We start from the raw sequence: 57671 nt of genomic DNA, 5'->3' as shown, positions 1-57671 counted from the left end.
ATCTTGACCCGATTGCTTGGGGTACCGCCCGACCCGCTAGAATACCCGCGTGCAAAACCACCTGAATCACCGGAATATCCGCTAGCGGAACTGCGCGGATCGCTGGTGGGATAACCGCCTACGGGAACGGGCTGGTCGATGGGAGCCCCACCTGCTGCAGCCGGTTGCACGTCGATATACTTATCCTTGCTGAGATACTTCTCATTTTTGAGATACTTGTCGCGCTTCTGCTTGTTGGTATAGATGCTGGCTATGACGATCGCAGTCACGAGCGCTGGGATGTCCATGAAGGGATAGAGTGCACCAGCCCATGCCTCATATTCGATGCCTTGCCCTTCCAGTAACGTTATACCAGCGACCATGGTAGAACCACTCACAGCACCGAACAAGCCCCCGGTCGCAAGAGCATCCACGACTTTGATGCCCGGTAACTTGGCCAATGTGTAGCGCGTGATGAGCACGATCACTATCCCCGTTAGCACGGCGAACAGCGCGGGCAGCAGCATCTCCGTCAGGTTGGCATTGCGAATTGCCATGCCGCCGGTCAGGCCGACTTTGATCAGCAGCATGAAAACGATGAACTTATAAATCGCATCTGGAATGGCCAATTCGCTACCGAGAGCGGCAATGACGATACCGCCAATCAGAAAGCCAAGCGTCGGGGACTGCAACTGAGCCCCAAATTTCGTTAAGAACTCGGACAAGAAATCCATTAAAACCTCCTTCCGCCTCCTCATAATGAGGAGTAATTATTTGGGATAAGTGAGCCTTGAAAAGTTGAAGAAAGTCGGGATGAAGCGCTTCACCTCTACAGCACAGGTGATAAGAAAGAACCCGTTGACAGGGTGTTCAGAGATGGACACCCTCGCAGAGAGCCTATGAAAGGTAATAGCTGTCTCGCTTTCCCATTCATAGACTCAAACCTATCGAGGCATTGATCTCCATGTATTCAAGTCTATCTTGAGGCAAGTAGTTATTTGTGCCTTACAGCATGAATTTGCAATGCAATCTCAAATCCGTGTCATAAGTTTTTCTTTTTTCTAATTCTCTCTGCAATATTTTTGGCTAATGTAAATCGTGATTGCGGAGTTTTCTCAATGCGACCTGTCATTGGCCATAACCGCATTCGCAACCTGTTGCCCCTGGGCGATCTGAGGCAGATCCAGGGACTATCTGTATTTGCCAATGGGTTTATCGATATCGCCCCGCTGGAAAATTTGACGGGGCTGCAATCACTCTCGTTAGACAATCTATTGGAAACAGAAGTGGTGTGGTGCCCACGCCACTAACCATGGCTGAGCTAATCAATCCACATCTCCGGGGGAATTGTTACCGGTGTATCCGGAGGCATTGTTACCGGCATATCCGGCTTAGAGGGGCTGTAACTGGCGAGGTTAAACCACCCCACCGCCAGTAGGAGACCGAACCCACAGCCCAACAAAAAAGTCCAGGCGTGAGGCGACTCGAGTACGCAGAGCAGGCGGCGATCGCCGCTATACACCTGAACTAGCCAGCCTTCGCTGGTGTTGTCAAATCTGGTCTGCAATTTAGTTAAGTCAAACTTGTTCATAGTGTTCGCTCCATGCTGATCGAATGTGTGTGACGGTGGCGTGCCCGTGCCCGCCGCTATAAAAACACCTGTCAGAAATTCACCTGTGAATGGAGAGTGTCTCAAGGACAGAGACTGGGCATCTCAAACCTGACATAGATATCGAGCAGAAGATAGAAATCTATGCTTTAGCTTTGAACGATATCCTTAAGTCTATAGCTAGAGTTATATGTTGGATGGTGTTTATAGCGCCAAAAGGATAAGTGTTTTTTATGAAATGCTTCCGCTAATCTGAAGCAATCTTGCTCGCCAAAGGGCACTGGATTCGCTGATCTTTGGTACAAACTGAAGAATATGGTTAAAGGTAAAACCATAGATTTTTATCTTTAATTACTGGGACGAAACGCGCTAAGAGGTAACCCACACGACTTGGAAGGTTATGTCTTGAAACAAGCTGAAAAGCTTGCTACGTCGTTGTCTCCATACACACATCCAGTTCCCTGTTCGCGTTAGCGGCTCCCCTAGGGAGCAACGGAGTCGTTGGCTTTGCCGCCCCAGAGGGGCTAGGGAACGGCCAGAACCCGGTGGTGTGGCTGACTTTCTCCCTTCGGGAGACGCTAAAGCGTTGGCAAAGCCTGTCTGAAAGACTTACGACTCCGCTTAGCCAGCGGTCAACGGGCTCGATTCTCCGTAACCTTCCAAGTCGTGTGACTGACAAAAGTTGCCCCTCAAATTAGGGTGATACATCGCTGGGTAAGGCACCTAGGCTACTACTCCGGGTCAATCCCCAACTCCCGCAGGCGGGCGGCTAGAGCCTCAGCCCGTTTCTGGGCGGCATCGCGCTCCTGTTGAATCAATCCATTCTCCTCCTGGAGCGCTTCGCGCAACTGCTCCAGCTCATCTCGGCTCAGGAGCTTAATCCCCGTTTGAGGATCGTAGAACCGCAGCGCTTGAGCCGCAGGGGCCAGCCCCAGTTTTGGATAGGGGGGATGCAGTTGCAAATCTAGCCCCAGCACCGCGCTATGGATGTAGGGCAGGCCAGCGGCGGTTGAGGACAGAGGCAAGGGCTGGTAAGTGCCATCCACCAGTTGCGCCCCCCGCAGTTGGGGGTTGAGATAATCAGCGGTGGGATCATACTGAAAATATTCTTGCACCCCCAGACTGGCGTAGAGGCGAGGTTTTTCCACTTCGTCTTGCCGTTTCGTACTGCGGGAGGTGATTTCTAGGACGAAGTTGGGCAACTTGCCGCCTTCCTGCCAGGTTTTATAGCTGCGGCGCTTGCGGTTGCTGACCCCAAAAATGACGAATACGTCTGGAGACATTGCAGCCTTAGGATTACCTTCTTCGTAATAGATGAACAAGTTGCCCGAAACGTAAACATGGGAGCGACCCTTGAAATAAAGCCGCAGCACCTCAACGCAGTACAGCAAATAATCACGGGTGGCATCGCTTTCGGTCATCGGTTGCCCATCGGAGTCGGGGTAGAGGATGGGATCGGGGATTAGTCCGGTGGTCTCAGCCATGGGACAACACCTTGCGGGTCAGCGTGGACTCTAGCGTGGATTCTATTATGTCACTAACCCCCAATCTGAGTTCAACCCCACGCCATGGCAACACTCACCCACTGACTGACTGACTGACGAGAGATCGCGATCGCGCCACCCTCCAGCAAATGGCCCAAACCGCCCTCACCCTGTACTACGATCGCATCACCCCCTAGCCATCATCCCCCATGCTGCCTCCCCATCAGCCAGCCATCCTTGTTGCTGAAGAACAGGCCCCCAGCCGCCAAATTTCATCCACGGTGGATGCGGCCTTGGCAGACTGGCTAGAACCTGCGATCGCACGCCTGCGTCAACATCTCGATCCTGATCGCATTCTTCTCTTCGGTTCCTGGGCCAGGAGCAGCGCCACCCGTCGGTCTGATATCGATTTGTTTGTGGTATGGGATTGCGACCTTCCCCCCCTAGATCGCATCGGTCGCGTGCTGACAGTGCTATTCGATGCCCCCTACCCAGTAGACGCGATCGTCTACACCCCAAACGAACTGACCCGTTGTCAGGATCGCCCCTTTATTCGTCAGCTTTTGGCCGAGGGCATCGTCCTTTACCAGCGGAGCCAGCCATGAGCCGCGAAAAGCTTCAACAGGAAGCCGATCGCTGGTATCGCCAAAGCATCGATGATCTAGATGCAGCCCAGGCTCTGATCGCGGCCCATAAGTTTGCCCAAGCCTGCTTCTATGCTCAGCAAGCCACCGAAAAAGGGCTCAAGGCAGTCTGGATTAGCCTAGATAGCGATCCCTGGGGGCATTTCTATACCCGATTGATTCGCGACCTCCCCCAGCCCGCCCAGTCCCACTTTCAGTCCTTGATTAACCTAGCTCTGGCCCTGGATAAACTGTACATTCCCACCCGTTATCCCAATGCCCTAGTCGAACTCACCCCCGCCGAAGCCTTTACCCAGGGGGAAGCCCAGACAGCCCTCGCAGCCGCCCAACGCCTCCTCCACCAAGTAGAACAGTGGCTCAGAGCATGATCTATCTCGACTACCACGCCACTACCCCTAGCGATCGCCGGGTGGCCGACAAAGTGCTGTGGGCCATGACCGACGGCTTTGGCAACGCCAGCAGCATTGACCATGGCATCGGCGATGCCGCTGAAGCCGCCGTCAAAATCGCCAAGCAGCAAGTAGCAGATCTAATCGGAGCCTTACCCCGAGACATCCTCTTCACCTCCGGGGCCACCGAAAGTATCAACCTCGCTATTCAAGGCACCATCCAGCATTTAGAAAACAAAGGCATCTTTCCCCACATCGCCCTCACCGCTGTCGAGCACAAAGCCGTCCTTGACACCTGCCTTGCCCTACAAGAGCGGGGCCGCGTCCGGCTTTCCCTCCTGCCCGTGGATGCCCAGGCCCGCATCGACTTGGCCCAGGTCGAACAAGCCTGTGCCAGCAGCCTTGATCTCCTCTGTGTCATGGCCGCCAACAACGAGGTGGGAACGATTTACCCGATTGAGAAAATCGCTGCGATCGCCCAAACCCACAGTGTTCCTTTCCTCTGCGATGCCACCCAAGCCGTAGGCAAACTTCCCCTTCACTTCAGCGACTGGGGCATCACCATGCTGGCCCTCTCTGCCCATAAGTTCTACGGCCCCCAGGGGATTGGGGCTCTCGTCGTCAAGCGGGGACACCCCCTCGAACCCTTGGGCTTTGGCGGTGGTCAGCAAAAGGGGTTGCGCCCCGGCACCCTCAACCTCCCCGGCATTGTCGGTCTAGGGGCAGCCTGCCACCTGCGATCCCTAGAGATGGCGGTGGACGAGGTCGAGATTGGGCAAAAGCGCGATCGCCTGCAAGCTCTTCTGCTAAAAACAATTCCCAATCTCATCATTAATGGGGATCAGAAGCACCGCCTCGCCGGAAACCTGCATATCTCCATCCCAGGGATTCCCAACAGTGCCATCATCGCTAGAGTCCGCCATCAGCTTGCGATCGCAACGGGCTCTGCATGTTCATCAGGTGTTGAAGCCCCATCCCATGTCCTCAGTGCTATGAACCTAGAAAAATCCTCCATGGAAGGCTCACTTCGCTTGGGTTTAGGCAAATTCACCACGCTGCAAGATATTCAGGAAGCTGCTGCACTTTTACAGCAAGTGGTTAGCAATATTCGAGAATTAATGACTTGATTAAATCCTTCTCAATGATTTTGGCAAGGGAATGCTCTATGGGATCACGCCAGCTTGCTTGACCAAGGAGAACCTACGCCGCCCAGCCCCAGCGCCTCACTATAAGCTGAGAGTACAGTAAGATCATTAACATAACTTCACTTCTAGCAGGGATAGATTAGGTGGTCCTACATAAACCTCAGTTGCCGCGCCATGACACGCCTAAAAGGGGGCATCACTGTAGGAGGGTACAACACTACGTAGCCCGACCCTGGCAAGACCTTGGCGGGGGGCTAACGCCCCACTCACTCCTAGATATATAGGAGATCTCTAGGAATTCAAGAGGACTTTAGGCCGATCACTTCTTGGCCCGCACCCCCAAGCCCGATCGGGCAGGCTAAGCCGTTCTTGAATGCCCTTAGGCTATACAGTCCCCCTATGCCCTACAGGCAGGCAAAGCCAACGACAAGCTCAGGAACCTGGGAGAGTAGGAGGCCAAACAAGACTGTCTGCCCCCCTGCTCCCGTTGGCTGAGCAGAGTCGAAGCCGGGAGCAGGGGGATAGCCTGACAGCATTCCAGAAAGGGGGATGTAGAGCTACTCTGCGAGAAGCCGCTTCGCGTCTAGTACTCTTCCCGTTCCCAAAGCGCTCCCCAGGAAAGGGTGGGGCCAAGATGTGCCACGACAAAACGGTTAGAGTATTTACGCCGCCCAACTGGCTGCCGTAGGCTGGGTCAAACGAAGTGCGACCCAGCACCAGTAAAGAATTGCTGGGTCACGCTGGCGCTAACCCAGCCGACAAATTCAACTTGACGTGGAAAAGTCAGCTTTTTTCCTGGTTCCCCGGCTCTGCCTGGGAATCTTCACCGAGGCTCTGCCTCGTCGTTCGGAAACGGCAAGGATACTTCCACCAGCCAGTACTAGAGACTCAAGTTGGAACTGAAGGGAGTCTTATCCTAGAACCGTTCAAAGACCCGTCTCATTTTTGCGGAATTCATATCCTACGGGGATAGATTCTGCTGAATCGTGTTATTGCCCCAAAACATAAGAACCATGATCAAAAAGTCGGATTTCGTTTTAGCGCCCTACATGAAGAGCAACAACCTCCGGGCGACCTATCAAATCCTCAACACCGTTGTTCCCTACATCCTGCTATGGTTCTTGGCCGTTAAAGCCGCCTCAATTTCCCTATGGCTGCTACCACCCATTCTGGTTTTAATGGTGCTATTTCTGCTGCGCTGCTTCTCTCTGATGCACGATTGCGGCCACTATGCTCTCTTTAGCTCTCGGCAGGTAAACCGGCTCATGGGATTTATGTTGGGGGTTATTAACGCCATCCCTCAATATGCCTGGTCTAGGGACCATGCCTACCACCATAAAACCAATGGCAATTGGGAATTATATCGGGGGGTGGCAACGTTTCTGTCCACCGAAGAGTTTGCCCAACTCAATGATTTTGATCAAAAGCTCTATGGCATACTGCGGCAACCCATCATGACGTTGCCGGGGGGCTTTTTCTATCTAACAATTCAGCCTCGCCTGGTTCTACTCCTCGGCAGTTATGACTTCATGATGCATGTCTTTACCTGTTTAAGACAAAATCCAGGTATGGGCTTTGCCGCCATCATCTCTTCCCATAAATCCAAGCATTGGCCAACAGCAGGAGAATTTTGGGATGTGCTCCTGAACAATATCTGTGTTGTCGGTGGCTGGATTGTCATGAGCAACCTGATTGGAGCGGGGCTGTTTTTCAGCATATATTCCATTGTTTTGACCTTTGCCGGGGCAATTTTCATCTCCGTCTTCTTTGTGCAGCACAATTTTGAAGGATCCTACGCCCACAAAACCCAGGGCTGGGATTACCTCAAGGGGGCGATTGAGGGCAGTAGCTATCTAGACCTGCCTGCAATTCTCCGGTGGTTCACCGCAGATATCAGCTATCACAGTATTCATCACCTTTCAGAAAGAATTCCCAATTACAATCTGGAAGCCTGTCACTACCGCAACATTCACCTCCTCTCCCAGGTGAAAACCATCCGAATTAGCGATATGCTCCACTGCTCCAGATTTATTCTGTGGGATGCTGACTCCAATAGTCTGGCGTCGATTCCTGAGCAACGCTTTGCGAATTCTTCTATTCGTTAAATTTTCCGCTCTATACCAAGTCCAGCTCGAAATCTGGAGTTTCCCCACCGCGAGAACTCCACTTCTGGACTTAGGCAAGGTTTAGAATGCGGGGGAGCGGCGGTTAGAAACCGCCGCTCCTCCACCTGATATCACAGAATTTCCACGGTGCCCTGGGTGCCGTCGAGGCGGACCCGTTGTCCATCCTGAAAATAGTGGGTGGCCTCTGCCACATTCATCACTGCGGGGATGCCATATTCTCTTGCCACGATCGCGCCGTGGGAGAGTTGCCCTCCCACTTCGGCAATAATGCCGCCAGCGCGGGCCAGTAGCGGAGCCCAGCCGGCATCGGTGTAGGGCACGACTAGAATCGTGCCCGCGTCTAGGATGGCAACGGATTGCAGGTTACGAAACACCTTCACTAGCCCCTCGACTTGGCCAGGGCTGGCGGGGATTCCTTGTAGGGTTTTCACACTGGGCTGGGGGGAAACCACATAGCGAGCTAGGTTGGGGGGCTCGTTGCCATAGACCAGGTAGGGGACGGGATCAAGGGCGTGATCTTGGTCGTAGCGATCGCGGCGGGCGGCTAGGGTAATGCCCAAATTCCCTGGCAGCAAATTGCCTAGATGGGGCAGGGGATTACCGGAAACCCAGTGGTGCACCTCGTCATAGGTCAAAAAGAAAATGTCTCCTGGTTGTTGCAGCCAGCCCACCTCAAGGGCGCGCTGTTCTAGGGCGACAAAACTCCATCGCAATTCTGCCAGTAGCCGACTGTAGATGGCGGTTACCTGTCCCTTGAGATCGAGGCGCTTTTGGACGCCGGGATAGGAGGGTTGAGGTTCTCCATCGGGAGCGACGGCGGGGGGCGGCGAGAGCACAAACTGGGCCAACAGTTCCCGCACGGGATGGGGGTTTTCTCGCCAGGTGGGGACGGCAATGTCGGTGCCGACTTCGCTCAGGTAGCCGTACTCGTCTAGAAAGCGATTGAACTGGGCTAGGACTGAGGCTCCATCCTCCAACTCTGCTAGGACGGCAAAGAGGGAAGCGGCATCGGTAATGCGATCTAAGGTGGTTTGGGGCAAGAGATACCGGGTGGTCTGGGCTAGGTCTTGCAGGGCTTTGAGGGAGGCTACTTCGGGGTTTTTCCCTCCATCTAGGGCGGTTTGGGGAGCCTTGGTGATGCCCTGGCGCAGGGCGAGACTGAGGGGGGCGAGGATGCTGTAGTAGGTGGCTTGCTTGAGGGCTTGGAGAATTTGCTCGATGCGGCTGAGGAGAACATCGGGGGCTAACCCCGATGCTGGGGTGGACTGGAGTTGGGTGAGGAGAGGGTCGAAAAGCTGGGTGCGATCGCGCTCAAAATCCCCCGGCAATTGCCATTCTCGTCGGGCCAGCCGTAGCAATCCCGGCAGATTGCGGATCGTCGTACTTAGGGGAGGTTTGGTGAATTTAGCGCCCCGCGTTAGGAACTCCAGACTCTCGGGAGGTAGCCCCATGCGCAGAAAAATATCCCCCAGCAGCGACGCATTGAAGTAGGCGCGGGAATGGTGCAGGGTGGCGGTTTTTTCAAAATCTAGCCCCCGCGATCGCGACCCCAACACCAGGGTAAAGATCTCTCCCCACACCCCACAGGTGAGGGGCCGATTGATGGACCAAGTCAGGGGCCGAATCAGACCGGGAATCACCTCGGCAGCAATTTTGCGGGTCCAGAGGGGGTAAAGGGTGGTGATGGAACGGCTCTGCAACAGCCAAAGTTGCTCGCCGTCAAAGCTCCATTCCACATCCTGGGGCAGACCACCGTAGCGTTGCTCTAGGTGGCGAGCCAGAAAGGCCACCTGTTGCAGTAACTCCGAGGGCACCGTGCCCTGCCCCTCCACCGTCAGGGTCAGCGCCTCAGGTAAGCGCCAACTGTCGGCCTCGGTGACATCCTCCGGCAGATCATCGGCCTGGACCCAGACCCGATAGCTTTCTGGGGTCTGCTGCCCCGATACCACCGCCGCCGCCCCACCGGGCAGCGCCTCAATCACCACCGCGTCTCCGGCGCGGGTGATGGGGTCGCGGCTAAAGGCTACGCCGGAATATACCCCCGTCACCTGTTGCTGCACGATCACCGCCATGGCTGCTTCAGCCAAACCGCGATCGCGGCGATACTCCACCGCCGAGGGATGGTTGTAGGAACTAAAGCAGCGGGTAATCGCCACCGCCAGATCCTCACGATTCGTAATATTCAATACCGAGGTGTACTGTCCCGCCGCCGAAGCCTCCAGACTGTCTTCCCCCACAGCGGAGGACCGCACCACCAGGGGTTGCTGGGAGGAAGGTTGGGCAATGGCGATCAGGGCCGCCGGGTCATCCCCCGCTGGCAGCACATAGCCCCGAGGCACCGGATAGCCCCAAGCTTTGAGTTGGGCTAGGGTGGCTCCCTTCCCTCCCGCTTTTGCCACCGACAGCGGCGACTCTAGGGACAGCAAAGCGCGATCGCCCTGAAAAAACTGAAACATGCGTTGTGATTCCACCCGAGCTTCTGACGTTGGCATATCTAGATCATCGGGCAGTTGCTCATAAATCCAAGCGATTAGCCCTGCCAAACAGGCCACCGCCACCACCCGTACCCCATCTTGGTGGCGCAGGGCCGTTAACAGCGGCATTAATCCCAAGGCTAACAGCCGCCCCTGGTGCTTTTCACGCACCACGGTAAAGGCCAGAAAGCTCATGAGCAAAGTAAGCCCAGCGGTAATAGGATCGTGGACGCCGAACCCCCAGACCACATTGGTTGTCCCCGCCCCCTTGGCCCCCCAGTAGCGCCCCATGACCAGGCCAATCAAGGCCACGATCTCCCATACAGGGTCGCTGGGAAAATAATGGCGGGCTAAAAGCACCGCCCCGATGCCCTTGCCCGCCTCCGCAAGTACTGAGGGGACGCCCGCCACTGGCCCCCCATGGTAAAACGCCGCCGATATCCCCACATTGCCGGTACCCAGATCCGTCAGTCGCTTACCCGTCAGTATCTGGGTAATCCAGCCGGTCAGCGGCAGGGCTCCCAGCAGGGGACAAAGGGTAAATAGGAGCAACGCGCCCCAAACTTGGGTCAGGGTAAGCATGGGGGGATAGGGAAAGGACACAAGCCGATCCTATCCAGACAGCGGCCAACTTACCAGATGGTCATAACCAAATGGTCCCAGGACGGGAATCTCTGGCGGGTGGATCACGGTACGGGGTATCACGGTACGGGGTCACGGTAGAAAGAACTCACCGATTTGATGGCGCAGGAGCCCTAGTACCGCAGGGCGTAAATCAGTCCACTATTGTCGCGTCAGCCCAACATTTTCCGGTCCCCTCTCCCCTTGGGAGAGGGCTAGGGTGAGGGGCCGAGTGCGCCACGATAGAACGGCCAGGGTATTTCCGCCGCAGAGTACTAGTGGGACCAGGAATTCCTGGTCATCCTTCTGCCTACTTATAGCGGTTCTCACTCGGGTTAAGTACAGACAAGGGGCTTAAGCCCCTTGTTCCCTGAATTGCCATCAAGTTGAGCTGTACCTCATCCATTAGGGAACCGCTATACGCAGGGGCAAAGCCCTACTTCCGTCTGCCGTTCCGTATTAGTCTCTCCCCCCTGGCCCAACCGAAGCATCCCTTAAATCAGGTCAACCATTCTTGAATCAGGCCAAAGGCGAGGGCGGCGCTGCCCAGGGGCACCGTCAGATTATCAATGCCCAACTTGGAAAAGGCTTCTAGCCCCGTCGCCGCGATCGCAACTATTGCAGCAATGCCCAAGGTAATGCTCCCCAGCCCATAGACCCCGCAGAGAATGGTGCTACAAACTCCAAAGGTAGCCAAGCCCATGGTGAGGGAGCCCTCCCAGCTCTTGGTGCTGCCCCAGAGACGATAGGGGTGACGGCCATAGGCTTGTCCCACCAACGCCGCCAACCCATCCCCCCAGGTCATCGTCAACACCCCCAACACCGCAAACTCTGGTTGCTGGAGGGGCCAAAAGACCGCCGTCAACACCCCCACGCTGACGGCGTAGAAAAAGGTCCCCAGACTCGGACGCCCCACACTATTGATTCCCGGCAGGATCGGCAGGCGATAGGACAGTAGGGCCACGACGCTAAACACCACCGAGGCGGCTAACCCCATCCAGGTGGGGGTTTCGAGCCACCAGGCCAGAAGAATGACATGGCCCGCGCCAATGTGGACAATCTTGCGGGGAATCTCTGAGACGGTCGGGGTATGTCGGTATACCCCCGCTGCCACCGCCCCCACCAGTCCCAGCCAAATGACAATGACCATGCCCTGAAGTAGGTAGGGGGGTAGGTTTCCATCGGTCAGTAGACTTTGCATTGCGCCTACGCCTCTGCGGGTTGTCCGAGGGCGGTGATATATAGAGCTGCTTCGTCAGCGGGGATGCCCAAGACCTCGTTGACCTGATCGTCAAAAAAGCCGCCAATGCCACTGACCCCGAGCCCGAGACGAATGGCGGCTAGGTTCAGACGCTGCCCCAGGTGGCCCGCATCGAGATGCAGATAGCGATAAACGCGATCGCCGTAGGTTGCCACCGCCTGCTTCAGGTCCGCCGTGTGGAAAATTACCGCTGCCGCGTCTCGCCCTAAGTCTTGCCCCAGACAGAGGTAGTGCAATTCTCGGCGAAAGTTTTTGAAGCGGATCTGGCGGAGTTCCTGACTGTGGGGAGCGTAGTAATAGCAGCCTGCATCCAGACCCTCCACACCTGACACAGCCACAAAGGTTTGAATCAGTCCTAAATCGAAATAGTCGGGATCGCTATCACAGCCCTGATCCACGTAATGCTGGGGTTGATAGGTAAAGTCCAGCACTGTACTGAGTTCATCCAGGGTCAAAGTGCCACCGCTAAACTCTCGGGTCGATCGCCGCCCCAAAAGGGTGGTTTCTAACCCCCGGAGCTGGTCATCCCACAGAATCGGATCGGTGACGGTGCTGACCTTAAGGCAAAAGGGAAAGTTGTACTTATCGGTGTGAGGGGAGGTCTCAAGCCTGGGACCAACGGGAGATCGCGTAGTCCACCGCAGATCGGCGCTAGCCTCTAGGCAGGTCGATTGATGCAGGTAGGCGAGCAATTCTCCATCCACCATGGCGGGGAAATCGGTTTGGGTGGGGGCGGGCTGGGCCGTGGTGACGGGGGATAGGTTTTGCTCGACTTGCAGCAGGTCGGCAAGAGCTGCGATCGCAATTGTCCCCTCCTCCGCCTCATTCAGGTAGAGCAATTGGTTCACCGCCCCATCCGCAAAGCCACCGATGAGATGGGGGCGGTAGTCACTCAAGTTACCCGCCAGTTCTAGATTTCCCAGCAGATGCCCCGTGTCCAGGCAAATGCGGCGATAGGCCCGGTCTTGGTAGCGCCAAGCCGAGCGGTAAAACACCGCCGTCACCACCACCGCAAGTTGGGTATGCTCCAGAGCCGGATGCCAAAAACAAGCCGTTTGCAACTCCTGCCACACATGGTCTTCCCAATAGCGCCAGAGGCTATGGGTGCGAGCCTGGTAGTTGTACAGGCCCGCTGGCAGCAGCGTCGTCCCCCGAGAAATCACATAGATCTCCGCCGGGTAGAGCCCCCCCGCCGAAGGGGCTGCCCGCAGATAGAAGGGCTCCCCAGTCATTGTCATCACCCGTGCCGTCAGACCATAGGTGTTGATCAACAGGTGAGACAGACGAATCCAGCCCCGCTGATCCTCCTGGGCCACCGTTAGCGACAGATCTAGATAGGGCTTGAGATCGTAGCCCGTGCCCAGCTTATAGGTTTTGAAGGGCTCCGGCTGGGCTCCCTGCATAGCCCCCTGGCTGCGAGATAGGGTCTCTGGGGCGTACTTGGTGCGATCGTGGAAATGCTGGGCAAAGGAGAGCACCGAATGGGCCATAGCAATGGGGAAGGCAGAACCTACGCAAAAACCTTGGTGTCATCCTAACTTTTTGCGCCCAACCTACCCTAGCCCCCAGCAAACTCGGGAGCCGACGATGGAGCAGAGAGGTGTCTGTAAGTAGGTGGGCACCTTATCGCGCCCTTTTGTGGCCCCACCCTGGGGGAAACCTGTAAAGATTTCATGTAGGAACTCGTTCTAAGATGCGACTAGACCCAGATGACCTGACCTATGGATTAAGGTGGTAGCAGAATTTCCCCATGCTGTCGCGCTACGCCTTTCCATGCCGAAAACCAAGAAGAAGCAAAAGGCTCAGAAAACCGCAGCGGAGGCTCCCCCACTCAGTCTGAAGGAAAAACTGGCGCAAAAGCGCAAGGTTGCCAAAGGCCGTCAAGCCTTTATCCAGTACACCGGGGCCGTGGTAGCCGGGGCAGCTTTTCTGGGATTACTCCTGAGCGTCTTGGCAGAACCCAAGCTTGGCGTCGTAGCGGCAGGGGGCATCATCTGTCTCGCTCTCTGTTTTAGGTATCCGCGTCAAGCCATTTACGCCTTTATTATTTACGTTCCCTTCAGTGGCACCGTCACCTATGCCCTAGGGGGAAGCGCCCTTCTGCAATTGGCAAAGGATGCCTTTTTCTTCCCCGCCGCCACGGGAGTTTTCCTGTTTTGCACCCGGTACAAACAGAATTTACTGATTCCCCAGGCTATCAAGCTGCCGCTGATGATTGTCTTGACCCTGATGACGGCAACCATGCTGTTCGTCAATTTGCCCCAACACTTTGCTGCTGGAGGTAGTGAACAGCCTATTCTCTTGGGAATCTTGGGCATAAAAGCGGTTTTGGGATATTTACTCCTCATCACCTGTGTTTATTACCTGATTCGCACAAAAGAAGACCTGTATGCTTTACTGCGCCTCCAAGTAGTGCTGATTTTAATCTGCTGCGGCCTAGGATTTATGCAGTACATGATGCTCAAAACGGGGCGTTGTGAGGGCACAGTAGGTACCGGCGACGAGTTGTTCCGAGCCTCCCTAGAGGCCCGCTGCTTAGTGGGAGGATCGCTGCTGTATTCGCCAGAACAGAACCAAATCCGGCTACCAGGTACTTTTGTGGCCCCTTGGCAGTGGGGTTGGTTTTTGATTTCCAGTGCCTTTTTTACCTTTGGGACAGCCTTTAGCGATCGCAACTTTATCTGGCGCATTATCGGGCTAGCTGCCATGGCCGCAGTTGCCGTCATGTCTCTATTATCGGGACAGCGAATTGCCCTAGCTCTCGTGCCCGTAGTGGTGGGTCTACTCCTCGTTCTCACGGGCCAGATTGCTAACCTGAAGCGGTTCCTACCCATCGGTATTGGGCTGGTCCTAATCCTGATGTTTGCTATGGCCCGTGATCCGGAGGTAGTGAGTGAGCGCCTAGATAGCTTTATCAGTCGTTGGGAAGCCTCACCCCCTCAAGCCTTTATCATGCAGCAATTAAATTGGGCCTATAAGCAGCAGCAAGGCATTTTTGGCCGAGGGGCGGGGCGAGCAACCAATGCAGCTCGGACATTTGGAAAGACAAAACTTGTAGAGACCTACCACTCCAAGCTGCTATATGAGTTTGGCATTATTGGTCTAGTTGGTATCTTAGCTTTATACACGGTATTAACCATTGTCACCTTCAAAGCCTATCGAGCCGTCAAGGAACCAAACTTGAGGGGCTATGGGGCTTCTATGTGGGTGTTTGTCCTGTTTATCAGCTACTTTCCCTATTACTATCCTCTAGATGTTGACCCCGTCAATGTCTACTATTGGTTGGCGGCGGGAATTGTGCTCAAGCTGCCAGATATTGATCGCCAAGAAAGATTGGAAAAAAGTATGGAGGGAGATACCACGAAAAAACTCAGCAAGAAGGAGTTAAGGCAAATTCAAAAAGCCAAGGAAGCAGCCCAGTTCAACTAGTCCCTCTGGGCTGAAATAGGTGTGCTATTCTTCCGCACCAGCCCAACCTTTTTCGGTCCCCTTTCCTCCTGGGAGAGAGGGCTAGGGCTTCGGTGTGAGACTCCGGCGTGAGCTCAGCCGAACCCTCAGCCGAACGGTGAGGGGTTGAGGTGTACCACGATAGAACAGTTAGAGTATTTACGCCGCAGGTTACCCTTGGCCACAAGGATCGCTCGGGACGGCCCCAGATTGGGAACAATGTACGGGTTACGGCGGGGGCGAAGGTGTTGGGGAATATTCATATTGGCGATAATGTCACCATTGGCGCGAACGCCGTGGTGGTCAAGGATGTGCCCGAGAACTGTGTGGTGGTGGGGATTCCTGCTCGCATCATCAAGCGAGATGGGGTCAGGGTGGATGATGGGTTGTAGTGTCCTGAATATTGACAAGATATTTGGTCAAAAGATATTGGGTATGCGTTTCCTATGAACTGGCCCCTAATTTCAGTCATTGTGCCAACTTACCAGCGGGAGGCGGTGCTATGCGCCACCCTGGACGATGTGCTGCGCCAAGACTATCCCCACTACGAAGTACTGGTGGTGGATCAGACCCAGCACCATGCTCCGGAAACCCAGACCCATCTAGAACAGCTTCAGCAGGGGGGCAAAATCCAATGGTTCTGCTTGGACTGGGCTAGTTTGCCGGGAGCCCGCAACTATGGTGTGGCGAAGGCGAAGGGGGACATTATTCTCTTCATCGACGATGATGTGGAGCTACCAGCGGGCTATCTTCAGGCCCATGCTCAGGTGTTTCAATCGCGTCCTGAGGTGGGAGCAGTGGCGGGGCGGGTGTTTGACCGCATGAAGCTGGCGGATCGCCCTGACCTCACGATTGAGGATCTGCCTCCAGAGGCTATGGATCCCGGTATTGCCTGGTATTACATCGATCTGGTGCATACGGTGAAGCCCCAGCAGGTGTTGACGGCCCGAGGCTGCAACATGGCCTATCGTCGGGATATTTTCACTCACCATGGCCTCTGTTTTGATGAGCGCTTCCGGGGCAATGCGGTGCGGGAGGAGTCAGATTTTTGTCTGCAACTGCGGCGCACGGGCTATATCGTCTGGTACTCACCGGAGGCCCATTTGGTGCATTTGGGGGAAGAGACGGGGGGCTGCCATGACATCACCACGCGATCCCTGAAATATCAGGTGACGTTCTACCACAACCATTTTTTGCTGGGATTGAAGAACCTAACGCCGGGGCAAGCCCTGCGGTTGTTTGGGCGACTGTTTGACTGCCATGTGTTGGGCAATCCCCCCTGTAATAAGAGTGGTTCTCCGATCAAAATTGTGACTCGGTTTGGGTTCTACTGCCTGGGCTTTTTGGATGCGGTCTGGACGCTGATCAAAACGGGCAAACGCCATCGCCTTTACACTGAGCCGTTGACCGCATCAACCCTTGCAGGGGATGAGTTAGCGAAGCTCCCCGAAGGTATCGCACCTGAACACCCCTTGGAGTCCCAGCCATGAGAGTTTTGGTGGCAAGCCACACCTATATTGTGGATTTGAACTGTGAGAAGTTCCGCACTCTGGCCCATCTGGAACCGGATGTGGAGGTGACGGTGGTGGTGCCCCGGCGCTGGAAACCGGGGGGGGTGCAGAACCGGATTGTGGAGCCTCAGGGCTGGCAGGATGGTTCTTTTCGGGTGGTGCCGGTGTCGAACTTTAGCCAAAACAACCAGGGGATGTTGACCTTTGGTCTGGATTTGGTCAAGCTATTGCGGCAATTTCGCCCCCAGGTGATCCAGGTAGAGCAGGGCTCGAAGGGTCTGGCCTATGCGGAGCTGATTACCTTGAATCGGCTGCTGGGGCTCAAGGCGAAGAATCTGTTTTTCACCTGGTGGAATTTGCCCTATGAGCTGAAGTTTCCTGTTTCTCTGCTGGAGGCGTACAACCTCCACAATACGGATGGGATCGTGTCGGGAAATCAGGATGGGGCGGATATTTTGCGCGATCGCGGTTACGCTGGCCCCATTCGGGTCATGCCCCAGTTGGGGGTAGATGAATCCCGATTTCGGCCCCAGGCCCAACCGGACTTGGCGGCTCAGTACGGCATTCAGCCCGGAGAGGTGGTGTTTGGCTTTGTCGGGCGCTTTGTAGCCGAAAAGGGACTACTCACCCTGGCCAATGCTTTGGGGCAGTTAAAGGACCATCCCCTGCCCTGGAAGTGGCTGCTACTGGGGCGCGGTCCCCTGAAGGCGGAATTAGAGGCGCGGGTGACGGAACTGGGCATCCGCGATCGCGTAATTTGGATTGAAAGCGTCCCCCACGACGATGTCCCCCGCTACATCAACCTCATGTCCACCCTGGTACTGCCCTCTGAGACCACCTATGGATTCAAGACCCTGACCGCCGTGGGCTGGAAAGAACAATTTGGCCATGTCCTGATTGAAGCCATGGCCTGTCAAGTGCCCGTCATTGGCTCCGATTCCGGGGAAATTCCCCACGTGATTCAAGATGCGGGCCTGGTGTTCCCTGAGGGGCAAGCAGATGCCCTCGCAGATCGCCTGCGCCAGTTGCTAGAGCAACCGGAGTTGCGAACTGACCTGGGTAAACGGGGCTACGCCCTAGCCATGGAAGGCTATACCAACCGCGCCCTGGCTCAACAAAGTTTGGACTTTTACCGGGAATTGGTGGGATGACCCAACCGCGTGTGCTCCACATCGTCCCCTCCATTTCCCTGGTGTACGGCGGACCGAGCCAGATGGTGCGGGGGTTTGCGGCGGCTTTGGCCAATGCCGGAGCCGAGGTAACCGTAGCCACCACCGACGCTAATGGGGATGTGGATGAAGTCCCCCTAGATGTCCCCCTCGGGACGCCCGTATCCGAGGAGGGCTACCAGGTGTTGTATTTCCGCTGCGCCCCCTTCCGCCGCTACAAATTTTCCCCCGGACTGCTGCACTGGCTGTGGCACCACGTCAGGGACTACGACATTGTCCATATCCACGCCCTGTTTTCTCCCATCAGTTCCGCCGCTGCTACCCTGACTCGATGGCGGGGGGTGCCCTACCTGCTGCGACCCCTGGGGACCTTGGACCCGGCGGATCTGGCCAAAAAGCGGCGGCTCAAGCAGATTTATGCGGCCCTAGTGGAGCGGGCTAATTTGGCGGGGGCAGCGGCGATCCATTTCACCAGTCAGCAGGAGGCGGAGGTGTCGGAACGCTTTGGCACCCAGCCGCTGGATGCGGTGTTGCCGTTGGGGGTGTCGCCCCTGCCCCCAGGGGCGGGCACGGTGGACATCCGCGATCGCTATGGCATTCCCCCAGAACGTCCGCTGATTCTCTTCATGTCTCGCCTAGATCCGAAAAAGGGTCTGGATCTGCTGATTCCGGCCCTGGAGACCCTGCACCAGGAGGGCTGGGATTTTCAGTTTTTACTGTGTGGCGCTAACCCCCAAAATCGAGATTACGAACAGCAGATTTGCCAACATATCGCCGATTCTTCCCTGCAAGCCCGCACCACCATTACCGGATTTGTATCGGGAGAGTTGAAGACCGCCCTAATTCAGGCGGCGGACCTATTCGTGTTGCCCTCCTATTACGAAAACTTTGGCATTGCGGTGGCGGAGGCGATGCTGGCGGGGCTGCCGGTGGTGATTTCTGATCAGGTGTATATCTGGCGGGATATTCAAACCGGAGAGGCGGGATGGGTGTGTCCCTGCGATCGCGAGGCACTCACGGCCAGTCTACGATCGGCACTCAAGGATCCAGAGGAACGACGGCGACGGGGGCAGCGGGCGATCCAGGTGGCCCAGACCCATTACAGTTGGCCCGCGATCGCGCAACAGGCCATTGCCCTCTACGACATTCTGCGATCGCCCTAGGCGTTGGCCGGGGCAGGTTTTGAGCCCCAATATCCGCGATGGCATGAGAGATTCTGGCTAAACCTGCCCCTACCTCAGGGCAAGGGATTACCGAGTTCACGTAGGGGTGGGTTTGGCCCGGATAGTCCCTGCATAACCGGGATCTACCCATCCAAACCCACCCCGGCCCCGTAGTGGGTTTGGCACGAATGACCTTTGGCAGTATGTGTTCGCTTTGCTTCCCCAGGAGCCAGTGCAGATTACAGAGGGATAGCGTAAAGTGATGCAGTTCCTTAGTTAGCTTTAGAGTTCAGATTCAGGAGGTTCCCATGGCTGAGGTTGCAAAGTACATCACCCTGACCGACGAAACCTTTGAGGTAGAGGTCATTCATAGTGATGTCCCGGTTTTGGTAGACTTTTGGGCCGCCTGGTGTGGACCCTGTCGGCTGATGAACCCGATTATGGATTCTCTGGCGGACACCTTCGAGGGCAAGGTCAAGATCGCCAAGCTCAATATTGACGACTACAACGCCCTTGCCACCAGCTATCACATCATGGGGGTGCCCACGTTGCTGTTTTTCAAGGATGGCAATCTGATGGACCGTACCGAAGGGGTGATGCCGGAGGCCGCGATCGCAGATAAACTCAACGCCCTGCTTTGATCGCGTCAGAGTTTGCCGATACAACGGGGAGTCTGGAGGTCAGGGTGCCCGGAGTGCCACCTCTGTCACCCCGTCTAAGCTGACAACGTTCAATCATTTGCTATGGGGAAACTAGTACTCTGCGGCGCAAATACCCTAACCGTTCTATCGTGGTACACCTCGGCCCTCTCCGTTCGGCTGAGCTCACGCCGAAGCCCTAGCCCTCTCCCACGGGGAGAGGGGACCGGAAAATATTGGGCGGATAGGGAGCTGCACCATAGGCAGTCCAACCCAAAACTTTCACCCTCAACCTGCGATCCTGAGTAGACACCAGGGTAAAAAAAGTCTTAGACTGACTTAAGTATGTACGTAAAGATACGTTACATGAGTCTATCGGTACGGGTGTCTATCTAGCCAAATCTATTAAGTAGGTCGGCGTATGAAATTCGACGTATATCAAGAAAGGTGAAGTCCCTTTAAGCCTTGCGTGCAGGTTGTTTCAGGCGATCAAGTCCGTGTTCACAAGCCTCGGATTAATTAACCTGACCTACTTACTTAAATAGATTGCAAATTGCCAGAAATTCATGGGCATAATTCACGGAGAGTTCATGAAAAATACATTTTTTTATCTTTTTTGTCCGGATCTTGATGTCTATATCGGACGGTTTTCTTAAGGACGCACTAGGACACACTATGAACACATGGGTTGGATTGCTTGGACTTTTTGGGTCACAGTCCTACAGCCCCTATATTCCCCATGGTCATTGCTATCTCTGGCAACCGCCCCTCGTAACGCTGCACGTGGTTAGCGATTTGCTAATCGCGATCGCATATTTTTCCATCCCGGCGATGCTGGTGTACTTTGTTCGCAAGCGCCAGGATACCCCCTTCACCGAGGTCTTTCTGCTGTTCGGGGGCTTTATTCTGGCCTGTGGTATTGGGCACCTGTTCGACATCTGGACCCTGTGGTTCCCCAACTACTGGGTGGCGGGGGTAGAGCGGGCCATCACCGCCTTTATCTCCTGTCTGACGGCGATCAAACTGGTGGAGTGGATGCCCCAGTTTCTAGCCCTGCGATCGCCAAAGGAACTGGAGAATCTGAATCAACAGCTTCAGCAGGAAATCACCGCCCGTCAACAGGCCCAACAAACCCTCCAGAGTCTAGTAGAGGGGACCGCCTCAGTGACGGGGGAAGACTTCTTCCCGGCTTTGGTGCAGAACTTGGCCAAAGCCCTCCATGTACGCCAAGCCTTTATTTCAGAGTGGATCGAATCCCCCAGTACGGTCTGTTCCCTCGTCCTCTCCTCCGATGGGGCCTTAGTGGAAAACTTCCGACTGGAAATCTCTGATAGTCCTTGCATCAACGTTATCAAGGACAAAGAACCTAAGTTCTATCCCGAGGCGATTCAGCAACGCTTTCCCCACATTGAACTCCTACAGGTGCTGAATGCAGAAACCTATCTCGGAGTTCCCCTCTTGGATCTCCAAGGCGCTGCCATTGGGGCACTCTGTGTTGCCCATGACCAGCCTCTGAACGCCCCCGAGGAAGCTGAGGCTATTATGAAGATCTTTGCCGCTCGGGCAGTGGCGGAACTTCAGCGTCAGCAGGCGGAGGTGGATCTACAACAGGCATACAGTGAAATGGAAGAACGGGTGGCGGAGCGGACCATGGCCTTGACCGAAGCGAATCAGGCCCTCACCCGCACCGCCCAGCGAGAAAAAGCAACCTCCCAAGTGATTCAACACATGCGCCGAAGCCTGGATCTGGTCCAGATCTTTCGAGCCACCACTCAGGAACTGCGGCAGGCGATAGAGTGCGATCGCGTCATTGTCTACCGCTTCAACCCCAATTGGAGTGGAGAGGTCATTGCCGAGGCCGTAGCCGGAGGGTGGCATTCTCTCCTGGCGACGGAAGAGCGACCCCCCTGGGAGGACAATCTATTACAGAATGATCGCTGCACCGTTCGACTGCTCTCCACAGGCCAGTCCAGCATTCAAGACACCTACCTCCAGGACAACCAAGGAGATCTCTATCGCCAAGGTGTCGCCTTTTTGGCAGTTGAGGACATCTACGAGCGCGACTTTACCCCCTGCTACCTAGAACTGCTAGAAACTTGCCAAGCACGGGCCTACCTAATCGTGCCTATCTACGCCAATAATCGCCTTTGGGGTCTACTAGCCTGCTATCAAAATAGTGGCCCCCGCCAGTGGCAAAAGGATGACAGCCGTATCGTCACCCGTATTGGGGACCAACTCGGCATTGCCATTCAACAGGCAGAGCTATTTCACCATACCCAACAGCAGGCCCAAGAACTCCAGCTCGCTAAGGATGCCGCCGATGTCGCCAATCGGGCAAAAAGTGAGTTTCTAGCCAGCATGAGCCACGAGTTGCGTACCCCCCTGAATGCAATTCTAGGCTTCACCCAACTCATGGATCGGGATGCAGGGCTGTCGAGCCGTCACCAGCGCTATGTGGAGATCATCAACACCAGTGGCGAACATCTCCTAGGGCTGATCAATAACGTCTTAGACATGTCCAAAATTGAGGCGGGTCAAATCACGCTGCAAGCTGAAGGCTTTGATCTACCCCAACTGCTCCAAGAGCTACAGGATCTCTTGATCCTGAAGGCCCAGGAAAAAGGATTGTCTTTTCAAATCATTCGCGGTGCGAATGTCCCCAACCATATCTATGCAGATCCCCGCAAGCTGCGCCAAATTCTCCTCAATCTGCTGAGCAACAGCCTTAAATTTACCCCCTCTGGCAGTATTCGCCTGATGGTGACCATAGCGGCCCCCCAGAGTGACTCAGCCCCCGTCCTAGCATCGCCCACCGCAGGCTCTTCCACCCGCCTGCAATTCACTGTCCAAGATACGGGGGTAGGCATTGCCCCCGATGAGTTGCCCCACTTGTTTAAACCCTTTCGCCAAACCCAGTCAGGGCTCAAGTCTGGCCAGGGTACTGGATTAGGACTACCTATCAGTCAGGAATATGTACAGCTCATGGGGGGCGAGATCACGGTAGAGAGCACGGTCAACGTGGGCACCCAGTTCACCTTTACCATCCCCGTTCAGGCTCAACGGTCAAACCGGGCTTCAGCTCAGCCAGAGCCCGCCACTAAAGTCATTGGTCTCGCCCAACCCCAGACCACCTATCGCATCTTGATTGTGGAGGACAATCCGCTTAACCAACTGCTGTTGAAACGTATTTTGGAGCCCCTAGGCTTCGATCTCCAGGAAGCGACCGATGGAGAGCAGGCTCTTGTCCTCTGGGAAACCTGGCATCCTGACCTGATCTGGATGGATATGCGAATGCCCCGCATGGATGGTTACGAAGCCACTCGTCGGATTCGGGCGGTGGAGGCTGCGAACGAGACTGGCTCCCACCAGCGTCCCACAATCATCATTGCCCTCACCGCCACCGCCTTTGAGGAAAATAGGCCCGCTATTTTAGCCGCAGGGTGTGATGACATGCTGAGCAAACCCTTCCAGTCTGAGCAATTGCTCAGTATTATGCAGCGTTATCTGGGATGCGAGTTTCTGTATGAAACGGCGGATGCTGCCCCCCCTGCTTCAGCCCCAGCGGAGTCGGCGGTGCCCCCCCTCACTGCCGATCTCTTTGCCGATCTGCCCACCGACTGGATCAGGGCGCTACGCCAGTCCGCTGCGGAATGTAATGACAGTGAGGTGATCGCCCTAGTCCAGCAGCTTTCTGCCCCCCATGCCCCCTTGATCAAAGGGTTAATGAAATTGGCGAACACCTTTCAATTTGATCGAATTTTAACCTTGACCGAGGGGCTGACTACGGCGTTATAGGGGTGTAAAAGGAAAAATGTCTGCCGACCTCAATTCACCACACCAGAATAATCCCGGCATTATGGCTTTACCGATCGATCCAGACTCTGAGACCAGTACGCCGGATCATGTTCCCCTAGATTCCAGGGATATTTTAATCGTTGATGATACGGTCAATAATATTCGCCTGATTGCAGAAATGCTTTCCCTTGCGGGCTATTCCGTCCGTAAGGCCATTAGTGGCCCCATGGCTTTGACGGCAGTTGAGGCTAATCCTCCTGACCTGATTTTGTTGGACATTACGATGCCCGATATGGACGGTTATGAGGTCTGTTCTCGCCTCAAGGTCGATGCCAAAACTAGGGATATTCCCATTATTTTTCTCAGTGCCCTAGATGCGGCCTTCGATAAGGTGCGCGCACTTCAACTTGGCGGCGCTGACTATATTACCAAACCCTTTCTTAAGGAAGAGGTCTTAATTCGGATTGAAAATCAGCTCCGGCTGCGTCAATTCAAGCAGGATCTGGAGACGCGCAATCAGGATCTAGAGAACACGCTCTATCAGCTCAAAGCAACCCAAATGGAACTGGTGCAGCGAGAAAAAATGCTGGGCTTGAGTCAACTCATTTCCGGTATTGCCCATGAGGTGAATAATCCCATCAGCTTTATTGCCGGTAATTTAGAACCGGCTGAGCAATACTTTGAAACCTTAGTCACCCTTCTCGACCTATACCGTCAGCACTATCCTGACCCAGAGGGGGAAATCAAAAGTGCGATCGCAACAGCAGATTTAGATTTTATCGTTGCTGACTTCGCCTCCCTTCTCAAGTCCATCCACTCGGGAACGGTGCGAATCTGTGACATTGTCCAAGCCCTGCAAACCTTCTCCCACCAGGGCGAGTCCGATACCAAAACCATCAATCTCCACGCCACTCTAGACAGTATTTTGGTCTTGCTCCAAACTCGCCTCCGGGGCCAGGGAAACCGACCCGCCATTGCGGTGCAGTGTCACTACAGCGATATTCCCGCCGTCACCTGCGACGCCAAGCTGATCGGCCAGGTCTTCATGCATCTTTTGAATAACGCCATTGACGCCATCGATGCCCTCGGGAAAGAGGATTCGGGGACATCGGAAACGGCATCATCCCCCACCCTCTCGATTTATACCTCTGTCACCGACAACCAAAGCGTCAGCGTGACCATCCAGGATACGGGCATCGGCATTGCGAAACCTCTCCACTCGCGTATTTATGAGCCCTTCTTCACCACTAAGTCGGTGGGCAATGGTACAGGGTTGGGCCTAGCCATCAGCTATCAAATCGTCGTAGAGAAGCACAAGGGCAGCCTCTCCTTCGAGTCCACTCCCCACCAGGGCAGCAAGTTCACCGTGCAACTCCCCATCAAGTTCCAAGGCTAAGGCGTGTGGACAATTAACGAGGAAACCCTTGCGGGGTAAGCATAACCACGTCTGCCCTACGGGAGCAGGCTAGGGGCTATAACCGCTCCATAGCATCGTTGCCTCTATAGCAGCAGCAGGGAATCGTCAAAATAGGGTTTGAATGCGGTTCAGTAACACGCGCAAAAGTTCCATTTCTGAAGGATCCAAGGGTTCGAGGTGCTGTTTAATATCCCCGATGTGGGCCGGAAAAACTTGCTCGAAAACCTGCTGACCAGCCAGCGTGAGTTGCACAATGACGCTACGACGATTTTCGGGGGGAGTCTCTCTGGTAACCAGACCTTTGCGTTCGAGGCGATCAACGACTCCGGTCAGGGTGCCCTTCGTAATCAATGTTTTCTCACCAATGTCTCCCATGCTCATGCCTTGGGTATTGCCGAGGGTGGCGACAACATCAAACTGAGCCGAGGTCAAATCGTACTGCCGCACGAAGGTCTCGGAATAGCTTGAAAAGGCTTGATAGGCTCTGACCAGTGCCCTGACGGTGGCAAGACTGGGCTCCGAAGCAGCAGCCTGAGAGACGTTGGGGGTAGACATAGCTGGTGCGGCAGGCATTGGTTTTAGTCCGTACTATTCTAGGGGAGACTGGGCGGCTTCGTCGTTTTTTCCTCTATCGATGGTAAGACCACCGCTGAAATGGGCCAGATGTCAACGGTGGCCTGTGCTGATTCATTGGGTGAGGCCACCTGGGCCAGCAGCCTCACCTCCGCAAACTAGCGATCGCGCCCATGGGCCAGCCCGTAGTCAATCTCCGGCCCGGTGGGCACAATGCCACTGGGGTTAAGCTCCGGTAGCCCCGCATAGTAGAGCTGTTTAACGTGCTCGGTGCTGCACCATTCGGCCACCCCCGGCTGCTGGTAGAGGTCGCGGCAGTAGGCCCACAGGTTGGGGAAATCCACCAGGCGCTTGAGGTTGGTCTTGAACAATCCGTGGTAGGCCAGATCAAAGCGAAACAGGGTGGTGAACAAACACCAGTCGGCCAGAGTAATCGGGTCGCCCACCAAGTAGCGCTGCTGGCCCAGAACCTCCTCCCAGTGGTTGAGCGCCTCAAACAGCTCGGTGACGGCACCGTTATAGGCGGCTTGGGAGGCGGCAAAACCGCTGCGGTAGACACCATTGTTGATCGGCTGATAGATCGCGTCCATGGCCGCGTCGATAGCGGAGCGCAGGGCTTCGGGGTAAAAGTCGCGATTCCGGAACGGATCGCTTCGCGAATCGGGGAAGGCGGCAAATTCATTAAATTCTGAATTCAGCATTTGAATGATTTGCCGCGACTCGTTGTTGACGATGGTTTGGGCTTCCTTGTCCCACAGCACTGGCACCGTGACGCGACCGCTGTAGTCAGCTTTGGCGCGGGTGTAGATCTGCCAGAGATAGTCGGCCCCGTAGAGGCTGTCGGGAATGCTGCCCCAGCGCTCTGAAAATTTCCAGCCCTGGTCGCTGATTACCGGGTCCACGATGGAGAGGCTGATCACGTCTTGCAGCCCTTTGAGCGATCGCAGCAATACCGTGCGGTGCGCCCAGGGACAGCCCAGGGAGACATACAGGTGGTAGCGCCCCGGCTCTGCCTTAAAGCCACTGGAGCCATCCGCCGTGATCCAGTCGTGAAATAGCGTGGGCATCCGCTTAAACTGGCCCGAGTCGTCGCGCTCAGTCCATTCGGTCGTCCATTTGCCGTCGATCAGTTTGCCAAGTGCCATGGGGGGATCTCCTTTGTGGATGGGTGAAGGGTGATGGGTGATGGGTGATGGGTGATGGGTGATGGGTGATGGGTGATGGGTGATGGGTGATGGGTGAAACCGTCTAATACCCATTCCCCGAAATCAGACTACAGATTCACCTAGCCCCGCTGGGGCGGTAAAGCCAACGACTTTGCTCAGGGGACGCTAGCTGAGCGGAGTCGAAGCTAGGATGTGTAGCGGCAATTGAGAGAGTTGGTATAACTGCCGTTCCAAACTCAATCAAATCGGTAGGCGGCCATGCTGAAGGCTCCGTAGGTGAACCCCTGGTTGACCTGGTGCCCTTTGCCGCCTGCGCCCAGGGCGACAAACAGCGGCAGCAGGTGCTCGTCGGTGGGGTGGTTGCGTTGGGCATGGGGGGCGATCTGGCGGTAGTTGACTAGGGCGGTGAGGTCGTTTTGGGCGATGGTTTCCGCCAGCCAGCGGTCAAACTCCGCTGCCCAGGTGGGGGGCGCGGCGTGGTAGTCGCCGTTGAAGGCGGCCATGTTGTGGGTGGCGGCCCCGCTGCCGATGATCAGCACGCCCTCATCGCGCAGGGGGGCCAGGGCTTTGCCCAAGTGCAGGTGGTGGGCGGGGGTCTCCCGCGACTGCACTGAGAGCAGCGTCACCGGAATTTGGCCCGCCGGGTCCATCAAGATCAGCGGTGTCCAAGCACCGTGGTCGTAGCCGCGACGGCTGTTGAACCGGGGGGCAAAGCCTGCCTGGGTGAGCAGCTCGGCCACCCGTTCTGCCAGGGTGGGGCTGCCCGGTGCCCGGTAGACCATCTCTGACAGGTGGGGCGGAAAGCCGCCAAAGTCGTAGATGGTCTGGGGCTGGGGGTTGGTGCTCAGGGTGGGCTGGGCGGTGAGCCAGTGGGCCGAGATCGCCAGAATGGCGGTGGGCCTTTCGGGCAAGGTAGCCAGGAGCTGACGCAGGAAGTCTTGGGTGGGGCCGGTGCGAATGGGCAGATCTGGTGCGCCATGGGAGATGAAGAAGGTGGGGAGGGTCATGGTGGGTAGGTGAGTGAATGGGTGGATGGGTGGATGGGTGGATGGGTGGATGGGTGGATGGGTGGATGGGATTGGACTGATGCAGATAGTTCTAAATAGAACAAATGAGCGGAAGTAATAGGGGGTGAGGGTGTAAGGGCCTGCGTGGGTTGACTGGGTGGCGGAGGCGGCACCTAGGGGTTCACGGTTGGGGATTCAGATAGGGATTCAGAATTGCTGGGAGTGTTGGCTCCAGGGAGGGTGGCGGCGATTCGCAAAGCGTTCGGGAACCGACTCGGAACGAGTATCCGTCCCGGAACACTAGCGAACTGCTGAGCAGCGTGAACAAAGGGTAAGTTATGGGATATCTCCTGTTTGTTTTGCCTCAAATAGTTTGTATTAGAACTGTATGAGTTAAAGGTAACACCTCTGGAGTGCGATCGCAACCCCCGATCAAAACTTTTCTTGGGGTATGGGGTGCAAGGGCAAGGGAGCCTGAAACCTAGAACCCAACCCCCCCTACTCTCGCTGCAACACAAAGAACAACGGCCAAACCGCTTGCCGTGCCAGTGATACGTCTCCAGCGCTCCATCAAGGGGATGGTGGGTCGGAAAGCCAGAGCCTTTCCAGGGGCCAAACATGGCCTCTACCTCGATGGGGTCGAGGCGATCGAAGATGGACAAAGCCGCTTTGGTGCTGGTTGCGGCGGTGTCGGCAACGGCATCGGCAAAGGTTCCCACAGTGCCACCCTTTCTCCTTTGTACGTATGTCGTGGAAATGGAAGAGATACGGATCTTAGCCGCCTATCTACCCATGAGAAGGCTATTATGCGAGTAATTCGCAGCCCATCTACCCTACGGAAATGATTAGGCTACAAGTAATCTACCTATCTACCCTGTAGAGAGAATTAGACAGACAGTAGCGATCCAATAACTTGTTATCTTTCAGCCTCAGCAGTTTTCACTACGACACGATTTATAGCAAGAAATGTATATCTCTAAAATTCACATAAAAGGTTTTCGGAACTTCAAAGATCAGGAAGTTACCTTCAATGACGGGGCTAATGTCATCATCGGACATAATAACGCAGGTAAAACAAATCTGATTCGAGCTTTAGCACTAGTTATAGATTGTCAAGGCACAAAAAGACTTGATGTAGACGATTTTTATAAGAATATAAATCTCTCGGAAGTCAAGGTGAATCCACCAAGTATCACAGTTTCATTAAGCATTTGTCAAAGTGAAGATGAAGATTTAAACTCTGACGATTTGGTTACGGTAAGTAATTGGCTAACAAAACTAGATCCACCCTACGAAGCTTTACTGACATACGGTTTTTTCTTGCCTGAAAAGGAAATTGAGAACTACAAGAGATCGCTAGAAGATGTTACAGACTTGAAAAAGGCATGGCAAATTATAAAGCATGATTTTATCAGGCTTTATGTATACAAAATATTTGGAGGAATTCCAAATTTACTAAATATTGCTGACAGTGAGTCTTTGCAAAAGTTTGACTTTCAGTTCTTGGATGCTATTAGAGATGTTGAAAGAGACATGTTTTCTGGAAGAAACACTCTTTTGAAAGAGGTTTTGAATTTTTTCATGGATTATGAAGTGAAAAATGACCATGCCAAAACTATTGAGGAAAAAAACACCGAAATCAAGCAAAAGAAAAGAAATTTTTCTGATCAGGCGGAGAGGTTGCTGGAACAGCTTCAGCTTAGAATGGTTGAAGGAAAGAAGCAAATACTATCCTATGCTGAAGAAACTGGAGCTTCTTTTAACCGAGCTAATCCAGATTTTGAGGGGAATCTATCTGATGTAGAGATTTTCTCTGCTCTAAGGCTCATAGTCGAATATGGGACAGGTATCAGGATACCTGCTACACATAACGGATTAGGCTATAACAACCTAATTTTTATGTCTCTGCTACTGGCAAAAATGCAAGTTAATTCAGATGGTGGTTATTTAGGCAGCAATGCAAAAGTATTTCCAATCTTAGCTATTGAAGAACCTGAGGCACATTTGCATCCAGCAATGCAATACAAGTTTTTGAAGTTTTTGAGAGATAATAAGGATGTTAGGCAGAAGGTAAGGCAGGTATTTGTTACAACTCATTCCACGCAAATCACATCTGCTGTTTCATTAGATGAAATAGTTTGCCTAGACTATGATGGCAACAACCTGACAGTAGGATATCCGGGAAAAGCGTTTCCAGAGAATGAGCAAGGTAGAAAAGCAAAAGCTTACGTTCAACGCTTTTTGGATGCAACAAAATCAGATATGCTCTTTGCCAAGAGCGTTCTTTTAGTAGAAGGTATTGCCGAGCAACTACTTCTCTCAACTTTAGCAAAATATATTGGTAAATCGTTAGAGGATAATCACGTAGCAGTTATAAATGTTGGAGGACGATACTTCGACTATTTTTTATGCCTATTTGACACTCTAAATCTTAATACAATTCCCAAAAAAATAGCCTGCCTTACTGATAGAGATCCAGAGAGGAAAGATAAATCTAACGGAAGCAGCAAATACACTAAATGTTATCCCCTTGAATACGACCAAGATACTGTTAGATATGCTTACAAGAATAATGCTACCGAAAAAATTGAGCAATATCAAAGCCATCCTAATATTCGTTTCTTTAGCCAAGACAATGCGAAAGGAAAAACTTTTGAATATGATCTAGCTTTACACAATCCATCTTCTTTACTGTTGCTCACAGATTCGCTCAGCAATAAAGAGGAAGTTAAGGAATTAATGGAATCATTTAATGCTGAAGGCTTGTCTATCCAAGACTTCCTTCAAAAGCTCAGGACTAGCACAGAAAACACGCGCATTAAAGATGGTATTACTAATTCGGCATGGAGTGATGACGATAAAAAGATAGCGGCTATTGCTTCACGGTATCTTAATTCAGTTGGGAAAGGGGAAAATGCATTGGAGTTAGCGTACTCACTTGAGGAAAATCTTAAGCAAGAGCAAAAACAACCTTTTGTCGTTCCCAGTTATATTCAAGAAGCTATTGAGTGGATATGTCAATAACACAAATAAATGCGGAATCATCTGTACCCATTGAACAACACTTTAAAGTCTCAGCAGGCCCAGGTGCAGGCAAAACTCGTTGGTTAGTAAATCATATTAAAAATATACTTCACCACTCCACAAGGTTGGGAAAAACTCGGAAGATAGTTTGTATTACTTATACGAATGTTGCTATCGAAATAATTCTAAACCGCTTAGGTGAGACTGCTGAGCGAATAGAAGTTAGCACTATACATAGCTTTTTGTACAGGCATGTAATCAAACCTTTTGGCTCATTGATCTCGGATGAATATGGATTGAATATAAAAGATATTGATGGGCATGATGATCATGTTGTTAGTTTATCAAAAGTTAATGACTGGATAAAATCTGACTATAGATCTCTAGGTTATTTATTTTCTGATTTAAGTCTTACAGCTTATCACCTAGAAAATTTGCAATGGATTCTCAAAAATAATCCTCAAAATTCATTAAAGATCTCAGTTACTAAGCGAAAAGGTCAGTATTCCCAAAATGGCAGAAGCTTTTCCTTTATTTCAGATACGAAGCAAGAAAAACTGATAAATTACAAGAAACAATACTGGAGGGCTGGTATTATTCATCATGATGATGTTCTCTTCTTTAGCTTCGAGCTTATAAAAAGATATCCGTTTATACTGACTGTTTTAAGGGCGAAATTTCCTTATTTTTTTGTTGATGAATTCCAAGATACCAACCCTATTCAGACTAAAATTTTAGAACAAATAGGTCAAGAAGAAACCATTGTTGGCATTATCGGTGATAAAGCCCAATCTATTTACAATTTTCAAGGTGCAGACCCTTTACAACTAAGCTTGTTCACCTTAGAAGGCATAGCGGAATATCAAATCCTGGAAAACTATAGAAGTACTGATAAAATAGTTGACTTCTTGAACTGTATCCGTCTCGATCTCCAACAAGTTAAGCCTGGTCAGAATGGAAATGGGGGAAACCCGATACTCATTGTTGGCGAAATGGGGGCAAGTCTTCGTAAGGCTCAAGAGTTATGTCATGGTGAAAGAATTTGCTCTCTGTCACGAGACAACATTACGTCAAACGTGCTTAAAAAAGAGGCTGGTGTAGATTGTCCTAGTGAAGATTTATTGCGGGAGCTTGTCAACGCAGATTCAAATAGCGATAGAAGGAAGGTTATTTTGTCTTGCATAAAAGCCCTGGAATTTGCTGTAGAAAAGCGTTATAGAGAGGCCATTAAAGAATTAAGTAAATCTCTAGAAATAGGGAATGATAAAACCGAAAGGAAAAAAGAGGCTTTAAGACACCTAAACTCTATTTTAGATAGATACGCTGAGATCCAAGAGATGAACTTGATGGAATTTTATGTATTTGTAAAGAGTAATATCAAGGACTCGCTTGCCAACCCAAGTAGAGGAAGACCTAAGAGGGTGTCTGAGAAGTAGAAAGGCCCTCAAAAACGCTACTCTATCAGTCAGTAAGTACACTTGATAGGGTTTTTGAGGGCAATGCGATTATCCTACCCCACCGATTTGACTGATGAACAATGGGATATTCTCTCTCTCTTGATTCCTCCGGCGAAGCCTGGTGGACGACCTCGGAGCACGGATATGCGAGAAGTGGTCAATGCGATTCTGTACGTTCTGGACAATAGCACCAAGTGGCGGTGCTTACCCCATGATTTCCCGAAGGCCAAAACGGTCTACCATTATTTTCGCCAATGGCGCAATGATGGGGTGTGGGAACACATCAATCACCGATTGCGGGAGTTGGTGCGGTTAACGGAGGGGCGCGAAGCGTCTCCCAGTGCAGCGGTGATGGATAGTCAGTCGGTGAACAGCGATGTCTACATTTCGGAGTCGGTCGGCTTCGATGCAAACAAAAAGGTCAAAGGTCGGAAGCGAAACGTGGTGGTCGACACAATGGGTTTAGTGCTGATGGTTGTGGTTACCGCAGCGAGTCTCCCTGAGCGGGATGGCGCACGAAAGGTGCTAGAAAAAATGCATCAGGTTAGTCAGTGGTTCACTCGCCTGTGTGTCATTTGGGTTGATGGGGGATATAGCGGTAACGATTTCATGAAAGAGATCATGGACCGCTTTCGATGGGTGATTGAGGTGATCAAGCGCCCCGACTGTGCGCAGGGATTTGTGCTGTTACCCAAGCGGTGGGTGGTGGAGCGCACATTTGGCTGGTTTACTTTTTGCCGCCGCTTGAGTAAAGACTATGAGCGCCTACCAGAGACCGCTGAGGCATGGATTTATGTGGCCAATATTCGAGTCATGTTAAGGCGACTAACGTGCTAATTCATACCTACATTCCAGCTTTTCAGACACCCTCTAAGGAATTTTATGAACAGCACACCTATAAGCAACTAGCTGTTTGTGTGAAAATCACTGAAGACAATAGCCTCAATCGTACTATACATAAGGCTAAAGGTGATGAATTCGACAATGTTATTTTGATTCTTAAAAGCGTGTCGAATTTGGATTTTATTCTTAAGCCAGACTTAGATGGAAATGAAGAACATAGAATTAATTATGTAGCTGTAAGCCGAGCTAGGAAAAAACTGTTTATTTCTGTCCCATCATTGATCGAATTATCTAATATTGACAAAAGCAAACTTTCCGACTTGCTAGATATAGTTGAAATACCAGATTGCACATAGTTTTTTAGAGGACAACAATCTGCTTGGATCGGACTGTCGAGAGAACCTGATATGTTTCGAGGGTTATTTTAAGTCGCTCAACAGGAATATTATGCGGCTTAAGGTGATTTCTAGTAAGCAACTTCCTGCTGGCTTTGACTCCACTCAGCAGAAACTTGCCCTGAGTACAGTCGTAGGCATCGCTGCCCCAAAGGAGCTAGGGCAATGTTGAAAGATACAACCTTCTTTTCTGGAAAACTCCTTATTTCACTAGGCCAAAGGGGTCGGGCACCGCGTGGCCATTGGCGTTGTTCCAGAAATTTTGCAGCACGAAGCCATACTCAGACAGATTTTGCGTAAACGGCATCAGCATGGCGTTGGCGGTGGGGCGTTTCCAGTCGGCCTGGAGTTCGCAGGCCAGGGCGAAGGTGGTCACCAAAATTTACTGCTCCCTACCGGGTGGGGCGCAGCAGATGGGTGAGGCCAAAGGCACCGTCGCCCAGCAAAAACTGCACAACGGTGGCCACGGTAAAGAAGGCCGGAAACTCCCAGCCGCCGCCCTCGTTGGTGAATAGCCAACCGCTGGGAAAGTGGGTAAAGGTGGCCACCAGCATCACCGGGAACAGGGCCAGGGCCACCCAGCGGCTAAACAGCCCAGCGATCAGCATGACCCCGCCGATGATCTGCATAGGGGCAACGATGTAGGCCATAAAACCCGGCAGGCCAATGCTGGCGAAGAACTGGGCCGTGCCCGGCAGGGTAAAGACCACCAGCTTGAGCAGACCGTGGGCCAGAAACAGTAGCCCCAGGCTGACCCGCAGCAGGGTGATGGCGTAGGGAGCGGTGTCGAGGTCGATGATGGGCTTGGTCAGGCGTAGATTGCGAGGGGCCGCAGCGGCGGTGTCGATGTCGCGGATGGTGAGTTTCATGGGAAAAGTCCTTATGGAAAAACGAAGAAGGCAGAAGGCAGAAGGCGATCGCGCTCACAAGTCCAGCGACCCACGCTATCTAGCGAGAGACTTCGATTTGCTTGGGGCTTTCCAGTTCTAGGGAGAGCGGCGTAAAGGGGGTGCCCTTGTGGCTGCCATCGCAATAGGGCTTATTTTTTGACTGGTCGCAGGTGCAGAGCCAGTAGCTCCCAGCTTCGAGGTTGATGACCTGAGAAGAAGCTTGTGACTTCATCGGAGTAACTCCTTAGGAAAAGAGGGGGAGAGTGAGTCGGCGTGAGAATGTTTGGGTTAGCCCCGCCCGCAAAGCAAAGTTCGCTGCCGAAGAAAAACCTTTGCAGAGAGCCTAGGTGGTTCTTCCGTAAAATTCCTTGACCGAAGTCAAGTCCGTAGCATTTGGCAATATCCGCGATCGCGGATATTGGTGGATGTCGTTTTTTTGCCTACGCAGGTCAAGCACCCATCCCACAGACTTTCCCGGATTACATCAGATCTGGACTTTTCAGGTTTTTGCTGCGCTCAGCCTCTGCTCATTGAGTCGATTTAGGCTGGGGCATGGCAATTTTCTACCGGAGAGAATCCATGCAACTAGAACCTACGAGATGGCCAACCTGGCAAGCCTTTAAAGCCGACCAGCAAGATCTGCTACTGCCTGCGGGCACCGCCGCCCACATTCCCGTCACCGTTCGCTATATCGATGTGGGCGAGGCCGATCGCGGTACCGTGCTGCTTATGCATGGCATCCCCACCTGGGGATACCTCTACCACGCGGTGATTCCGCCCCTGGTGGCGGCGGGCTATCGGGTGATTGCGCCCGACTTTTTGGGCCACGGCTGGTCAGATCGGCGCGATCGCTTCGACCGATCCTTCCAAGACCAGGCCCGCATGATCGTCGCTCTGCTGGCAACCCTGGGCCTAGGGCGGGTGGATGTGGTGGGTCACGATACGGGCGGCGCAGTGGCGCTGATTTTGGCGATCGAGCACGCTGCTTTGGTCAACCGCCTGGTGATCACCAACTCGGTCTGCTACGACCGTTTTGACGACGACATGCTCGACTTTGGCCACCCCCTGCGGTGGAAACCGCGCCCCATTGCCGACTTGGTTGCCGCGCTAGAAGAAAGTCTGGCGGCGGGGCTGTCGAACCCCGGCCAGCTCACCCCCGAGTTTCGCGCGGGCATGATCGCCCCCTGGGCCAGCGAGGAGGGCAAGCTCAGCCTGCTGCGCAACGCCTCAGCGCTAAACGCCAACCAGACCATGGCCTTGGTCGATCGCCACGGCACTATCACCGCCCCCACCCTGGTGCTCTGGGGCATGGATGACCCCTGGCAAAAGGCCGAGGATGGTCGGCAACTGGCCAGCGAAATTCCGGGGGCGCGGTTCTGGGCGGTTGAGGGCGCATCCCACTGGATTCAGCAGGATGCGCCGGAGCGCTTTGCCAAGGCAGTGCTGGCGTTTTTGGCGGAGTAGGGTCCGCCCCTCGGCCATTCGTCCGCGTCGTTTCGCCGAAAAAATCAGCCGAGGCGTTTAACCGCCGCGCTGACAAGGGCCTCCAGGGTTTCTCTGGGATGGCTGGCGCGGCCCAGCACGCAGAGACTCTGGATCATGCCCAGGAAGAAATGGGTCTCCTGGGACAGATCCTCAGGGGTTAGCGTAATCTGCCCTTTCGACACTGTCCCTTGCAGGGCCTTTAGCTTAGCGTTGCTTCGATATGACCCAGATGTTAGGGCTGGTCACCATCAGCTTGGTCAAGCTCTAGTTGGCGATGCCGTCTAGCCACGACCGGGAGACGGTAATGCTGCGCTTTTTGCGGCTGATGATGCCCTCATTTTGGAGTCGAGTCAGCAACCGAGAGAAGGCTTCTGGCGTCAGGGCGAGCTCGCTGGCCACCTCTTTGAGGGGTTTGTCGAGGGCGAGGGTGGTCTGCCCAGCGGGCAGGCGCTGCATCAGATAGTGGAGAATGCGATCGCGCCCAGAATTGATGCTCCTTAGCTCTAATAGGGATTTGAGGGTGTGGAAGCGATAGCTGAGGTTGTCGAGGTAGCGCTGCGATAGCTCGGGCGACTGTTGCAGCGCCAGGGTAAAGGGCAGTTTGGGGATGGCGATGACTTCGGAGGGCACCTCTGCGATCGCCGTACAGCCGTAGGTGTCGAAATGCAGGGTGCTTTCGCCAAACAGATCACCGGGTTTGACGAAGTAGTAGGTGATCATCTGGTGCTTAAGAAAACTGGCCAACCGCACCTGCCCGCTCGCCACCCAGAAGAGCGAATTGGCTTTTTCGCCCTGCTGCACCAAAATTTGGCCGGGGGAAAGGGCGTGGCGTCGCACGCGGCGTTGCAGGTCGGGCGGCAGATCAGCCGGCGTTAAGGGATACATGGCAACTCGGGGAGGGCACCTCCCAACGACAGGGCAAATGGCTGACAGAGGCATTGCTTTACCAAGCCTCAGAAAACCCATGAGCATGATTTTGTAGGAATGCAGATAGTCTTAGTTAGTACCAAGAGCAGCAAAAAGCTGTTTTTAGGGATGTTTTGGGGGCTAAGGGGCTGCACTAGTACTGGGCGGCGGAAATACCCTGGCCGTTCCATCGTGGCATACTCGGCCCCTCACCCTAGCCCTTTCCCACGGGGAGAGGGGACCGGAAAATGTTGGGCTGGTGCGACAGAATAGCAAGCTCATTTCGGCCTGGGTGTACTAGTACCGTAGACCCTGATCCCCTTGACACCTTTGCCTACCTATAGGTAGGATGTCAGCATGAAAAGCACCGACACTAAAACCCACATTCTCGATGTCGCTCAAGACCTGATTCAGCGTCGCGGTGTCAACGCCATGAGCTACCAGGACATCAGCGATCGCGTGGGCATCCGCAAGGCCAGCGTCCACACCCACTTCCCCAAAAAGGACGATCTGCTGGTGGCGCTGCTGGAGCGCTATAGCGATCGCTTCTTGAGAATTGTGGACGGTGTGTTGGCCTCGGGCGATAGCCCCGAGGTGATGCTGCGGCGCTACTGCGGGCTGTACGAGGCCACCCTCAGCGCTGGAGACCAAGACAAAGCCTGCCTCTGTGCCATGCTCGGGGCCGAAACCCTGACCCTGAGCGCGCCTCTAGTGGAAGACGTGCGCGCCTTTTGCCAGGGTAACCAGGTGCGTCTGGCCACCCTGCTGGAGTGGGGCCGTTTGGATGGCAGCTTTCGCTTTGCCGGGGACACCCAGGCAATGGCGGCGCTGGTCTTTGAGCTGCTGCAAGGGAGCATGCTGCTGGCCCGCGTGCGGGGCGGCGCAGCCCAGTTTCACCAAACGGTGGAGCAGTTGATGCGGTTGGTGATTGGGGGGTAGGTGTCAGGTGTTAGGAAATAGCCCAAGACCCGAAACCCGAAACTCGAACCCTTTTTTTGATCGCTCCCCTACCTTCTGGTAGGAAGCTTCGTAAGCCTGTTGTTTATTCATGAGGAGGTATCGATCATGGCTCACGATTTTGCGGGTCAGACGTTGATTGTGATTGGCGGCTCTAGCGGCATTGGTAAGGCCACTGCCGAGGCCGTGCTTAAGCAGGGTGGCAAGGCCGTGCTGGTGGGTAAGCGGGGCGATCGCCTCCATGCCGCCGTTGATGAACTCGCCGCTTTAGGACCCGTGACGGGCGAACAGGCCGACATCGCCAACCCCTTTGACCGCGACGATTTGATTGCCCGCATCAATGCCAAGTACAGCGACGCCACGCTGCTGGTCAACGCCGCCGGGGTGTTTTTGCCCAAGGCATTTTTGGAGCACACCGAGGCCGACTATGACCTGTACTTGGATCTGAACAAGGCGACGTTCTTTATCACCCAGGCGATCGCTCAAAACATCGTGAATGGCGGGCGCGGCGGGGCGATTGTCAATGTCGGCTCCATGTGGGCCAAACAGGCGGTGCAGGCCACCCCATCCTCGGCCTACTCCATGGCCAAGGCGGGGCTGCATTCCCTGACCCAGCACCTAGCGATGGAACTGGCCAGCCACAATATCCGAGTCAACGCCGTAGCTCCGGCGGTGGTTGAAACCCCGATCTACGAAGGATTTATCCCCAAAGACCAGGTGCACAGCACCTTGCAAGGGTTCAACGGCTTTCACCCCATTGGTCGGGTGGGGAAACCGGAAGATGTGGCAGGTGCGATCGCATTTCTGCTCTCTGACCAGGCCGCCTGGGTGACCGGGGCCATCTGGGATGTGGACGGTGGCGTGATGGCTGGCCGCAACCAGTACGCTTAGGGCGACGAGAAACCGGGTTGCTGGGGCAAAAATAAAGACCTCGCTGCATTCCATCCAAGAACCCCGGTTTCTTGCTCCCACGCTATCAGTCCCCACGTTATGGAGGTTTCTGCCATGGCATCGGTACAGGTCTCATCCAACGGCTCGCGCTTTGGCCAAGCCATTGCCCTTCGTCAGTTTCAGCTCACCGCCGACGAGCCTTTGGCCCTGGGCGGCGAAGATCGGGGGCCAACCCCCACCGAGCTGGTGCTGGCGGGCCTGGGCAGTTGCAAGGCAATCACCCTGCAAATGTACGCCGAGCGCAAGGGCTGGCCACTCGATCGCGTCAGCGTCGAGGTCGAGTCGCAGACAGTGGATCGGCAGACAGTGATTCTTGCCCACCTCACCCTGGAGGGCGACCTGAGCAACGAGCAGCGCCAACGGCTGCGGGAGATCGGCGATCGCTGCCCCGTTCACCGTCTGCTGGCTGGCACGGTGGACATTCAAACCCTGTTAACCCCAGCCCCAACGCCCTACCAGGCCGTGAGCTGCACCTACTACGACGAGCTAGAGGCCCTGGTCACCTTAAAGAAATCCTGCCCGGTGATCTACCGCAGCGAAACCGGAGCCGAAGTCAGCCGCGAAAGCCGCATCGTCGATTTCTTCTCCGCAGACAAAGCCGAATTTCTCAAGCTCGATGACGGCACCGCCATTCGCCTCGATCACCTGATTGCCGTCGATGGCAAACCCGTCCGCTTTAGCGATGGTTAAGCGCCCAGAAACCAGGCTTCTTCTGGAGCAGACCAAGGGGCTTCTGGCTTGTCCCATCACCCCATCACCCCATCACCCCATCACCCCATCACCCCATCACCCCATCACCCCATCTCCCCATCCCCCCTAAGGAGGTCACCATGCAACTCACCAAACAACTGCTCGATCAGCGCCCCGACCCCCTCTACGACGTTCTGGTGGTCGGCGGCGGGGCCGCCGGGCTTTCCGCCGGCATCTACCTGCAACGCTATCTGCTCTCGACGCTGATTATCGACAAAGGCAAAGCCCGCTCCTTCTGGATGCAGGAGCTGCACAACTACCTGGGCTTGGCCCCCGACACCCCAGGGCGCGAAGTACTCCAGCAGGGCAAAGACCACTTTTTGTCCTTGGAGGGCGACCACCTCAACGGCTACGTCGAAGACGTAGTGGATGAAGGCGACTCCTTCGCCGTGCGAGTGCGCATTGGCCGCAGCAACCCCACCTATCGAGTCTTCCGCAGCCGCTACCTGATCGCCGCCAGCGGTGTCATCGACCACCTGCCCCAGGTCAGCAGCATGAAAAACGTGTTCGACTACGCGGGCCACAACCTGCACGTCTGTCTAATCTGCGACGGCTACGAAATGCGCGACCAGCGCACCGGCGTCTTTGGCAACAGCGAAGGCAGTCTAGAAGTGGCCTTTCCGCTGGAGTGGTTTACCCCTCACATCACCCTGTTTACCAACGGGGCCTTTGCGGTGAGTGATGCATTCCGCGATCGCATGTCTGCCCACGGCTTCACCCTCGAAGAGCGCCCCATCATTCGCTTCCTGGGGGAAAACCACCGCATGAGCGGCGTTGAACTGGCCGACGGCACCGTGGTCGAGCTGGACATGGGCCTGGTGTCCATGGGCTCCAAATACCACGCCGACTACCTCCAGGGCCTCGACCTGGAGTACCAGGGCGGCAACCTCGTCACCGACGACATGAACCGCACCACCCACCCCCGCATCTTCGCCGTCGGCGACCTCAAAGTCGGCATGAACCAGGTAATCATCGCCGCCGCCGACGGGGCCAAAGCCGCCACCCAGATCTGGCGCGACATCCGCCGCCAGGAAGGGCATCGGCGGGCGGGGACTGAGCGCAAGGTTGCGTGATGAGGTGATGGACTTATCCCACCCACCCACTCCCCCACTCCCCCACTCCGGTGGTGCGATACGCACCCGGCAGCGCCTTTTCGCCCCACACCCACAGCGGCGGCGAAGAATTTTTGGTGCTGGAAGGGGTCTTCTCCGATGAGCATGGCGATTACCCGGCGGGCACCTACGTGCGCAACCTGGTGGGCTCGACCCATACCCCCGCCAGTCGGGAGGGCTGCACGATTTTAGTGAAGCTTTGGCAGATGGATCCTGACGACCAAATGCGGGTGGTGGTAGATGCCACCCAGACCCCTTGGCTGCCCGGTCTGGTCAAGGGGCTAGAGGTGATGCCGCTACACAGCTTTGGCCCTGAGCATGTGGCCCTGGTGAAGTGGTCACCGGGTACGGTGTTTCAGACCCACCGCCACTGGGGCGGCGAAGAGATCTTTGTGCTCGACAGCGTGTTTGAGGATGAGTTTGGCACCTACCCCAAGGGCACCTGGCTGCGCAACCCGTGCAGCAGTCACCACACCCCCTACAGTCGGGAGGGCTGCATTATTTACGTCAAGACCGGGCACCTGCCGACCTCAGCGGTTTCGCTGTCGCCTTGACGAAAAGGCACTACCCACCCTTGCATCATCGCCTAAATTTTTGGGAACGCTGTAACCAAAGAGACGAACAAAATTTTGCGCAGTATGACTTGAGCTTTGTAGCGTGGATTTAGAAACGTTTGCGTAGCGTTTCCCCTAGGCGAAAACCTACGGAACCGGGATGTTTCCAACGAGATCCGTGGATTTTCCCTAATGGAGAGGTTTCGCGAATGCTCCCCTCCACCCAGAAACTTCAGGCTTACCTACGACGCTTTTGCATTCACCTTAAACTCGACCTTATCCACTCAGCTTAGGTCATTCGACCTGCTTACGGTTAGCACCCACTACCCCAACCCATGAGACCTCTGAACAGTAGCACCCCTCATTCATTCCCGGACATGGCTGGCTACAGCATTGTTGAGCAACTGTATCTGGGTTCTCGAACAGCAGTATATCGAGCGATACAAACAGCGACTCAGAGACCCGTAGTAGTTAAGGTGCTGCGACGTGACTATCCGAGCTTTGGCGAACTGGTGCAGTTTCGCAACCAGTTCACCATTGCCAAAAATCTTTCTCTCCCCGGCATTGTCCAGCCCTTGAGTTTAGAGCCCTTGGGCAGTGGCTATGCCCTAGTCATGGAGGATTGGGGGGGCGTGGCATTAGGGCAATATCTTCAATCACACCCCTTGGATTGGAGAGAGGTGCTAGAGATCACCCTCCAACTGGCCGATATTCTCCACGGACTCAGCCAGAATCGGGTGGTGCATAAAGACATTAAACCCGCCAATATTCTGATTCACCCCGAATCAAAGCAAGTCAAACTCATTGACTTCAGTATTGCATCCCTATTGTCGAAGGAAACCCAAGAAATCCAAAGTCCCAATATTTTGGAAGGAACTCTGTCGTATATCGCGCCCGAGCAAACCGGACGGATGAATCGCGGCATTGATTATCGTGCCGATTTCTATGCTTTGGGGGTCACTCTTTATCAACTCCTGACCGGAACCCTGCCCTTTGTCTCGGATGATCCTTTGGAACTGATGCATTGTCATCTTGCCCAAGTGCCATTGCCAGCCCACCAAGTCAAGGCAGAAATACCGCAAATAGTGGCGGCGATTGTTGCCAAACTGATGGCGAAAAATGCGGAGGATCGCTATCAGAGTAGCCTTGGACTGAAACATGATTTGGAGCAGTGTTTAAGGGCATGGAAAGCAACAGGTAACATGCCAACATTTGAACTGGGCCAGCACGATCTGAGCGATCGGTTCTTAATTCCTGAAAAGCTTTATGGTCGCGCTGTCGAGGTCCAATCCTTACTGGAAGCCTTCGATCGTGTTGCTAATGGCAGTTCAGAACTGATGCTGGTTGCTGGGTTCTCTGGGATTGGTAAAACCGCCGTAGTCAATGAAGTCCACAAACCGATCGTGCGGCAGCGCGGCTACTTTATTAAAGGTAAGTTTGACCAATTCAATCGCAACATTCCCCTATCAGCCTTTGTGCAAGCCTTGCGCGACTTGATGGGACAATTACTCTCCGAATCCGATGCGCAACTGACGCAATGGCAAGCCAAAATTTTGGCAGCGCTGGGCGAAAACGGACAAGTGCTGATTGACGTGATTCCAGAACTAGAGCAGATTATTGGCCAACAGCCGATTGCTCCAGAACTCTCGGGCAGTGCCGCCCAGAACCGATTTAACTTACTATTCCAAAAATTTATTGAAGTATTTACTACCACAGCACATCCATTGGTAATCTTTTTGGATGATTTGCAGTGGGCCGATTTAGCTTCACTGCAATTGCTCAAATTGTTGATAGATGACAATGGTTATCTCTTGATCTTGGGTGCCTATCGCGACAATGAGGTATCGCCTACTCACCCGTTCAGTTTAACGGTAAAAGAACTCAAGAAAGCCCAGACGATCGTGAATACAATTACCCTGGCTCCACTGGCTTTTGAGAATACTAATCATCTGATCGCCGATACGTTGAATTGTTCGCTGGAGCTGGCGCAACCCCTGACTGAATTAGTCGATCGCAAAACCCAAGGCAATCCCTTTTTCACGACGCAGTTTCTTAAAGCGCTATACGAAGACGGCTATATTCGATTTGATCGCGTTGGCGGAGCCTCTCAGAATAAGAATCGCTGCTATTGGGAATGTGATATCGATCAAGTGCAGGCACTGACACTCACCAACGATGTCGTTGAGTTTATGGCGGTGCAATTGCAGAAATTTCCGCCTGAAACGCAACTAGTGATCCAATTAGCTGCTTGTATTGGCAACCAGTTCGATTTAGCGACGCTAGCGATCATCTCAGAACAATCCCCCACTGATGTTGCAGCGGCCTTGTGGAAAGTATTACAAGAAGGCTTGATTTTGCCCATGAGTCAAGTCTACAAATTCTTTCAGAGTGCAGAACAATCAGATTTTGAGAGTTGTGCAGTTAATCCAACCTATCGGTTTTTGCATGATCGCGTTCAACAGGCTGCCTACTCTTTGATTCCTGAAGTTAATAGAACCGCAATTCATTACCGTATCGGTCGCTTATTGGTGAGCCATTTCTCATCCGCCACCCAAGCGGAGCGGATATTTGAAATTGTTAGTCATTTGAATATCAGTAGCAGCTTGATTGACACCCTTGCGGAGCAGATTGATCTGGCCCGATTGAACCTAATCGCAGGACGCAAAGCCATAAGTTCTAATGCCTATGGTGCCGCTCTAGAGTATTTGAACCAGGCCATTGACCTATTGCCAGATCATGCCTGGACTGATCACTATGCTTTTACCCTAGAACTGCATCACCAGCGCTTAGATGTGGCTTATTTAAATACGCATTTTGAGGATCTTGAAGCATGGGGCAAAATCGTGTTGCAACAGGCCACCTCTTTACTAGATCAGATCAAAGTTTACGAGACTCGCATTATGGCCCTGCGGTCTCAAGGACGATTTCTGGAGGTTGTGGAAACAGGATTGCAGGTTCTGAGACTCTTGGGTATTGAATTTCCTGCCCAACCTACACCCGCTGACATTGGTGCAGCCTATGAGCAGTCCCGACAGTCTTGGCAAGAACGGGCTCCTTTAAGCTTGCTGAATCTACCGGCGATGCAAGACCCGCAGCTCATCGCCGCCATGCAAATCATGTCTAAGATTGTTCCCTCAGCCCATATTGCCGCTCCCCCACTATTACCTCTACTGAGTTTCAAGCAAGTGGAACTCTCAATTCAGTATGGAAATTCTCCGATTTCAATTTTTTCCTATGCCGACTATGGTTTAATTTTGTGTGGCATTATTGGGGATGTTACTACAGGATATAAATTTGGCCAGCTCGCTCTGGCACTACTAGAGAAACTGCAAATTTCTGCTTTTAAAAGCAGAGCCTATTTTATTGTCAACAGCTTCACTCGTCATTGGCAAGAGCCATTACATCATACTATTCCCCTTCTACTAGAAGGCTACCGCAGCGGTTTAGAAAGCGGCGATTGGGAGTGTGTAGCGCTCAATCTATTGACCTATAGTAACTATCAATATTGGGCGGGTCAAGAACTCAATGGACTGGCTGAAGAAATGGTGGCTTATCGGGACATTATTCAGCAAGTCAAACAGGAAGCTACCTTGAAGTCCCATGAAATTTATCTGCAAGCAATTTTGGGTTTACTAGGGCAATCTGAAGTGCCTTATCGTTTGCAAGGCACAGTTTTTGATGCTGAACAATCAGTCCCTCTCCTCCAAGCCGCTAACGATCGAGTCGGACTCCTCCATGTTTATATCAACCAAGCATTGCTCTGCTATCTATTTGGGCAAGATGAACAGGCCGTATACAATGCTGCTCGTGTAGAAGAATATAGAGATGCTGCCTGTGGGTTCTTCCTGATGCCGATTGGAACTTTCTACAGTGCGCTGATTCAGCTCAAACGCTATCCAGATGTACTACCTGAGGAACAGACTCTGATTTTAGAGCAAGTGGAGGCGGATCAAGTAAAGTTGCAAAATTGGGCAACCCATGCACCGTTTAACCATCAGCATCGTTGGCAATTGATTGCGGCTGAGCAATCCCGAATACTGAATCAGAGGGCGGAGGCGATCGAATATTATGATTTGGCGATCGCCTCCGCCAAAGCCAATGGTTTTACCCAAGAAGAGGCTTTAGCAAACGAACTGGCGGCTAAGTTCTATCTCGGTTGGGGTAAACCCAAAATTGCCCAAGAGTATCTGACGAATGCCTACTATGGCTATGTTCACTGGGGCGCGAAAGCCAAAGTCCAAGATCTAGAATGCCGTTACCCTACACTGCTTGCGCCGATTTTACAACAGCAGAAAATAGCTTTGTCAGCAACGGAAACGGTGTTTGATACAGCGTCTTTAGCTACACCGCAGACTACCGTCACAAAGTCTTCCAGCTCCAGTGGTACTGGTATTTCTGCCACCCTCGATCTGGCAAGCATCCTGAAGGCATCTCAAACCCTTTCCAGCGAAATTGAACTTGATAAGCTATTGGCGACATTGCTGCATACGGTCTTAGAAAATTCTGGAGCTGACAAAGGTGCATTGCTGATGCCCCGTGACAACCAGTGGTTTGTTGAGGCTATTGCCACCCTCGATCAACCTGCATGGGTGCAATCCATAGCCCTATCCAGCAGTTCAGAGATTCCCCACGGCTTGATTAACACAGTCAAGCGGAGTCTCCAACCTGCGGTGATTATGGATGCCACGATCCACCCTACCCTGGCAATGGATGCCTACGTGATGCAGCACCAGCCTAAAAGTCTGCTCTGCACGCCGATTCTTCAACAAGGTAAACTCGTTGCGATTTTGTATTTGGAGAACCATATCACCGTTGGCGTATTTACGAGCGATCGCGTTGAACTATTGAACTGTCTCTGTGCCCAAGCCGCCATTTCCCTAGAAAATGCCCGCCTCTATCAACAGGCTCAGGAAGATGCCCAACAACTGCAACGGAAGGAAGCCCAGTCTCGGGGTATTTTTGAAGCGGTTAGCGATGGGTTATTAATTACTGATTTAGAAACTGGCAAAGTAATGGATGCCAATCCTGCTTATTATCAGCTTCATGGCTATTCCTATAGTGAAATCTTGAGCTTAGATCCCTTAGACTTTATCCCCCCTAACCGCCATGATAAGTTTACTGCCTTTCTGAAGACCGTTAAAGTCGGACAGGAGTTTACCTGCGAGGCTATTTGCAAAAAACGGGATGGAACTCCTTTTTACATTGAACTCAAAGCAGTTCCTTTTTTGTATAACGGCAAGCGCTGTGGATTATCTGTGATTCGAGATGTGACTGAACGCAAGTACATGGAACTCTCAATTCAGGAAAAAAATCGCACGCTAGAACAGGCGATGGCTGAGCTTCAACATGCTCAAATGAAAATGATCCAGAGTGAGAAAATGTCGGCATTAGGTAATCTAGTTGCTGGGGTAGCCCATGAAATTAATAATCCCATCGGCTTTCTCAATGGCAGCATCAACAATACTAAGGAATACACGCGAAACTTGCTCGGACATCTTGCCCTTTATCAGCAACATCATCCTAACGCCGCTGCTCCGATTCAAGACAATGCTGAAGAGATCGATCTGGAGTTCCTCAGTGAGGACTTGCCGAAACTTCTAGAATCAATGAAAGGGGCCACCGATCGCATCAAAGGGATTAGCACCAGCCTACGTACCTTCTCTCGTGCAGATACCGACTACAAAATTAGGGCCAACCTGCATGAAGGGATTGATAGCACGTTGTTGATTCTCAAATATCGGCTTAAAGCCAACGAGCATCGCCCCGCTATTGAAGTTATTCAAGATTATGGGGATGTGCCAACAATCCAATGTTTCCCTGGACAGTTAAACCAAGTGTTTATGAATATTCTGGCGAATGCGATCGATATTTTCGATGAAATGGCTCAAGATGTGTCTTTCGCGCAACTGAAATCCCATCCGCAACACATTACGATTCGCACAACCACCCAGGCAAAGCAGGTACAGATTCAGATTAGTGACAATGGTAAAGGGATGACGGAAGACGTGAGGACGCGAATTTTTGACCATTTGTTTACTACCAAAGGTGTGAGTAAGGGAACGGGGTTGGGATTGACGATCGCCCGTCAAATTGTGGTAGAAAAACATAGTGGTAGTTTAGAAGTATACTCAGAATTAGGACAAGGTACAGAGTTCTGTATTCGGCTGCCGATCGTGGATTGAGTAGCAAGTTTCATATAAAAGAGCTTGACTTTCAATATAATCCCTTGTAAGAGTTTCTGCTTGGAGATGAAGCCAATTTTTTTTGCTGATACGGTCATAATTTCCCAGAAAAACTCGGTTCAGAGCTAAGGTTGAGGTTCGCTTGTATTCTGATGCACCCGACAAGCTTTTTGTAGCTTTTTGTAGGGTGGGCAATGCCCACCATCCCTGGGCCGGAGAATGTACGACGTTTACGCTATGCCAGGGCTACCATCAAAGCCAATATGCCTTTTGGAGATGTGAGAATGTTGAGTGTTCGGGGAGGTGCTTGGGGGTAGGGGAGCGAGTTTGAGCGGTGGGCAATGCCCACCCTACGACTGAACTTGAATGACATCAAAAGTGTTTCGATTGCCAATCCGATAAAACAAGAAGTCAGAATCGAGGGTAAGAATCTGTCGATACCCGGTCTTTTCAGCCGTCAAAACTAAAGTTGAATCTGCCAAGTTCATGGGTCGATCGCGATATTTTTCCATCAGATTTAATAAACGGTCGTAGTCATTTTCCTGAATCTCGTAAATGACTAGCAGCTTGTCTAGAAGAAGTTGACCCAATTGCTTTTGCATTGCCCAACCGCCACGATGGAGTGCGAGATACATGGCTTCTGTTAGGCATGACCAGGTTGTGATGAGAGGTTTTGCGAAACCTGTAACGGTAGTTCGATAAGCATTATGCTGAGGTTGAGTGCGGTCAACCAAGCAAAGCAAAACCCCAGCGTCGTAGAGAATCACAGGTCGAGTCCTTGCTGTCGATATTTACCCAACAGTTGTTGCTGATACTCGGTGGTTGGGGCTGTTGGTGTTCTTTGTGAAGCGATTTCTAAGCTTTCAGTAGCCTCAAACCATCGTGACCAATCTCCAGAGCGATCGCCTCCAAATAAATCAATAGCTGTTTTAGTTTGGCGATTGCGCGTGATAAAGTCGATGAAATCGATAATTTCTTGTATGAGCGATTCTGGAAGTTGCTGTATCTTCGCGATCGCAGTTTCTCGAATTGTCATAACTATCACCTTTATTGAAATCGCTACTTCACTCAACATACATATAGCTTTGTTGGGATGCTGGCTGCAAATCAAACCCAAACTAAATAGGTCGATACATAAAGTTCGAGATGTGTTAAGAACAGTAAACTCTCTTGAATCCTTGCGTACAGGCTGTTTCAAGCGATCAAGCCTATGTTCATAAGCCTCGGATTAATTAACCCGATCTACTTAACGCCCAGTTACTTCGCCTAGTGCCTCTTGAATCACGTCCTCACTGACACCATGGCGCTTGAGACTTGCAATCAGTGCAGATACCGTATCGTCTTCTAAACGCTCCAAATCAGCCCGTAACCCTTGCCCAATGTAAGCACGCACGAGAGGTTGATACGCCCGACAGGATCTTCGCGCGAATCAGTCGAAGTATCCGGCGCGCGGCGCGCGGCGCAAAACCGATCGCATCCCCGTATGAATGCGTTCCTCTGAGGGATCGCCCGAGTGCTCGCATCGGGCTGTGGGCACTGTCAGCTTAGGGGGTGAGAGCTAGACTGTAGATGCAGCAAGCCTTAAGCCCAATGCACTGTATTTATTGCCAGAGTGAAGAGGTCGTCAAGAACGGTAGCAAAACCTTGAAGAGCGATCAAGTCGTGCAACGCTACCTCTGTAAGACGTGTGGCCGTCGCTTCAATGAACGTAGCGGTACCCCGATGGCCCGCCTACGAACGCCAGCAGCCACGGTAGAGATGGCCCTGAATGCCAGAGGCGAAGGTCTTGGCATCAGAGCCGCCGCTAGGGTCGTGGGGACATCCCCGAGCAGTATTAGCGCTTGGGAAGAGCGCTTATCATCTCATCTGCCCGCCTGGTCTCCCCCTGCACCTGAGGGCGGAGAAGTCACCATAGAGGGCGATGAACTCTATACCCGGGTGGGAGAGAACCTTCCCCCCGAAGCCTCAGAAGGCTGGACGATCAGCTTCATTGAGCGAGAGAGTCGTTACTGGCTAGAAGCCAGTGCGGGACTCAAGGCGGCTCAGTTGTTTGAGCAGGGGGTGGAGCGGGCCTGGCAGTGGGCTGTGTCCAGTGCTTGGATTCGATGGTTTACCGATGGCGAGCGGCGCTATGGCAAGGAATTGTGGAAACTGGCCAGCGTCTATCTACCGAGCCACCTGACCTCAGAGGCATATCCCTATCAGAAGGTCTGGCGTGAAGGTTTAGAAGTGGCCATCAAGATCAAAGGCTCTCAAGGCAAGGCCCGGGTGGAGTGGCTCCAAGTGGAGCATCCCTGGACAGCGATGAGTTCCATAGCAGAGGTTCATGCCAATCACCTTGAAGCCTTTAACAGTGCCTTGAGGCGTCGAGCAACGGCCTATCGAAGACGTCAGAACCACTACGCTAAGCAGTTAGAAGGATTGCAGCGGGCTTTAAATGTACAGCGCCTGATTCACAACTGGGTGCGGCCCCATTGGAGTTTAGGCAAAGCCAGAACACCAGCAATGGCAATGGGATTCATTCAGCGCCCACTGAAAATCTCTGAGATCCTCTTATCCAGAGGATTTGAATGGATCACCCCTTAACAGGACAGTGCCGGGCTGTGTAGGCCATCGCGTAAATGGCTGCTGCATCGAGGCGGTGGCGCTCGACCTTGCTCAGCGCCTTACCTCGTGCGACCTCGTAATCGGCAACGAACGCGCGAGCTTGCTCGCGGGACGTGGTCGCCTCTCCTGGCGTGCCCGTGTAGGTGTAGTGAACGGCTGCGCTCGCCAGCCCCCGCATCTCATCGACCAGGGCGATGCTGTCCATATCGTAGATCGCGCATACATGGCCATCCCAGACGCGCACGTTAGCCGCACTGAAGTCCATATGAAAGAGAATTTCAGGCGGTGCTGAGGTATCAAGGATGGACCGCGACGCGCGCGCGCGGTCGTCGATCCACTCACCGCCCGGTGCGGACAGATCGAAGAGCACGTTATGCGGAACTGGCCAGAGTCGAGTAGGCACACGAGCCACCGGAAGCATCGGCGTGTCCCGGAACGCGGTCCCCGCTCGAATAAGACCAGCGAGGGCCTCGGCCATTGCACGTCGCACCGCTGGGTTCCGGGCATCCCCCGCTCGTGTGCCGTCCAGGTACCCCATCGCCGCGACGGCACCACCGTCACATGCTACCGGGGTGTGAATCACTTCGGCGCAGGCAATCCCCACCTTTGCCAACTCGGCTTGCACGGTGTAGACCGCGACGAGCTCTGCGAGCGTCCCCGCAGTTCCGACGCGGCCGCTCTGAAGAGCGTAGAACTTCAACACGACTCGCTCGCCCGATTCCAATCGGAGCACGAAGACAGCGCCGACACTCTGAACGAACAGTTCGCACGTCGAGACACCCTGGCTGAGTCGATCCCGACAAAACAATTCCACCCGTTGACTGATCACGGATGCATCGGCGGTGCCGAAGATGGACTCGGCCAGCCTGACGTCGTACGGGTCACGCAAGAGTTCTGTGACACGATGGAGTACGGAATCCGACTGCGGCGGCGGGTTCAAGCGTGTAGCGTCCTCGTCTATCCAACTACGTATTAAGTATCAAAAGTGACGGACAAGTCTGGTGCTGGGGGGGGTTATCCGTTACTTTTGACGGATAAGATCCTGTAGAAGATTCATTAAGACATTAGCCGACTCAGAACAGTTGTACGGCGACCAGATCGGATACTCTTGATTTGCAACAAAGAAATTTGCATCCTCTTCTTTGACCAGTTCTGTCGCAAGAAACTGCATTAGCCGAAGCTTGTCAATTTTTGGGAGTTCCTGGATTTGTGACATGAGATCAGCTAATGGCATGTGAAATCTCCTTGTCCGGGGATTGGTGAGCAGGTTAACGGCTAAGTTGAGCGGCGGCTAGCATCCTCTGTATCCCCACCAAGATCTCTCGTCCCTCTGCTCCAACGTGTTGTTAGACTGCGTTTTGGCGGCAAACTGACAACTTCTCGCCCACCTTCTGACTGTCTTTTTTGCCAGTCAGCAAACATTGCATCTAAGTCGTAGTTAAAAGACTTTGCATGTTCTTCACGAATTTTATGAATTTCATCTAGAATCTCATCTTGCCACATTGCTCAATCTCCTAGTAATTCGTAGGGGGTGCAAATTACGGGTAACTGGTATCCAAAATCAAAGCTGATCTCTTCAAGTTTCCTCTGAATCTGTGCGTTTGCAATATGCTTGCAGTTTCAGGTTAACAGGTAATCCAAGCCGTGAACGGTAGCAGCAGCAATGTGAACCGCATCATCAGAAGCCTTGGGAGGAAGGTTGCTTCGGGAAAGAAATTGGGCGGCTAGACTTCGTACAATCTGATTGAGTTCAACCAAGGGGACTCCATTGAGAATTTTCAAACGATTAGCCGCAATCTGAGGATCTCCCCGCGCCACCTCATCTAGGACAACTTTTGAAATATAGAGAGTGAAGGTACTTCGGCGAGACTCCCACCACTCCTTGGTGACTTCTATGTTTGCAGCCAGGATCAGGTTTTTAGTTGATCTGGCTGTGAGATAGCCTAAGATGCTTGTCTCAATGTAGACAGTTTCACTCATACAAAAAACAGACAGTTACTTTCTCTATTCTAATTTACACCGCCGCTAATCCATCTCAGAAGCTATATTGACCTGCTTTGAGGAATCCAAAATAGCCACGTTGTGATAAATAGGTCGATAGATAAACTTCGAGATACGTTAAGAAAAGCAAACAGCTCTAAGCCCTAGCATACGAATGCAATGAGTGTCTGATTGCGCCCTGCTTCCAGCTTCGGCCTCCCGAATTCCGAGTCGGGTCATCGTGGGCAGATCAGGAGTCACATCCAAGTTTGATGGGAGGGACTTTCACCCTCATCAAGAGGACAGTTCAGCTCTTTAGAGGGCTTCATATTTGGAAGCTAAGCTGGCAGAGTTATTTACGGACTCTAACCGTTATTCATCTGCAATAAACCGCACTCCCTATCTCGATTAGGCACATCAACGGAATCCTAAGAGGATCAAATTCCTCAGCTCCAATCTTGTACTCTGGCATGTAACTCTGTATCCCAGCTTACAAAGACAGCAGCAGCTTTAGAAAGATCAACATCTGAAGGTAAATCTAGTTGAACACCTCGTGGAAGAAAGAAAGAGAAACTAGGCTGACCAGGATTTTTTTCGTTATTTTCTGCTAGCATTCGGGCAGTTTTCACTACTGCTTGAAGTAGTTCTTTTTCAGTGGAAGCGTATGCTCCTTCGAAACTCCAAAGAAGTTCAACTCCAATTTCAATATTTCCGTAAACAATACAAAGAGAAGCCGAATTGAACCAGAAAACAGGACGAATACTCTCTGGCAACACTAATAAACTTCTTTCTATAAACCACTTTAATACATCTATTTTCCCTATACGAAGCCAGAGTGTAATGGAATTGAGTGCATCTTCAAGGTAGCGTCTAGTCCCATGGCCATAAATTTTTCGGCCCAAAGACAATGCGATAAGCGAAAGCTCGACTGCCTTATCTATATCTTCTAGAGACTCACTAAACCGAGCAGCTTTCAAACATATAGCTACGCAGTTGAGAGAATATAATTTGTCTTTTACCTGTTGCTGAAGAAGATTAATTAGCTCATCAAAATGACATTTTGCCTCTTGTTTTTCACCGATTTCGATTAGCAAACCAATAACATTGCTAAGACTTGTAAGGATACCATCTGGATTTGCTGAGTGTGCTTGCCGAATTTCTAGTGCTTCTCGATATAAATTGAGAGCTGGTGCTGTTTCTCCCTTGGCTTGCAAAACTTGAGCGCTGTTGTCAATTATCGCTGGCAATGCCTCAGTATCATCTGAAAAATTTCTGGCAATTTGAAGTGCTTCTCTAAACATATCCGATGCATCTTCTAATGCACCAAGGTTTTTGCAAATAACACCTTTCATGTTGAGCACAACTGCCAGAAACGAAGCTGCTTCGGAACCTGCTTCTCGTGCTAAATTTTCTGATTTATCGATTAGTCTCAATCCTTCCATCAGGTCGTCTCTCCATGCATATAAACTCAGAGTAAAGTAGAGATTGGCACGGGTAGACTTAGGAAGTTCTACTTGCTCACAGTTTAGAAATGTTATTAAGTGACTCTTAAGTCTGACGTATGCTCGAAAAGCTTCACTATGATGCCCAAGATATCCTTCAAAAAAATCCAATAAAGTGATTAAAAAATCCTGTATCTCTTCTTTTTCTATTGACTCACGAACAACTTCTTGCATAAGTCGATGACATCCTATTCCTGATTCTGTCCGACTGATAATAAGCCAGTCTGAAAGACCTGCCGTTGCTTCAGAAACGGACATAAAGTGAATTTGCGACTTGGATGCATCAATATGTTCAAACCAAGCTGTGATGAGATCTAAGGGTATTTCCTTTGGATTTATAAAGGAAATCAGTTTTAATAACTTAGTTGATTCAGGTTCCAACTTATTGAGAATGATATGCCAGCAAGTTGCAACAGTTTCTTTGTAAGTCCGCAGGGATGCTGGTCTGTGACCAAATAATCGTGTCCCTTCTACTTCAAGACGCTCTAGTATCTTTGACAGCGGCTCTAATGTTTTGGATGCATAAGCTGATAGCTGGGCTAGAGCAAGTGGCAAACGATCTACATACTCTACGATAGTGTCAGCAGAGTCTCGGTCCGTGGTTGACAGGTTTCCAATCAGCAGTTTAACTGCATCGTCTTTGTCAAGAGAAGGAACAGGTATGGCATGGAAAAATTCACTCCAAGAAGAGTTGGTACTTGTTGCAAGAACATGCCATGATTTTAGTTTTCCTAGTGTAGAAATAAGTTGATCTCCACCGTTTTTAAAATCATCCAAATCATCAAGAATGACTAGAAGAGAACCGTTTTTCTCCCCTGAAATACTTTGTGTTTGACCAACGATAGAAAAGAGACGATTTGCGGCTGAAAGAATATTGGAAGATTCAAGCCAAATAATCTGATTGTAAGTATTACTACTGCGAAAACCATATTCAGCAGCTATTGAACTCTTGCCTGAACCGCTAATTCCCTGTAGCACTTGACCAAAATTACTGGCTTTGTTAGAAAACCCATTTTGAATGTTTGCCAATAGGGTATCCCGTCCAATAAATTTAGGAAGTCTTAAAGGAAAATCGACAAGCTGAGCCTTGCTGTGAAAGACAGGTGGAGATAATTTGTGCCCTCTTGAAGCAAGATAATCACGAAATCCTTTTGCATCACACTTACCACGAACAGTCATTAGATGATGACAGTACGCAACTAATGTATCCATCACAGCGTCGGATGATGATTCATTTTGTATAAGTGGCGCGATTAATGCTTGAGCAAGTCGGCGATGGCTAGAATAGCTGTGTTCGAGGTCAAGCTCAATAATATGAAGCCTTTCTAAATCATCTTGGACTGAAGGTTGCAAAAGACATTGACATCGATCAATTAGCGAACTGGGAAGTGAAGATGGACTTCCATGACGGTGTCCATCTAGCCAATTTCGGAGTCCTTGAGTTACTGTCCCAGAAGAAGTTGGATCAACTGCAATAATTCCACGCTCTTGTGGTTTAAGAGCACTTGTCATTTTAATGAGTGCTTCTTCCAGAATGCTGTCTGCTCTGAGACCTCGTTTTACTTGAACCTCATATGAGTCTCCACTAAGAAACTCAATTCTGATATCGTCACCCGCTCCCCCCTGTTCAAAGGCAATGGAAATTGGGAGGTCTAACCAGATTGACCATCGCAACTGATCATCAGCTAATAGGTGGGCAGCTACAAACGCCCCAACTACTGCTTGAAAATCGAAACCACCAGCCGCACCACTACCTGACATTGAATGACTGAATTAGTTTGTAGAGAGCTTTTTAGTGTTTATCAGTCTTTCTTTTTGACTAGCTGTATTCATTCTAGATTGAGTGCCCAACTATAGTATTAAACCGCGTCTAACTTGAAAACCATAGTTTCAGAAAGATACTTGAAATATCGATGAGCTAAGAACTATAGACTCCTATGCTTGTCCTAGAAACTTCAGGTTCCAACATGGACGCGATTTAAGTATCAAAAGTGACGGATAAGTCCGACTCTAGGGGTGTTATCGGTCATTTTTTGCAGATAAGTCCGAGGTTGGCGCTATTATATATCAGCTTTGATAGATAAGTCCGGTGCTAGGGGGGTATCCGTCACTTTTGAGAGTTAAGCGTGGGAGCTGGGGGTGTTATCCATCACGCGATGATGGCTCAAGCAGAGTGTACATAACCGGGTTCTTCTGGTTTTTGGCGATCTGAGTGCTTTTGCTACTGGCAAAACTGAGATGCAGTCATGGGGCTTGTCTACGAAAAGAACGCCTTCGCTGCGCTAGCGCCCAGGGATTTCTTCGTTTCCTACCCTTACCCCGTCGGGTATGGCGCTGAGATGGCATCCTGAAGGGGATGTAAAAGCGCAATTATTATGTTGACCCTTTATCACACCCCCCTGTCCATCAACTCCCGCCGCGTGTGGGTGGCCCTGCTAGAAAAAGGACTCACCTTTGAGCTGAAGGAATTGAACCTGGGGGGAGATCAGTTCAAGCCCGAGTTTTTAGCCCTGAACCCCTTCCATCACATTCCCGTGCTCGTGGATGGAGATCTGACCGTGATCGAATCCTTCGCCATGTTGGATTACCTAGAAGCCCAATACCCCACCCCGCCCCTGATGCCCACGGCAGCAGCAGCAGTGGCCAAAGTGCGGATGGTGCAGATGGCCACCTTGAACGAACTGATGCCAGCGGTCAACCCCCTCACCCGCAAAATGATGGGCTTTGGGGAACCGGATGCAGAAGCCATGCAAAAGGCGTTGAAACAGGGCAGCCTTTGCCTCAGCTTTTTTGCCGCCCAACTGGGAGATCAGCCCTATTTTGGCGGAGAAACCCTGTCCCTAGCGGATGTGGTACTGGGCACCGTCGCCCCCTGGTGCGAGCAACTGGGCCTGCCCCTAGCAGACCATGCCGCCCTCAAAGCCTGGTGCGATCGCCTGATGGCCCGCGAGGCTTGGCAAACCACCGCCCCCACCCCCGAGATGATCGCCGCCTTCCGGGAGCGGATGCGTCAACTCATGGCCCAGCGTCAGGGATAGTTTTGGGTAGTGGAATGGGGACGGTTGGGACCATAGCCGCCGCCCCCTGGTGTGGCCACCACAAAGGTATCTCCCGGTTGCATTTGCACTTCCCCCTTTCCCTCTAGAGTCTCCACGGTGCCATCTCGGCGCACCACCCAATTTTGCCCCACCTGACCGGGTTCTCCCCCCGCTAGGCCAAAGGGGGGCACCACCCGATGCCCCGAGAGAATCGCCGCCGTCATCCCTTGGCGAAACTGGATGCGGCGCAGGACGCCATTGCCCCCCCGGTGTTTACCCTGACCGCCGCTGTTGGGCCGCAGGGCGAATTCCTCCACCAGCACCGGAAACCGCCACTCCAGTACCTCCGGGTCCGTGAGGCGGGAGTTGGTCATGTGGGTCTGGATTGCATCGGTGCCGTCAAAGTCAGCCCCGGCCCCCGATCCGCCACAGATGGTTTCGTAATACTGGTGCTGGTCATCGCCAAAGGTGAAATTGTTCATTGTGCCCTGGGCTGCCGCCATCACCCCCAGGGCTCCATAGAGGGCATTGGCAATCGCCTGGGATGTTTCCACATTGCCCGCTACGACTGCCGCCGGATAGTGGGGATTCAGCATAGAACCCTCGGGAATCGTGAGGGTCAAGGGGGTCATGCAGCCCGCATTCAGGGGAATCTCGTCGTCTACAAGGGTGCGAAACACATAGAGGACGACGGCTTGACCAATGGCCAAGGGTGCATTCAGATTGGTGTTCTGCTGGGGAGATGTGCCGGTGAAGTCAATGTGGGCGGTGCGGGCACGCCGATCCACAGTGATTCGCACCTGGATGACGCTGCCGTCGTCCATTGGGTAGGTAAATTGACCATTCTGAAGTCCTGCGATCACCTTCTGCACCGCTGCGGTGGCATTGGCTTGGACATGGCCCATGTAAGCTTGCACCACCTCTAATCCGTAGTGGTGGGTGATGCGCTGGAGTTCCTGTACTCCCCGCTTATTGGCGGCGATTTGGGCTTGGAGATCGGCGATGTTTTGGTCGGGATTGCGGGCGGGGTAGGGGTCGCTGCTGAGCAGTTTACGGATCTCTACTTCCTGAAAGTGCCCCTGATCGACCAGTTTCACATTGTCTAGGAGGACGCCCTCTTGCTCGACGGAGGTGCTGTAGGGGGGCATGGAACCCGGTGTGATGCCGCCGATGTCGGCGTGGTGTCCTCGGGAGGCGAGGTAGAAGAGGGGGGTGGGGGAGTGGGGGGGTGATGGGGTGATGGGGTGATGGGGTGATGGGGTGATGGGGTATTGGGGTAAATCCCGTAGGGGCGGGTTTAGCTCGTGTCTACTGGGAAATCCCAAATGGGAGGCTCAAAACCCGCCCTACCCAGTGCCGGGTGACCGATATTGATCTGGATCCGTAGGGGCAATCCCTTGCCTGCCCTTGTTGCCGGGTG

General features: G+C 52.8%; 50 protein-coding genes (1 of these 50 only partly in view). 27 read left to right on the top strand and 23 right to left on the bottom strand.

Going from position 1 to position 57671, the window contains the following annotated elements; translation table 11 throughout:
- Positions 1-713: the 5' portion of a sodium-dependent bicarbonate transport family permease gene (locus tag LEP6406_RS0211605; protein WP_008315739.1), read on the bottom strand. Its footprint begins 493 nt before the window's first position; only the first 713 of its 1206 coding nucleotides appear in the window; it begins with the start codon at positions 711-713; the stop codon falls past the left edge of the window.
- 384 nt (positions 714-1097) lie between these two features.
- Here LEP6406_RS0211605 and LEP6406_RS0211600 point away from each other — a divergent pair, with 384 nt between their 5' ends.
- Positions 1098-1289, top strand: coding sequence for a hypothetical protein (locus tag LEP6406_RS0211600; protein WP_008315737.1), 192 nt, complete (start codon positions 1098-1100; stop codon positions 1287-1289).
- 11 nt (positions 1290-1300) lie between these two features.
- Here LEP6406_RS0211600 and LEP6406_RS0211595 read toward each other — a convergent pair whose 3' ends face one another.
- Both LEP6406_RS0211595 and LEP6406_RS0211585 read right to left on the bottom strand, forming a co-directional pair.
- Positions 1301-1570: a hypothetical protein gene (locus tag LEP6406_RS0211595; RefSeq protein ID WP_008315735.1), complete on the bottom strand. Its 270-nt coding sequence runs from the start codon at positions 1568-1570 to the stop codon at positions 1301-1303.
- 749 nt (positions 1571-2319) lie between these two features.
- Positions 2320-3072, bottom strand: a complete 753-nt coding sequence (locus tag LEP6406_RS0211585) for a Uma2 family endonuclease (protein WP_008307870.1) — start codon at positions 3070-3072, stop codon at positions 2320-2322.
- Positions 3073-3281: 209 nt separating this feature from the next.
- Here LEP6406_RS0211585 and LEP6406_RS0211580 point away from each other — a divergent pair, with 209 nt between their 5' ends.
- The 4 genes from LEP6406_RS0211580 to LEP6406_RS0211565 all read left to right on the top strand — a co-directional run bounded on the left by LEP6406_RS0211580 (position 3282) and on the right by LEP6406_RS0211565 (position 7355).
- On the top strand, positions 3282-3677 hold the full coding sequence (locus LEP6406_RS0211580; protein ID WP_008307869.1) for a nucleotidyltransferase domain-containing protein: 396 nt from the start codon (positions 3282-3284) through the stop codon (positions 3675-3677).
- Positions 3674-4084, top strand: a complete 411-nt coding sequence (locus LEP6406_RS0211575) for a HEPN domain-containing protein (RefSeq protein ID WP_008307868.1) — start codon at positions 3674-3676, stop codon at positions 4082-4084. Before LEP6406_RS0211580 ends, LEP6406_RS0211575 begins: the two co-directional genes overlap by 4 nt.
- Positions 4081-5232 (top strand): cysteine desulfurase family protein, encoded by a 1152-nt coding sequence (locus LEP6406_RS0211570; protein WP_008307867.1) that lies wholly within the window; start codon positions 4081-4083, stop codon positions 5230-5232. The genes LEP6406_RS0211575 and LEP6406_RS0211570 overlap by 4 nt, the downstream gene beginning before the upstream one ends.
- A gap of 1067 nt (positions 5233-6299) precedes the next feature.
- A complete protein-coding gene (locus LEP6406_RS0211565) occupies positions 6300-7355 on the top strand; it encodes a fatty acid desaturase (protein WP_263971168.1) in 1056 nt (351 codons plus the stop codon).
- Between the two features lie 131 nt (positions 7356-7486).
- Here the strand turns inward: LEP6406_RS0211565 and LEP6406_RS0211560 are convergent, their stop codons facing one another.
- The 3 genes from LEP6406_RS0211560 to LEP6406_RS0211550 all read right to left on the bottom strand — a co-directional run bounded on the left by LEP6406_RS0211560 (position 7487) and on the right by LEP6406_RS0211550 (position 13222).
- Positions 7487-10453, bottom strand: coding sequence for a glycerol-3-phosphate acyltransferase (locus LEP6406_RS0211560; RefSeq protein ID WP_008307865.1), 2967 nt, complete (start codon positions 10451-10453; stop codon positions 7487-7489).
- Positions 10454-10970: 517 nt separating this feature from the next.
- Positions 10971-11672: a diacylglycerol/polyprenol kinase family protein gene (locus tag LEP6406_RS0211555; RefSeq protein ID WP_008310296.1), complete on the bottom strand. Its 702-nt coding sequence runs from the start codon at positions 11670-11672 to the stop codon at positions 10971-10973.
- 5 nt (positions 11673-11677) lie between these two features.
- On the bottom strand, positions 11678-13222 hold the full coding sequence (locus tag LEP6406_RS0211550; RefSeq protein WP_008310298.1) for a SagB/ThcOx family dehydrogenase: 1545 nt from the start codon (positions 13220-13222) through the stop codon (positions 11678-11680).
- Positions 13223-13463: 241 nt separating this feature from the next.
- On the opposite strand from LEP6406_RS0211550, the gene hpsL reads away from it, so the two are divergent.
- The 8 genes from hpsL (at position 13464) to LEP6406_RS0211510 (ending at position 24851) form a co-directional block, all read left to right on the top strand.
- Complete coding sequence (gene hpsL / locus LEP6406_RS0211545) at positions 13464-15161, top strand: hormogonium polysaccharide biosynthesis protein HpsL (RefSeq protein ID WP_263971167.1); 1698 nt, start codon at positions 13464-13466, stop codon at positions 15159-15161.
- A gap of 149 nt (positions 15162-15310) precedes the next feature.
- Positions 15311-15571, top strand: a complete 261-nt coding sequence (locus LEP6406_RS34250; protein ID WP_008310301.1) for a serine O-acetyltransferase — start codon at positions 15311-15313, stop codon at positions 15569-15571.
- 54 nt (positions 15572-15625) lie between these two features.
- The gene (gene hpsN / locus LEP6406_RS0211535) at positions 15626-16669 is read left to right on the top strand and encodes a hormogonium polysaccharide biosynthesis glycosyltransferase HpsN (protein WP_008310304.1); all 1044 of its coding nucleotides are present in this window, start codon (positions 15626-15628) and stop codon (positions 16667-16669) included.
- Complete coding sequence (gene hpsO / locus LEP6406_RS0211530; RefSeq protein WP_008310306.1) at positions 16666-17841, top strand: hormogonium polysaccharide biosynthesis glycosyltransferase HpsO; 1176 nt, start codon at positions 16666-16668, stop codon at positions 17839-17841. Before hpsN ends, hpsO begins: the two co-directional genes overlap by 4 nt.
- Positions 17838-19022, top strand: coding sequence for a hormogonium polysaccharide biosynthesis glycosyltransferase HpsP (gene hpsP / locus LEP6406_RS0211525; RefSeq protein ID WP_008310308.1), 1185 nt, complete (start codon positions 17838-17840; stop codon positions 19020-19022). The genes hpsO and hpsP overlap by 4 nt, the downstream gene beginning before the upstream one ends.
- 308 nt (positions 19023-19330) lie before the next feature.
- Positions 19331-19663 carry a thioredoxin gene (trxA, locus tag LEP6406_RS0211520; RefSeq protein WP_008310310.1) on the top strand — a complete coding sequence of 111 codons (333 nt, stop codon included), beginning with the start codon at positions 19331-19333 and terminating at the stop codon, positions 19661-19663.
- Positions 19664-20335: 672 nt separating this feature from the next.
- On the top strand, positions 20336-23455 hold the full coding sequence (locus LEP6406_RS0211515) for a GAF domain-containing protein (RefSeq protein ID WP_008310312.1): 3120 nt from the start codon (positions 20336-20338) through the stop codon (positions 23453-23455).
- A gap of 16 nt (positions 23456-23471) precedes the next feature.
- Positions 23472-24851 (top strand): sensor histidine kinase, encoded by a 1380-nt coding sequence (locus LEP6406_RS0211510; protein ID WP_008310314.1) that lies wholly within the window; start codon positions 23472-23474, stop codon positions 24849-24851.
- Between the two features lie 126 nt (positions 24852-24977).
- On the opposite strand, the gene LEP6406_RS0211505 is transcribed toward LEP6406_RS0211510, so the two are convergent.
- The 4 genes from LEP6406_RS0211505 to LEP6406_RS35615 all read right to left on the bottom strand — a co-directional run bounded on the left by LEP6406_RS0211505 (position 24978) and on the right by LEP6406_RS35615 (position 28238).
- Positions 24978-25427 (bottom strand): MarR family winged helix-turn-helix transcriptional regulator, encoded by a 450-nt coding sequence (locus tag LEP6406_RS0211505; protein WP_008310316.1) that lies wholly within the window; start codon positions 25425-25427, stop codon positions 24978-24980.
- Positions 25428-25603: 176 nt separating this feature from the next.
- The gene (locus LEP6406_RS0211500; protein ID WP_008310317.1) at positions 25604-26590 is read right to left on the bottom strand and encodes a glutathione S-transferase family protein; all 987 of its coding nucleotides are present in this window, start codon (positions 26588-26590) and stop codon (positions 25604-25606) included.
- Between the two features lie 257 nt (positions 26591-26847).
- Positions 26848-27618 carry a DODA-type extradiol aromatic ring-opening family dioxygenase gene (locus LEP6406_RS0211495; RefSeq protein ID WP_008310319.1) on the bottom strand — a complete coding sequence of 257 codons (771 nt, stop codon included), beginning with the start codon at positions 27616-27618 and terminating at the stop codon, positions 26848-26850.
- A 173-nt stretch (positions 27619-27791) separates the two neighbouring features.
- The gene (locus tag LEP6406_RS35615; RefSeq protein WP_081748151.1) at positions 27792-28238 is read right to left on the bottom strand and encodes a GXWXG domain-containing protein; all 447 of its coding nucleotides are present in this window, start codon (positions 28236-28238) and stop codon (positions 27792-27794) included.
- On the opposite strand from LEP6406_RS35615, the gene LEP6406_RS34245 reads away from it, so the two are divergent.
- The 5 genes from LEP6406_RS34245 (at position 28161) to LEP6406_RS0211470 (ending at position 33298) form a co-directional block, all read left to right on the top strand.
- A complete protein-coding gene (locus LEP6406_RS34245; RefSeq protein WP_225886715.1) occupies positions 28161-28463 on the top strand; it encodes a hypothetical protein in 303 nt (100 codons plus the stop codon). The genes LEP6406_RS35615 and LEP6406_RS34245 overlap by 78 nt on opposite strands.
- A gap of 121 nt (positions 28464-28584) precedes the next feature.
- Positions 28585-30642 carry an ATP-dependent nuclease gene (locus LEP6406_RS0211485; protein WP_008316217.1) on the top strand — a complete coding sequence of 686 codons (2058 nt, stop codon included), beginning with the start codon at positions 28585-28587 and terminating at the stop codon, positions 30640-30642.
- Positions 30633-32078, top strand: coding sequence for a UvrD-helicase domain-containing protein (locus LEP6406_RS27680; RefSeq protein WP_008316216.1), 1446 nt, complete (start codon positions 30633-30635; stop codon positions 32076-32078). Before LEP6406_RS0211485 ends, LEP6406_RS27680 begins: the two co-directional genes overlap by 10 nt.
- A 63-nt stretch (positions 32079-32141) precedes the next feature.
- Positions 32142-32936, top strand: a complete 795-nt coding sequence (locus LEP6406_RS0211475) for an IS5 family transposase (RefSeq protein ID WP_027268711.1) — start codon at positions 32142-32144, stop codon at positions 32934-32936.
- Positions 32885-33298, top strand: coding sequence for a 3'-5' exonuclease (locus LEP6406_RS0211470; RefSeq protein ID WP_008309956.1), 414 nt, complete (start codon positions 32885-32887; stop codon positions 33296-33298). Before LEP6406_RS0211475 ends, LEP6406_RS0211470 begins: the two co-directional genes overlap by 52 nt.
- A 241-nt stretch (positions 33299-33539) precedes the next feature.
- On the opposite strand, the gene LEP6406_RS31170 is transcribed toward LEP6406_RS0211470, so the two are convergent.
- The 3 genes from LEP6406_RS31170 to LEP6406_RS31165 form a co-directional block, all read right to left on the bottom strand.
- Entirely contained in the window at positions 33540-33716 is a 177-nt protein-coding gene (locus LEP6406_RS31170) for a hypothetical protein (protein ID WP_202807524.1), read from the bottom strand.
- Between the two features lie 13 nt (positions 33717-33729).
- Complete coding sequence (locus LEP6406_RS0211460) at positions 33730-34206, bottom strand: DoxX family protein (RefSeq protein ID WP_008309962.1); 477 nt, start codon at positions 34204-34206, stop codon at positions 33730-33732.
- Positions 34207-34285: 79 nt separating this feature from the next.
- Positions 34286-34459 carry a CDGSH iron-sulfur domain-containing protein gene (locus tag LEP6406_RS31165; protein ID WP_008309965.1) on the bottom strand — a complete coding sequence of 58 codons (174 nt, stop codon included), beginning with the start codon at positions 34457-34459 and terminating at the stop codon, positions 34286-34288.
- 347 nt (positions 34460-34806) lie between these two features.
- Here LEP6406_RS31165 and LEP6406_RS0211450 point away from each other — a divergent pair, with 347 nt between their 5' ends.
- Positions 34807-35691 carry an alpha/beta fold hydrolase gene (locus LEP6406_RS0211450; RefSeq protein ID WP_008309967.1) on the top strand — a complete coding sequence of 295 codons (885 nt, stop codon included), beginning with the start codon at positions 34807-34809 and terminating at the stop codon, positions 35689-35691.
- Positions 35692-35735: 44 nt separating this feature from the next.
- Here the strand turns inward: LEP6406_RS0211450 and LEP6406_RS32835 are convergent, their stop codons facing one another.
- Positions 35736-35894: a hypothetical protein gene (locus LEP6406_RS32835; RefSeq protein WP_155834678.1), complete on the bottom strand. Its 159-nt coding sequence runs from the start codon at positions 35892-35894 to the stop codon at positions 35736-35738.
- An 82-nt stretch (positions 35895-35976) separates the two neighbouring features.
- Entirely contained in the window at positions 35977-36597 is a 621-nt protein-coding gene (locus LEP6406_RS27675) for a Crp/Fnr family transcriptional regulator (RefSeq protein ID WP_008309969.1), read from the bottom strand.
- Between the two features lie 378 nt (positions 36598-36975).
- Between LEP6406_RS27675 and LEP6406_RS0211435 the strand changes: the two genes are divergently transcribed.
- The 6 genes from LEP6406_RS0211435 (at position 36976) to LEP6406_RS0211410 (ending at position 47124) form a co-directional block, all read left to right on the top strand.
- On the top strand, positions 36976-37557 hold the full coding sequence (locus LEP6406_RS0211435; protein WP_008309971.1) for a TetR/AcrR family transcriptional regulator: 582 nt from the start codon (positions 36976-36978) through the stop codon (positions 37555-37557).
- Between the two features lie 126 nt (positions 37558-37683).
- Entirely contained in the window at positions 37684-38466 is a 783-nt protein-coding gene (locus LEP6406_RS0211430) for an SDR family NAD(P)-dependent oxidoreductase (RefSeq protein ID WP_008309973.1), read from the top strand.
- 114 nt (positions 38467-38580) lie between these two features.
- Positions 38581-39216: an OsmC family protein gene (locus tag LEP6406_RS31160; protein WP_008309975.1), complete on the top strand. Its 636-nt coding sequence runs from the start codon at positions 38581-38583 to the stop codon at positions 39214-39216.
- Between the two features lie 140 nt (positions 39217-39356).
- Complete coding sequence (locus tag LEP6406_RS0211420; RefSeq protein WP_008309976.1) at positions 39357-40349, top strand: NAD(P)/FAD-dependent oxidoreductase; 993 nt, start codon at positions 39357-39359, stop codon at positions 40347-40349.
- 53 nt (positions 40350-40402) lie between these two features.
- Entirely contained in the window at positions 40403-40942 is a 540-nt protein-coding gene (locus LEP6406_RS27665; RefSeq protein ID WP_263971166.1) for a cupin domain-containing protein, read from the top strand.
- A gap of 377 nt (positions 40943-41319) precedes the next feature.
- On the top strand, positions 41320-47124 hold the full coding sequence (locus LEP6406_RS0211410; protein WP_008309979.1) for an ATP-binding sensor histidine kinase: 5805 nt from the start codon (positions 41320-41322) through the stop codon (positions 47122-47124).
- Positions 47125-47474: 350 nt separating this feature from the next.
- Here the strand turns inward: LEP6406_RS0211410 and LEP6406_RS0211405 are convergent, their stop codons facing one another.
- On the bottom strand, positions 47475-47891 hold the full coding sequence (locus LEP6406_RS0211405) for a type II toxin-antitoxin system VapC family toxin (RefSeq protein WP_027269061.1): 417 nt from the start codon (positions 47889-47891) through the stop codon (positions 47475-47477).
- Positions 47888-48160, bottom strand: a complete 273-nt coding sequence (locus tag LEP6406_RS0211400; RefSeq protein ID WP_008309983.1) for a DUF2281 domain-containing protein — start codon at positions 48158-48160, stop codon at positions 47888-47890. Before LEP6406_RS0211400 ends, LEP6406_RS0211405 begins: the two co-directional genes overlap by 4 nt.
- 554 nt (positions 48161-48714) lie before the next feature.
- Between LEP6406_RS0211400 and LEP6406_RS32070 the strand changes: the two genes are divergently transcribed.
- Entirely contained in the window at positions 48715-49710 is a 996-nt protein-coding gene (locus LEP6406_RS32070) for an IS1/IS1595 family N-terminal zinc-binding domain-containing protein (protein ID WP_081748042.1), read from the top strand.
- On the opposite strand, the gene LEP6406_RS0211385 is transcribed toward LEP6406_RS32070, so the two are convergent.
- From LEP6406_RS0211385 to LEP6406_RS0211370, 5 genes are all read right to left on the bottom strand, one after another.
- Positions 49700-50620, bottom strand: a complete 921-nt coding sequence (locus LEP6406_RS0211385) for an aminoglycoside phosphotransferase/kinase family protein (RefSeq protein ID WP_193364922.1) — start codon at positions 50618-50620, stop codon at positions 49700-49702. The genes LEP6406_RS32070 and LEP6406_RS0211385 overlap by 11 nt on opposite strands.
- 132 nt (positions 50621-50752) lie before the next feature.
- A complete protein-coding gene (locus tag LEP6406_RS0211380) occupies positions 50753-50965 on the bottom strand; it encodes a hypothetical protein (RefSeq protein ID WP_008317049.1) in 213 nt (70 codons plus the stop codon).
- 41 nt (positions 50966-51006) lie between these two features.
- On the bottom strand, positions 51007-51234 hold the full coding sequence (locus tag LEP6406_RS31155; protein WP_008317050.1) for a hypothetical protein: 228 nt from the start codon (positions 51232-51234) through the stop codon (positions 51007-51009).
- 117 nt (positions 51235-51351) lie between these two features.
- A complete protein-coding gene (locus LEP6406_RS27655) occupies positions 51352-51711 on the bottom strand; it encodes a type II toxin-antitoxin system VapC family toxin (RefSeq protein ID WP_008317052.1) in 360 nt (119 codons plus the stop codon).
- A gap of 446 nt (positions 51712-52157) precedes the next feature.
- A complete protein-coding gene (locus tag LEP6406_RS0211370) occupies positions 52158-54974 on the bottom strand; it encodes a tetratricopeptide repeat protein (protein WP_008317053.1) in 2817 nt (938 codons plus the stop codon).
- Positions 54975-55588: 614 nt separating this feature from the next.
- Here LEP6406_RS0211370 and LEP6406_RS0211360 point away from each other — a divergent pair.
- Positions 55589-56251 (top strand): glutathione S-transferase family protein, encoded by a 663-nt coding sequence (locus LEP6406_RS0211360; protein WP_008317055.1) that lies wholly within the window; start codon positions 55589-55591, stop codon positions 56249-56251.
- On the opposite strand, the gene LEP6406_RS27650 is transcribed toward LEP6406_RS0211360, so the two are convergent.
- Positions 56242-57576 carry a hydantoinase B/oxoprolinase family protein gene (locus tag LEP6406_RS27650; protein ID WP_071992226.1) on the bottom strand — a complete coding sequence of 445 codons (1335 nt, stop codon included), beginning with the start codon at positions 57574-57576 and terminating at the stop codon, positions 56242-56244. The two genes, LEP6406_RS0211360 and LEP6406_RS27650, sit on opposite strands and share 10 nt — an antisense overlap.
- Positions 57577-57671 lie beyond the last annotated feature (95 nt).

Origin of the sequence: Leptolyngbya sp. PCC 6406 (assembly GCF_000332095.2) — a bacterium.
Classification (GTDB): domain Bacteria; phylum Cyanobacteriota; class Cyanobacteriia; order Phormidesmidales; family Phormidesmidaceae; genus PCC-6406.
This window is presented reverse-complemented; position numbering and strand designations above follow the sequence as displayed.

Bases quoted from the DNA above. Each gene is read 5' to 3' on its own strand.
- LEP6406_RS0211600 (WP_008315737.1), top strand. From the start codon at position 1,098: ATGCGACCTGTCATTGGCCATAACCGCATTCGCAACCTGTTGCCCCTG.
- LEP6406_RS0211595 (WP_008315735.1), bottom strand. From the start codon at position 1,570: ATGAACAAGTTTGACTTAACTAAATTGCAGACCAGATTTGACAACACC.
- LEP6406_RS0211585 (WP_008307870.1), bottom strand. From the start codon at position 3,072: ATGGCTGAGACCACCGGACTAATCCCCGATCCCATCCTCTACCCCGAC.
- LEP6406_RS0211580 (WP_008307869.1), top strand. From the start codon at position 3,282: ATGCTGCCTCCCCATCAGCCAGCCATCCTTGTTGCTGAAGAACAGGCC.
- LEP6406_RS0211575 (WP_008307868.1), top strand. From the start codon at position 3,674: ATGAGCCGCGAAAAGCTTCAACAGGAAGCCGATCGCTGGTATCGCCAA.
- LEP6406_RS0211570 (WP_008307867.1), top strand. From the start codon at position 4,081: ATGATCTATCTCGACTACCACGCCACTACCCCTAGCGATCGCCGGGTG.
- LEP6406_RS0211565 (WP_263971168.1), top strand. From the start codon at position 6,300: ATGAAGAGCAACAACCTCCGGGCGACCTATCAAATCCTCAACACCGTT.
- LEP6406_RS0211555 (WP_008310296.1), bottom strand. From the start codon at position 11,672: ATGCAAAGTCTACTGACCGATGGAAACCTACCCCCCTACCTACTTCAG.
- LEP6406_RS0211550 (WP_008310298.1), bottom strand. From the start codon at position 13,222: ATGGCCCATTCGGTGCTCTCCTTTGCCCAGCATTTCCACGATCGCACC.
- hpsN (WP_008310304.1), top strand. From the start codon at position 15,626: ATGAACTGGCCCCTAATTTCAGTCATTGTGCCAACTTACCAGCGGGAG.
- hpsO (WP_008310306.1), top strand. From the start codon at position 16,666: ATGAGAGTTTTGGTGGCAAGCCACACCTATATTGTGGATTTGAACTGT.
- hpsP (WP_008310308.1), top strand. From the start codon at position 17,838: ATGACCCAACCGCGTGTGCTCCACATCGTCCCCTCCATTTCCCTGGTG.
- trxA (WP_008310310.1), top strand. From the start codon at position 19,331: ATGGCTGAGGTTGCAAAGTACATCACCCTGACCGACGAAACCTTTGAG.
- LEP6406_RS0211515 (WP_008310312.1), top strand. From the start codon at position 20,336: ATGAACACATGGGTTGGATTGCTTGGACTTTTTGGGTCACAGTCCTAC.
- LEP6406_RS0211510 (WP_008310314.1), top strand. From the start codon at position 23,472: ATGTCTGCCGACCTCAATTCACCACACCAGAATAATCCCGGCATTATG.
- LEP6406_RS0211505 (WP_008310316.1), bottom strand. From the start codon at position 25,427: ATGTCTACCCCCAACGTCTCTCAGGCTGCTGCTTCGGAGCCCAGTCTT.
- LEP6406_RS0211500 (WP_008310317.1), bottom strand. From the start codon at position 26,590: ATGGCACTTGGCAAACTGATCGACGGCAAATGGACGACCGAATGGACT.
- LEP6406_RS0211495 (WP_008310319.1), bottom strand. From the start codon at position 27,618: ATGACCCTCCCCACCTTCTTCATCTCCCATGGCGCACCAGATCTGCCC.
- LEP6406_RS35615 (WP_081748151.1), bottom strand. From the start codon at position 28,238: ATGTTTGGCCCCTGGAAAGGCTCTGGCTTTCCGACCCACCATCCCCTT.
- LEP6406_RS0211485 (WP_008316217.1), top strand. From the start codon at position 28,585: ATGTATATCTCTAAAATTCACATAAAAGGTTTTCGGAACTTCAAAGAT.
- LEP6406_RS27680 (WP_008316216.1), top strand. From the start codon at position 30,633: ATGTCAATAACACAAATAAATGCGGAATCATCTGTACCCATTGAACAA.
- LEP6406_RS0211475 (WP_027268711.1), top strand. From the start codon at position 32,142: ATGCGATTATCCTACCCCACCGATTTGACTGATGAACAATGGGATATT.
- LEP6406_RS0211470 (WP_008309956.1), top strand. From the start codon at position 32,885: ATGGATTTATGTGGCCAATATTCGAGTCATGTTAAGGCGACTAACGTG.
- LEP6406_RS0211460 (WP_008309962.1), bottom strand. From the start codon at position 34,206: ATGAAACTCACCATCCGCGACATCGACACCGCCGCTGCGGCCCCTCGC.
- LEP6406_RS31165 (WP_008309965.1), bottom strand. From the start codon at position 34,459: ATGAAGTCACAAGCTTCTTCTCAGGTCATCAACCTCGAAGCTGGGAGC.
- LEP6406_RS0211450 (WP_008309967.1), top strand. From the start codon at position 34,807: ATGCAACTAGAACCTACGAGATGGCCAACCTGGCAAGCCTTTAAAGCC.
- LEP6406_RS27675 (WP_008309969.1), bottom strand. From the start codon at position 36,597: ATGTATCCCTTAACGCCGGCTGATCTGCCGCCCGACCTGCAACGCCGC.
- LEP6406_RS0211435 (WP_008309971.1), top strand. From the start codon at position 36,976: ATGAAAAGCACCGACACTAAAACCCACATTCTCGATGTCGCTCAAGAC.
- LEP6406_RS0211430 (WP_008309973.1), top strand. From the start codon at position 37,684: ATGGCTCACGATTTTGCGGGTCAGACGTTGATTGTGATTGGCGGCTCT.
- LEP6406_RS31160 (WP_008309975.1), top strand. From the start codon at position 38,581: ATGGCATCGGTACAGGTCTCATCCAACGGCTCGCGCTTTGGCCAAGCC.
- LEP6406_RS0211420 (WP_008309976.1), top strand. From the start codon at position 39,357: ATGCAACTCACCAAACAACTGCTCGATCAGCGCCCCGACCCCCTCTAC.
- LEP6406_RS0211410 (WP_008309979.1), top strand. From the start codon at position 41,320: ATGGCTGGCTACAGCATTGTTGAGCAACTGTATCTGGGTTCTCGAACA.
- LEP6406_RS0211400 (WP_008309983.1), bottom strand. From the start codon at position 48,160: ATGACAATTCGAGAAACTGCGATCGCGAAGATACAGCAACTTCCAGAA.
- LEP6406_RS32070 (WP_081748042.1), top strand. From the start codon at position 48,715: ATGCACTGTATTTATTGCCAGAGTGAAGAGGTCGTCAAGAACGGTAGC.
- LEP6406_RS0211380 (WP_008317049.1), bottom strand. From the start codon at position 50,965: ATGCCATTAGCTGATCTCATGTCACAAATCCAGGAACTCCCAAAAATT.
- LEP6406_RS31155 (WP_008317050.1), bottom strand. From the start codon at position 51,234: ATGTGGCAAGATGAGATTCTAGATGAAATTCATAAAATTCGTGAAGAA.
- LEP6406_RS27655 (WP_008317052.1), bottom strand. From the start codon at position 51,711: ATGAGTGAAACTGTCTACATTGAGACAAGCATCTTAGGCTATCTCACA.
- LEP6406_RS0211370 (WP_008317053.1), bottom strand. From the start codon at position 54,974: ATGTCAGGTAGTGGTGCGGCTGGTGGTTTCGATTTTCAAGCAGTAGTT.
- LEP6406_RS0211360 (WP_008317055.1), top strand. From the start codon at position 55,589: ATGTTGACCCTTTATCACACCCCCCTGTCCATCAACTCCCGCCGCGTG.